This window comes from Flavobacterium sp. DSR3-2, assembly GCF_049896525.1.
Taxonomy (GTDB): Bacteria; Bacteroidota; Bacteroidia; order Flavobacteriales; family Flavobacteriaceae; genus Flavobacterium.
Genome location: NZ_JAFCUM010000007.1, coordinates 1 through 57,671, shown reverse-complemented (window position 1 = coordinate 57,671; position 57,671 = coordinate 1). Strand labels below are relative to the sequence as shown.

At 34.3% G+C, this 57,671-nt stretch carries 41 protein-coding genes and 2 pseudogenes (1 of these 43 running past the window's edge); 30 read left to right on the top strand and 13 right to left on the bottom strand.

The features are described from left to right. From ACP7AV_RS09955 to ACP7AV_RS09835, 25 genes are all read left to right on the top strand, one after another. Nucleotides 1-817: the 3' portion of a GumC family protein gene (locus tag ACP7AV_RS09955; protein WP_426091836.1), read on the top strand. 1,541 nt of this gene lie to the left of the window's left edge; 817 of the gene's 2,358 nt are visible here — the last part of the coding sequence; its start codon lies off the left edge, out of view; its stop codon occupies nucleotides 815-817. Nucleotides 818-1,214: 397 nt separating this feature from the next. Next, nucleotides 1,215-3,641 carry an SLBB domain-containing protein gene (locus ACP7AV_RS09950; RefSeq protein WP_426091835.1) on the top strand — a complete coding sequence of 809 codons (2,427 nt, stop codon included), beginning with the start codon at nucleotides 1,215-1,217 and terminating at the stop codon, nucleotides 3,639-3,641. A gap of 167 nt (nucleotides 3,642-3,808) precedes the next feature. After that, nucleotides 3,809-4,870 (top strand): lipopolysaccharide biosynthesis protein, encoded by a 1,062-nt coding sequence (locus ACP7AV_RS09945; RefSeq protein WP_426091834.1) that lies wholly within the window; start codon nucleotides 3,809-3,811, stop codon nucleotides 4,868-4,870. A gap of 23 nt (nucleotides 4,871-4,893) precedes the next feature. Further along, on the top strand, nucleotides 4,894-5,925 hold the full coding sequence (locus tag ACP7AV_RS09940) for a flavin reductase family protein (RefSeq protein ID WP_426091833.1): 1,032 nt from the start codon (nucleotides 4,894-4,896) through the stop codon (nucleotides 5,923-5,925). A gap of 89 nt (nucleotides 5,926-6,014) precedes the next feature. Next, nucleotides 6,015-6,713 carry a glucose-1-phosphate cytidylyltransferase gene (gene rfbF, locus ACP7AV_RS09935; protein ID WP_426091832.1) on the top strand — a complete coding sequence of 233 codons (699 nt, stop codon included), beginning with the start codon at nucleotides 6,015-6,017 and terminating at the stop codon, nucleotides 6,711-6,713. A 1-nt stretch (nucleotide 6,714) separates the two neighbouring features. Further along, nucleotides 6,715-7,797, top strand: coding sequence for a CDP-glucose 4,6-dehydratase (gene rfbG / locus ACP7AV_RS09930; RefSeq protein ID WP_426091831.1), 1,083 nt, complete (start codon nucleotides 6,715-6,717; stop codon nucleotides 7,795-7,797). Next, entirely contained in the window at nucleotides 7,790-8,653 is an 864-nt protein-coding gene (locus tag ACP7AV_RS09925; RefSeq protein WP_426091830.1) for an NAD-dependent epimerase/dehydratase family protein, read from the top strand. Before rfbG ends, ACP7AV_RS09925 begins: the two co-directional genes overlap by 8 nt. 8 nt (nucleotides 8,654-8,661) lie before the next feature. Then, nucleotides 8,662-9,933, top strand: coding sequence for a lipopolysaccharide biosynthesis protein RfbH (gene rfbH / locus ACP7AV_RS09920; protein ID WP_426091829.1), 1,272 nt, complete (start codon nucleotides 8,662-8,664; stop codon nucleotides 9,931-9,933). A gap of 3 nt (nucleotides 9,934-9,936) precedes the next feature. Beyond that, nucleotides 9,937-10,956 (top strand): GDP-mannose 4,6-dehydratase, encoded by a 1,020-nt coding sequence (locus ACP7AV_RS09915; protein WP_426091828.1) that lies wholly within the window; start codon nucleotides 9,937-9,939, stop codon nucleotides 10,954-10,956. A gap of 79 nt (nucleotides 10,957-11,035) precedes the next feature. Further along, nucleotides 11,036-12,217, top strand: coding sequence for a glycosyltransferase family 4 protein (locus ACP7AV_RS09910; protein WP_426091827.1), 1,182 nt, complete (start codon nucleotides 11,036-11,038; stop codon nucleotides 12,215-12,217). Nucleotides 12,218-12,223: 6 nt separating this feature from the next. Beyond that, a complete protein-coding gene (locus tag ACP7AV_RS09905; RefSeq protein WP_426091826.1) occupies nucleotides 12,224-13,771 on the top strand; it encodes a lipopolysaccharide biosynthesis protein in 1,548 nt (515 codons plus the stop codon). Nucleotides 13,772-13,804: 33 nt separating this feature from the next. Beyond that, nucleotides 13,805-14,689, top strand: coding sequence for an alpha-1,2-fucosyltransferase (locus ACP7AV_RS09900; protein WP_426091825.1), 885 nt, complete (start codon nucleotides 13,805-13,807; stop codon nucleotides 14,687-14,689). 27 nt (nucleotides 14,690-14,716) lie between these two features. Then, nucleotides 14,717-16,015, top strand: coding sequence for a hypothetical protein (locus tag ACP7AV_RS09895; RefSeq protein ID WP_426091824.1), 1,299 nt, complete (start codon nucleotides 14,717-14,719; stop codon nucleotides 16,013-16,015). A 219-nt stretch (nucleotides 16,016-16,234) separates the two neighbouring features. Then, nucleotides 16,235-17,257 (top strand): EpsG family protein, encoded by a 1,023-nt coding sequence (locus tag ACP7AV_RS09890; RefSeq protein WP_426091823.1) that lies wholly within the window; start codon nucleotides 16,235-16,237, stop codon nucleotides 17,255-17,257. Further along, on the top strand, nucleotides 17,257-18,264 hold the full coding sequence (locus tag ACP7AV_RS09885; protein ID WP_426091822.1) for a hypothetical protein: 1,008 nt from the start codon (nucleotides 17,257-17,259) through the stop codon (nucleotides 18,262-18,264). Before ACP7AV_RS09890 ends, ACP7AV_RS09885 begins: the two co-directional genes overlap by 1 nt. Beyond that, the gene (locus ACP7AV_RS09880) at nucleotides 18,254-19,309 is read left to right on the top strand and encodes a glycosyltransferase family 4 protein (RefSeq protein WP_426091821.1); all 1,056 of its coding nucleotides are present in this window, start codon (nucleotides 18,254-18,256) and stop codon (nucleotides 19,307-19,309) included. Before ACP7AV_RS09885 ends, ACP7AV_RS09880 begins: the two co-directional genes overlap by 11 nt. Before the next feature lie 358 nt (nucleotides 19,310-19,667). Continuing rightward, on the top strand, nucleotides 19,668-20,642 hold the full coding sequence (locus tag ACP7AV_RS09875; protein WP_426091820.1) for an NAD-dependent epimerase/dehydratase family protein: 975 nt from the start codon (nucleotides 19,668-19,670) through the stop codon (nucleotides 20,640-20,642). Beyond that, nucleotides 20,639-21,382 (top strand): glycosyltransferase family 2 protein, encoded by a 744-nt coding sequence (locus ACP7AV_RS09870; protein WP_426091819.1) that lies wholly within the window; start codon nucleotides 20,639-20,641, stop codon nucleotides 21,380-21,382. Before ACP7AV_RS09875 ends, ACP7AV_RS09870 begins: the two co-directional genes overlap by 4 nt. After that, complete coding sequence (locus ACP7AV_RS09865; RefSeq protein WP_426091818.1) at nucleotides 21,352-22,284, top strand: NAD-dependent epimerase/dehydratase family protein; 933 nt, start codon at nucleotides 21,352-21,354, stop codon at nucleotides 22,282-22,284. Before ACP7AV_RS09870 ends, ACP7AV_RS09865 begins: the two co-directional genes overlap by 31 nt. 115 nt (nucleotides 22,285-22,399) lie before the next feature. Next, complete coding sequence (rfbC, locus tag ACP7AV_RS09860) at nucleotides 22,400-22,948, top strand: dTDP-4-dehydrorhamnose 3,5-epimerase (RefSeq protein WP_426091817.1); 549 nt, start codon at nucleotides 22,400-22,402, stop codon at nucleotides 22,946-22,948. A 640-nt stretch (nucleotides 22,949-23,588) separates the two neighbouring features. Then, nucleotides 23,589-23,972, top strand: coding sequence for an SDR family oxidoreductase (locus ACP7AV_RS09855; RefSeq protein WP_426091924.1), 384 nt, complete (start codon nucleotides 23,589-23,591; stop codon nucleotides 23,970-23,972). Between the two features lie 357 nt (nucleotides 23,973-24,329). Continuing rightward, nucleotides 24,330-25,376, top strand: a complete 1,047-nt coding sequence (gene rfbB / locus ACP7AV_RS09850) for a dTDP-glucose 4,6-dehydratase (RefSeq protein WP_426091816.1) — start codon at nucleotides 24,330-24,332, stop codon at nucleotides 25,374-25,376. A 239-nt stretch (nucleotides 25,377-25,615) separates the two neighbouring features. Then, a complete protein-coding gene (rfbA, locus tag ACP7AV_RS09845; RefSeq protein WP_426091815.1) occupies nucleotides 25,616-26,482 on the top strand; it encodes a glucose-1-phosphate thymidylyltransferase RfbA in 867 nt (288 codons plus the stop codon). A gap of 110 nt (nucleotides 26,483-26,592) precedes the next feature. Then, complete coding sequence (locus tag ACP7AV_RS09840) at nucleotides 26,593-27,546, top strand: UDP-GlcNAc--UDP-phosphate GlcNAc-1-phosphate transferase (RefSeq protein WP_426091814.1); 954 nt, start codon at nucleotides 26,593-26,595, stop codon at nucleotides 27,544-27,546. Between the two features lie 228 nt (nucleotides 27,547-27,774). Beyond that, the gene (locus ACP7AV_RS09835; protein ID WP_426091813.1) at nucleotides 27,775-29,709 is read left to right on the top strand and encodes a polysaccharide biosynthesis protein; all 1,935 of its coding nucleotides are present in this window, start codon (nucleotides 27,775-27,777) and stop codon (nucleotides 29,707-29,709) included. 348 nt (nucleotides 29,710-30,057) lie between these two features. Here the strand turns inward: ACP7AV_RS09835 and ACP7AV_RS09830 are convergent, their stop codons facing one another. Next, nucleotides 30,058-30,798, bottom strand: coding sequence for a tyrosine-protein phosphatase (locus tag ACP7AV_RS09830; RefSeq protein ID WP_426091812.1), 741 nt, complete (start codon nucleotides 30,796-30,798; stop codon nucleotides 30,058-30,060). A 287-nt stretch (nucleotides 30,799-31,085) separates the two neighbouring features. Here ACP7AV_RS09830 and ACP7AV_RS09825 point away from each other — a divergent pair, with 287 nt between their 5' ends. After that, nucleotides 31,086-32,252, top strand: coding sequence for an acyl-CoA dehydrogenase family protein (locus tag ACP7AV_RS09825; RefSeq protein WP_426091811.1), 1,167 nt, complete (start codon nucleotides 31,086-31,088; stop codon nucleotides 32,250-32,252). A gap of 539 nt (nucleotides 32,253-32,791) precedes the next feature. Here the strand turns inward: ACP7AV_RS09825 and ACP7AV_RS09820 are convergent. Further along, on the bottom strand, nucleotides 32,792-33,352 hold the full coding sequence (locus tag ACP7AV_RS09820) for a DUF6642 family protein (protein WP_426091810.1): 561 nt from the start codon (nucleotides 33,350-33,352) through the stop codon (nucleotides 32,792-32,794). A gap of 510 nt (nucleotides 33,353-33,862) precedes the next feature. Here ACP7AV_RS09820 and ACP7AV_RS09815 point away from each other — a divergent pair. From ACP7AV_RS09815 to ACP7AV_RS09805, 3 genes and pseudogenes are all read left to right on the top strand, one after another. Next, on the top strand, nucleotides 33,863-34,054 hold the full coding sequence (locus ACP7AV_RS09815) for a hypothetical protein (RefSeq protein ID WP_426091809.1): 192 nt from the start codon (nucleotides 33,863-33,865) through the stop codon (nucleotides 34,052-34,054). A gap of 206 nt (nucleotides 34,055-34,260) precedes the next feature. Further along, nucleotides 34,261-34,632, top strand: a complete 372-nt coding sequence (locus ACP7AV_RS09810; protein ID WP_426091808.1) for a nucleotide excision repair endonuclease — start codon at nucleotides 34,261-34,263, stop codon at nucleotides 34,630-34,632. Between the two features lie 237 nt (nucleotides 34,633-34,869). Continuing rightward, nucleotides 34,870-35,754 (top strand): annotated as a pseudogene (locus ACP7AV_RS09805) (IS982 family transposase). A 50-nt stretch (nucleotides 35,755-35,804) separates the two neighbouring features. On the opposite strand, the gene ACP7AV_RS09800 reads toward ACP7AV_RS09805, so the two are convergent. The 11 genes and pseudogenes from ACP7AV_RS09800 to ACP7AV_RS09750 form a co-directional block, all read right to left on the bottom strand. Beyond that, nucleotides 35,805-36,584, bottom strand: coding sequence for a glycoside hydrolase domain-containing protein (locus tag ACP7AV_RS09800; protein ID WP_426091807.1), 780 nt, complete (start codon nucleotides 36,582-36,584; stop codon nucleotides 35,805-35,807). A 423-nt stretch (nucleotides 36,585-37,007) separates the two neighbouring features. Next, nucleotides 37,008-37,880, bottom strand: coding sequence for a metallophosphoesterase (locus tag ACP7AV_RS09795; protein WP_426091806.1), 873 nt, complete (start codon nucleotides 37,878-37,880; stop codon nucleotides 37,008-37,010). Nucleotides 37,881-37,900: 20 nt separating this feature from the next. Then, nucleotides 37,901-39,397: a RagB/SusD family nutrient uptake outer membrane protein gene (locus tag ACP7AV_RS09790; RefSeq protein ID WP_426091805.1), complete on the bottom strand. Its 1,497-nt coding sequence runs from the start codon at nucleotides 39,395-39,397 to the stop codon at nucleotides 37,901-37,903. A gap of 65 nt (nucleotides 39,398-39,462) precedes the next feature. Continuing rightward, complete coding sequence (locus ACP7AV_RS09785) at nucleotides 39,463-42,591, bottom strand: SusC/RagA family TonB-linked outer membrane protein (protein ID WP_426091804.1); 3,129 nt, start codon at nucleotides 42,589-42,591, stop codon at nucleotides 39,463-39,465. Nucleotides 42,592-42,627: 36 nt separating this feature from the next. Continuing rightward, nucleotides 42,628-42,879, bottom strand: coding sequence for a hypothetical protein (locus ACP7AV_RS09780; protein ID WP_426091803.1), 252 nt, complete (start codon nucleotides 42,877-42,879; stop codon nucleotides 42,628-42,630). A 75-nt stretch (nucleotides 42,880-42,954) separates the two neighbouring features. After that, nucleotides 42,955-43,563, bottom strand: coding sequence for a sigma-70 family RNA polymerase sigma factor (locus tag ACP7AV_RS09775; protein ID WP_426091802.1), 609 nt, complete (start codon nucleotides 43,561-43,563; stop codon nucleotides 42,955-42,957). Next, nucleotides 43,553-44,530 carry a FecR family protein gene (locus tag ACP7AV_RS09770; RefSeq protein WP_426091801.1) on the bottom strand — a complete coding sequence of 326 codons (978 nt, stop codon included), beginning with the start codon at nucleotides 44,528-44,530 and terminating at the stop codon, nucleotides 43,553-43,555. Before ACP7AV_RS09770 ends, ACP7AV_RS09775 begins: the two co-directional genes overlap by 11 nt. A 1,054-nt stretch (nucleotides 44,531-45,584) precedes the next feature. Then, nucleotides 45,585-45,788, bottom strand: a complete 204-nt coding sequence (locus ACP7AV_RS09765) for a hypothetical protein (RefSeq protein ID WP_426091800.1) — start codon at nucleotides 45,786-45,788, stop codon at nucleotides 45,585-45,587. Nucleotides 45,789-46,427: 639 nt separating this feature from the next. Next, complete coding sequence (locus ACP7AV_RS09760) at nucleotides 46,428-47,504, bottom strand: PorP/SprF family type IX secretion system membrane protein (protein ID WP_426091799.1); 1,077 nt, start codon at nucleotides 47,502-47,504, stop codon at nucleotides 46,428-46,430. Nucleotides 47,505-47,517: 13 nt separating this feature from the next. Further along, on the bottom strand, nucleotides 47,518-56,379 hold the full coding sequence (locus ACP7AV_RS09755) for a PKD-like domain-containing protein (protein ID WP_426091798.1): 8,862 nt from the start codon (nucleotides 56,377-56,379) through the stop codon (nucleotides 47,518-47,520). Between the two features lie 191 nt (nucleotides 56,380-56,570). Next, nucleotides 56,571-57,245, bottom strand: a pseudogene (locus tag ACP7AV_RS09750) (5-methylcytosine restriction system specificity protein McrC). An 85-nt stretch (nucleotides 57,246-57,330) separates the two neighbouring features. Between ACP7AV_RS09750 and ACP7AV_RS09745 the strand changes: the two are divergent. Further along, nucleotides 57,331-57,609, top strand: coding sequence for a transposase (locus ACP7AV_RS09745; RefSeq protein WP_426091797.1), 279 nt, complete (start codon nucleotides 57,331-57,333; stop codon nucleotides 57,607-57,609). The last annotated feature ends 62 nt before the right edge of the window (nucleotides 57,610-57,671 follow it).

Sequence of the window (57,671 nt, the reverse complement as noted above, 5' to 3'; positions counted from 1 at the left end):
TGGAATTATTTACTTGATGGATTTATTGGACACGAAAATAAAAAGCCGTTTGGACTTAGAAGGCAAAACATTAATTCCATTTATAGGCGATGTGCCTAAATCCGGTAGCCCTTCGGAAATCATAAAATCAGAAAGCCGCAGTAGTTCGGCAGAGGCGTTGCGAATCGTCCGAACAAATTTGGAATTTATGCTCAGTAGGGTTCCCGACGGTATAGCCAAAACTATTTTTTTGACGTCTACTTTTCCAAAAGAAGGGAAGACTTTTGTTTCGGCCAATCTGGCTGCCACTTTTGCGCTTTCCGGTAAAAAAGTATTGTTGATAGGAATGGATATCAGAAACCCAAGATTGGATGAATATTTCACGTTGCCAGATCGTGGATTAACCAATTACTTGTCTTCTAAAGATTTGGTATTGGAAAATTTGATTGTTAAATATGATGGATTTGATGATTTTCATGTATTACCTGCCGGTGTAATACCTCCTAATCCTGCAGAGATGCTAATGAATAAGAAAGTGGATACACTTTTTGAAATTGTAAAAAAACAATACGATTATATAATAGTTGATACGGCTCCGGTCAGTTTAGTAACCGATACGTTATTAATTGCTAAATATGCGGATTGTTTTATTTATGTGGCTCGTGCTAATGTATTAGAGAAACGAATGCTGAATATTGCCAACACCTTATATAAAGAACAAAAATTACCAAATATGTGCTTACTGCTTAATGATACCGATTCTACGAAAGGTTATGGATATGGGTACGGTTATGGTGTAAAAGTTGAAAGAGAGCCCTGGTATAAAAAAATACTCTAATTTAATAAATTTATTGTTTTAGTTTAATTTTAAGTAAAAGTTTACAAATTATTTTTTTGTAAACTTTTTTTTATTTAATAAGTAGATTAGTTATAGAATTCACAGTTTTTGGTCATGTTAATACAATTAATTTTATTTTTGCCGCAATTAAATGTGTGAGTTTGTTATTGTTAATAAAATGTAAATTAAAAAATCAATTTTTGATGTACATTTCCTACCGAAACGATTGATTTTTCTTCATTTTTACTTTAACTTTGTAAAAATTTTGAAAAGATGGTAATCTGCTGTGTGGATTGCAGTGGCGAAGCCGTATCCTATGGCGAATAATAACTATTTTTAAAAACATCAATATCATCTTATCAAGCACGACTATTAGTCTCAAAACTTTAAAATAATTATGAAAAAAATACTTATTGCAACAGTATTTGTATTATTGATGCTCCATACTTCTGCTGTTTCGGCTCAGGATTTGTTTGTCGGCACTGATTTAAGTTCGATTCAAGTCGATGATTTATCCAATGCGGATATTGTCAAGTTAAAAAATCAATTGCAAGCCAACAATATTTCAGTTGCTCAAGCGGAGCAGCTGGCATTATCAAAAGGAATGTCAGCAAATGAATTTGGTAAACTAAGAATTCGTTTGGAAACTGTTTCGGGGACTTCCAATTCAGACAGCAGCAGTTCTTTAAATGGTACCGTTGATTCTAAAGAGCTCACCCGAAAGCAAGAGAAAATTAGTAATATAAAAGTTAAGGATACTGTAAATGCCTTAATTTTTGGATCTGAATTGTTTGATACTCCCACTTTAAATTTTGAACCTAATTTAAAATTAGCTACTCCCGTAAATTATGTTTTAGGACCTGGCGATGAATTGCAAGTAAGCGTATATGGCGTGCAGGAATTTAACGCAGTAGTGCCAGTTACAATGGAAGGCAAAGTAAACATTCAGTATGTAGGCCAAATTGCTGTTTCAGGAATGACTATTGAAGCGGCTACTCAAAAAATAAAAGCAGCCATGTCACGTGTTTACAGTACGGTAGCCTCGGGGCAATCACAAGTCGGTATCAGTCTGAATCGAATCCGAACCATCCGAGTAACGATTATAGGCAGCAAACAGCCAGGAAATTATTCTATTTCTTCTTTAGCAACCGTTTATAATGCATTGTTTTTGGGTGGTGGCCCGGGAAAGAATGGCAGTTACCGAAATATTGAGTTGTTGCGAAATAATGTGGTGTCTCGCAATGTCGATTTATATCGTTTTCTTGTAAATGGGGACCAATCCGATAATGTCGGGCTAAAAGACAATGACGTCATCCGAATTCCAGCCTATAATCAAAGGGTTACTGTAGAAGGACAAGTCAAACGTCCCGGAATTTTTGAAATGAAGAAAGAAGAAACTTTTTCTAACTTACTTACTTTTGCTTCCGGTTTTAATGAATTTGCTTATACTGCATCTGTAAATGTGTTGCAAAAAACAAATAAGGAATTTAAAGTAACGGACATCAAGGAGTCTGAATTTGACAGTTATAAGCCCCTTTCCGGAGATGTGTTCCGAGTTTCAAAAATTTTAAACCGCTTCGAAAACCGAATTAAAATAGAAGGCGCTGTTTTCAGACCCGATACCTATTCTTTTTATGAAGGGATGCGCGTTTCTGACTTAATCAGTAAAGCGGATGGTTTAAAAGAAGATGCGTATACCAATAGGGCGAGAATTATTCGATTGCAATCGGATCTGACGACAGAAATTGTCAATGTCAATTTAGCTCAAGCCCTGACTGGTAATTTGGACGCTGATGTTCCTCTAAAAAGGGAGGACGTTGTCACTGTATATTCTATTTTGGATTTTGAAGAAGATTTCAAGATAACCATTGATGGTGAGATAAAAAAACCGGGAGTATACCAATATTATGATAATTTGACATTGAATGATTTATTAGTTCAGGCTGGTGGATTAACCGGTTCGGCTTCTAAAAGAGTTGAGGTCGCGCGAATGATCATTTCTGAGGAAATCGATGATAATAATCCCAATAAAGCAGAATTGTTTAATATAGAAATTATTGCTGGTAATAACGAACAGGCAAAAAACTTTGCATTGCTTCCTTTTGATGTGGTGAATATCCGCAAAATGGCGGTGTACGATAAACCGGAGATGGTGACGGTAACGGGAGCTGTACATTATGCAGGAAAATATGTGTTGGCAAACAAAAAAGATCGCGTATATGACGTCATTCAAAGAGCAGGCGGATTGACTTCCGTTGCGAATCTTGAAGGAGTGAGAATAAAAAGACCTATTCAGGCCAAACAAATAGAAGATTTGGAAAATGTGAATCTGAACTTAGGTAAACAAGATAGTATTCAAGACAAATTAGAAAAAAAATTAAAGGAGGACTTGAAATATGCTACCATTCCAGTAGATTGGAAAGCAATTGTGAAAAATCCAAATAGCAGTACCAATGTCACTCTATTTTCTGGCGATGAAATAGAAGTGGTAGCATTTAATGAAGGCGTAAAAGTTACTGGAAATGTCTTGTTGACTTCAGAGATTCCCTATGATGGTGGTAAAGGATTTATTTATTACGTGAACGCCGCAGGAGGTGTTGATGCAAAAGGTTGGAAAAAAAAGGCCTACATCATTTATCCAAATGGGAAAGCGGCAGTGGCACACTCATTTTTGTTTATACGATCCTATCCTAAAGTCACTCCCGGTTCACAAATTATAGTGCCGGAAAAACCTGAGACCAAAAAAATGAGTACTGGGGAGTTTGTTAGTATTGCCGGTGTGTTAGCAAGTTTGGCGGGGATAGTTATAGCACTTATTAAGTAGTGTTCAGTGTTCAGTTTTCAGTGTTCCATATTTAGGGGCCAAGCATTCCTTCGATTTACTCAGGATAACATGGGAGACGAATGAAAACAGGTAATAGGCTTCTATTGACACCATTTACAATGCACATTTCAATAATTAATAAAATACAAGCGTAAAATCTTGAAACAATGAACGAACAAAATACTAACGACGAAATATCGTTAAAAGAACTTATTGAAAAAGGAAGGGGATGGTTTTCTTATTTGCTTGGGCAGTGGAAGATTATTATTTTGGCGGGGATTATGGGGGCAGGATTGGGATTAGTTTATTCCTACGGGAAGAAACCCATTTACACTGCTACCTTAACTTTTGCACTAGAAGATGAAAAAGGTGGCGGCGGATTAGGGGGTGCTTTAGGTTTGGCGAGTTCGTTTGGTATTGACCTTGGCGGAGACGGCGGAAGTATTTTTACCGGCTCGAATTTGACGGAGTTGTTTAAGTCTCGCGTTATGGTGGAGCAAACTTTGTTGGGGCCCGTTATAGTTGATGGAAAAACCATTTCTTTGGCGGAAATGTATATTCAAAATCAAGGCTGGAGGCAAAAATGGAATGACAAGCCAAAATTTGCCACCATCCAGTTTTTACCCGAAACCAAGCGGACCTATTTTACCCGAGTCCATGACAGTATCTTAGGGATAATGTATCAAGATTTGTCTAAAACCGGATTGACAGTAGGACAAAAAGATAAAAAAATAGCCATCATAACTATTGATGTGTCTTCTACTAATGAATTGTTCTCTAAATATTTTATTGAATCTCTTGTTAAAGAAGTGTCTGATTTTTATGTCACAACAAAAAGCAAGAAAGCGCGCGAGAATATGGATATTCTGGAACGGCAAACGGATTCTATACGTCGCGAATTGAATGGAGCGATTACTGGTGTGGCAGTAGCCAATGATAACACCTTTAGTTTGAATCCCGCCATGAATGCACGCCGTGCCCCTTCTGCCCGAAGACAGGTCGATGTACAAGCTAACACAGCGATACTAACTGAATTGGTCAAACAAACTGAATTGGCTAAAGTAACTTTACGCAAGGAAACACCATTAATTCAAGTAATTGATCGACCTATTTTGCCTTTGACGAAAGAAAAGTTAGGTAAAGCAAAAGGGATTGTAATGGGGGGCGTATTGGCCATGTTTTTGATGACGTTGGGATTGATTGTGAGACGGATATTAAAGATGATATAACAAGTCCTATTTGTTTTATAGCAATGAAAAATTTTACATTAAAAGTTCAAGAGATTAGAAAAGAAACAAAAGACACAATAACACTTTGTTTCAAACAGCCGGGCTTGCGTAAAATTAAGTATCAGGCTGGGCAGTATCTGACTTTATCTTTACGAATTAATGGAAGAAAATATACACGACCTTATTCTTTTTCTTCATCTCCTTTGGTAGATTTATTATTAGAGACGACCATCAAGCGGATTCCGGATGGAATTTTTTCCAATCACGTCCATGATACTATTCATGTAGGAGACATGGTAGAGGTGATGAAGCCAATGGGAGACTTCGTTCATGTAAATAATGAGAGTATTAACCAAATTTATTTTTGGGGTGTCGGTAGCGGGATCACACCTTTGATGTCAATACTCAAGGAAGTTTTAATTTCAAATCCATTAGTTAATGTAAATCTAATCTATGGAAATAAAAATTTTGAATCGACTATATTTTTAGAAGAGATTAATCAATTAGTTTCAAAGTACCCAAATCATTTAAAAGTATGGCATTTTCTTACGCAATATATACATGTTAAAAATCATCATTTTGTAAAAAGTGGTAGAATTAAGAAAGACTTTATATTAGATTTACTTAAAGATGTAGTTATTGAAAAAACAGCGCATTATGTTTGCGGTCCAGTTAATTTAAAAAATACCATTAAAGGAGCTTTAGCTCTTTTAGAATGTCCTAAAGAAAACATCTTTTCTGAGGATTTTGAATTGGTAAAAGATCCAAGAGATTTTGATGATATAACTACACATGAAGTAAAAATTAATTTTCAAGGAAAGGAAACTTTAGTTATAGTAGAAAAGAGAAAAAGCGTTTTAGAAGCGGCTTTAGACTTAGGAATCGAATTGCCTTATTCTTGTCAAACCGGGAGTTGCAGTACCTGTAAGGGGAAGTTGAAGGGAGGTAAAATACGGATGATAGGATTGCCAAAAGAAAGAAAAGATTTAGAGCAGGACGATTATTTATTGTGTTGCAGTCATCCATTGACAGGCGATGTGTATTTAGAAATTTAAATTCATAAAAAAGATAAAAATGAAGGTAGTTATATTAGCTGGTGGTTTAGGAACAAGGTTATCAGAAAACGGTTTTGAGACCCAAACCGATGGTTGAAATAGGTGGAATGCCAATTCTTTGGCACATTATGAAGATTTATTCGTCGTATGGTTACAATGACTTTGTGATCTGTTTAGGGTATAAAGGCTATGTCATTAAAGAATATTTTGCTAATTATTTCATGCACAAATCTGATGTAACTATTGATTTAAAAAACAATTCAGTTAAAGTCCATGAATCGGAAGCGGAACCTTGGACCATTACTTTGGTAGATACCGGAATAAATTCTATGACAGGAGGACGTATCAAACGTGTTCAAAAGCATATTGGAAACGAACCTTTTATACTTACTTACGGAGACGGTGTTTCAAATGTTAATATTACCGATCTAGTGGTAACACATCAAAAAAATGGAAACCTTTGCACAGTAACTTCAGTTCAACCTTCCGGCCGATTTGGTGCTTTGAATTTAGGATCTGAAAATCAAGTAGATTCTTTTCTAGAGAAGCCCAAGGGGGATGGTGCCTGGATCAATGGTGGTTTTTTTGTTTGTCAGCCTGAAGTTTTTGATTACATAGAAGGGGACAGCACTGTTTTTGAAAAAGCACCGATGGAGCGTTTGGCTGCTGATAGTAAAATGGGAGCCCATTTGCATGATGGCTTTTGGAAACCTATGGATATCCTTAGGGATAAGGTAGAGTTAGAAGAAAATTGGGAGTCAAATAAAGCGGCGTGGAAAACTTGGTAATATGATGTTTGAAAAACTACAAGAAACATACCAGGGGAAAAAGGTTTTTTTAACTGGACATACTGGTTTTAAAGGCGCGTGGATGTTGAAAACACTTTCGCTTTTAGGTGCAGATGTAAAGGGATATGCTTTAGCGCCACAAACAGCAAATGATTTGTACCACTTAATTGATGGAGACTCCATATGTACTTCGGTACTATCCGATTTAAGAGATAAACAGTGTTTGGAAGAGTCAGTGGTTGGCTTTCAGCCTGATTTTGTTTTTCATTTGGCAGCACAACCCTTGGTCCGATTGTCCTATGAAATTCCTGCTGAAACTTTTGAAGTAAATGTTATTGGAACGGCAAATGTTTTGGATGCTGTTCGTCTACTCGACAAAAAGTGTGAGGTAGTCCTGATAACAACCGATAAGGTGTATCATAATAACGAATGGGTTTATCCGTACAGAGAAAACGATAGATTGGGCGGTTATGACCCATACAGTGCCAGTAAGGCCTGTGCTGAATTGGTTATTGATTCCTATCGAAATTCATTTTTTAATACAAAAACTTACGATACCCACCAAAAAGCAATTGCAGTAGCTAGAGCAGGTAATGTGATAGGCGGTGGAGACTGGTCCAACGACCGTTTAATTCCGGATATTGTAAAAGCATTTGCATTAGCACAACCAGTGAAAATTCGTAATCCGCAGTCCGTGAGGCCTTGGCAACATGTATTAGAACCCGTCATAGGTTATTTATTGTTGGGAGCCCATTTAACGGCCAAACCAATACAATATAGCCAAGCTTATAATTTTGGTCCTCATTTATCCGATGCTCTATCGGTTGAAGAGATGTTTAAATTAGCGATCCAAAGTTGGGGAGGTGGTGCATGTAAAATTGAAAAGCTAGAAGGGCAACATCACGAAGCGGGTTTGCTAAAGCTGGATATAAGTAAAGCTATGTCAGAATTAAAATGGCAACCCAAAATGAATGCAGAGCAAGCAGTAAGAATGACTATGGATTGGTACAGTGCGTTCGATAAAAATAGAAACAATATTTCTGAATTTTCAGCATGGCAAATTAATAAATTTTTCCATGAGTAAGCATTTATTGATCACTGGCGGTACTGGATACTTAGGAAGCAATTTAATTCAATATCTTTTCGATAAAAAGTATAAAATATCAGTTCTGGTGCGGGCTACCTCTTCACTGGCAAGAATTGAATCATTTAAAAGTCAAATTAATTTGGTTTTTATGGATGATTTAGATGATTTTTTTAAGGGTAATAAAATCGATGGAATAATACACAGTGCTGTAAACTATGGTCGAAAAGGTGAGTCTTTGGAAGACGTCATGCATTCAAATTTAGTTTTCCCTACGAAATTATTAACTATTGCAATTGAAAATAAAGTAGCGGTTTTTATTAATACAGATACTTCTTTGCCAAGAGATTTGAATTATTATTCTTTGTCTAAAGCCCAATTTAAAGATTGGCTTTTGCAACTTTCAAGTCAAATAAAAATTATTAATATTATTCCTGAGTATTTCTATGGACCAAATGATGATGATTCAAAATTCGTTACAGGAGTTTTGAATAAGCTAAATAATAATGTTGAATCCATTGATTTTACTACAGGAATCCAAGAAAGAGATTTTATTTATATTGAAGATGTTGTTTCTGCCTATGGTCATATATTAGAAAATCTGGATAATTTAGAGAATTTTACTAATATTCCTTTAGGAACTTCGACTACAATTAGTTTAAGACACCTAGTTGAACTAACAAAAAAACTTTCTAAAAACAAAACCACTGAACTTAATTTTGGTAAAATTCCGATAAGAAATGGTGATGTTATGAATTCAAAAGCAGATACAACACTTTTGCTGTCTATGGGCTGGAAGCCAATAACCGACATAAAACAAGGATTAAAAAAAATAATAGATTTACAAAATATATAATTCACTAAATGATGACTAAAGTAGAATTTAAACTAAGAACTTTTATCCAGCCTATCGCTGGAAAAGATTATATACCCGTTACAGGTAAGATTATTGAAGAAGATGATTTGTTGCTCTGTATGGAATCTGTAGCGGACGGTTGGTTAACAACAGGACGTTTTGCTAACGAATTTGAACTGGAGTTTGCAAAATATTTTGATGCTCCTAAAGCTTTATTGGTGAATTCGGGATCATCAGCTAACTTGGTTGCTTTTTATTCTTTAACTTCTCCTAAATTAGGGGAACGAGCAATCAAACCAGGCGACGAAGTAATTACAGTTGCTGCCGGATTTCCGACAACGGTCAATCCGATAGTGCAATTTGGGGCTATTCCAGTTTTTATAGACGTCGATGTAGTTACACATAACATAAAAGCAGAAATGATTGAGGCTGCAGTAAGTCCTAAAACTAAAGCGATTATGATTGCCCATTCTTTAGGAAATCCTTTTGATGTAGACGAAGTAATGCGAGTGGCTAAAAAATATAATCTTTGGGTGGTTGAAGATGACTGTGATTCGCTTGGAGCGACTTACAAAGGAAAAAAGACTGGTACTTTTGGTGATATTTCTACCTTTTCATTTTATCCTGCACATCACATTACTATGGGTGAGGGTGGAGCAGTGGTGATAAACAACCCTGAGTTAGCAAAGATTGCGGAAAGTTTCCGTGACTGGGGTCGTGATTGTTATTGCGAACCAGGAAAAGATAATACCTGTGGCTGTCGTTTCGGTCAGCAACTAGGAACTCTTCCTTATGGATATGATCATAAATATACTTATTCTCATATTGGATTCAATCTTAAAGTAACGGATATGCAAGCTGCCTTAGGTGTTTCACAATTTAAAAAAATTGATCGTTTTGTTGAGAAAAGAAGACAAAATTTTGCAGCGTTGTACGAACGTATGAAAGAATTTGAGGAGGTTTTTATTCTTCCTGAACCAACGGCAGAATCAAATCCTTCCTGGTTTGGATTTTTATTGACCCTTAGAAATGGGGATGCTGCAGACCGCCATATGCTAGTGCAGCACCTGGAAGAACATAAAATAGGGACTCGTTTATTGTTTGCAGGTAATATATTGCGACAACCAGCTTATGAAGGAGTAAATCATAGGGTTGTTGGAGATTTGACCAATACAGATATTATTATGAATCAGTCCTTTTGGTTGGGTGTTTGGCCAGGCTTAGATGAAACGCATTACGAATATATCGCTGATGTAATAAGAAATTATATTAATTCTTAGAAGATGAAATATTTAATTACAGGGGGTTGCGGTTTTTTAGGTTCAAATTTAGCTGCAGAGGTTTTACAGAGAAACGATGAGTTATTTATTTTTGATAATCTGTATCGTACAGGAACGGAGCAAAATTTAAAATGGCTACAAACAGTGGGAAAATTCAAGTTTTACCATTCTGATATACGGTCCTATAATGATGTTGAGTATGCCATTAGAGATTGTAAGCCGGATGTTATTTTTCATTTAGCAGGGCAAGTTGCCATGACGACGTCATTAGATAATCCCAGATTTGATTTTGAAGTAAATGTCTTGGGAGGGAATAATGTACTTGAAGTAGTTAGAAAGTTCAGCCCTGATACAATTGTGACCTATTCTTCTACAAATAAGGTTTACGGAGATTTGGAATGGGTTGAATATGAAGAAACGCTTACAAGATATAATGCTACAGGTTTTGAAAATGGTTTTGATGAGAAAATTTCTTTAGATTTTCAATCGCCTTACGGCTGTTCAAAAGGGGCTACGGACCAATATATGTTAGATTATGCAAAAATGTTTAATTTAAAAACAATTGTTTTTAGACACTCCTCTATTTTTGGAGGCAGACAATATGCTACAGCTGATCAGGGTTGGATTGGTTGGTTTGTAAAACAGGCAATTGATATTAAAAGTGGTGTTTTGAAAGAGCCATTTACTATTTCAGGATCAGGAAAACAAGTTAGGGATGTCCTTTTTGGAGACGATCTTATCAAATGCTATTTCTCAGCTATCAATTCTATTGACGATGCAAAAGGTAAGGCATTCAATATTGGTGGTGGAATGGCAAACAGCCTTTCTTTGTTGGAACTTTTTGCTCTTTTAGAAAAAGAATTGGACATCGAAATGATACACACCAAATTACCATGGAGAATCAGCGACCAAAAAGTATATGTCGCTGACATTGACAAGGCAAAAAACACCTTTGGCTGGACACCAACAATCAATAGTAATGAAGGGGTTAAAAAAATGGTTGATTGGGTAAAATCTATTTAATGCAACAAATCAAAAATAATTTATGAAATGGTTTGAAATTGCAAACTTTTATAAAATATTTTAACGTAAAAATATAAAAATGAGAATTTTATTGGTTTGTGAATCATCACATCTATATGAATCGGGAGGGAGGGTTGTAAGGTATATTACAAAAATACTTAAGCGTGACGACAATCACGTTAAAGTAGTCGTGCTTTCCGAAAAAAGAGACGATTATAATTTGGGGTCGTTTTATAAAGAAAATGATGTCGAATTTCTTCCTGTTAGAAAAAAGTTGATTAATAGAATTGCAAGTTTGCTTTTTAATACCAAGGAAATAAAGTCCTTTAATCGGATAGTAAATAATTTTAATCCTGATGTTATTCATTTTGCTTCATTTGACCATAGTAAACCCCCTAAATTTATTAGTATTGCAACAAAATATGATGCGAAAGTGATATTGCAACCTTGGACGATGCACTTTTATTGTTCGCAAGGATTTGGATATAGAAATGGAGAGCAATGCACATTATGTGCAAATGGAAATTATTTGAATGCTTTAACTAAAAAGTGTGTCACTCTTAGGGCAATTCCGAGTTTAATTGAAAAGAGGGCGTCTCATAAAAAAGCTTTAATAGCGGATCTTTTTTTATCAAGCAATAGTGAATTTGATGATATTTTAACTAGATATGGTGTTGAAAAGCCACATATTTATAGATTTCCAATTCCATTTGATTATACTTTTTTAGATAAACAATCTGAGAAAATAGAAGACTATTTTATTTTTTATGGTCAAGCTAATTCCCATAAAGGCTTAAGTGTTTTATTGGACGTGTTCGCGAAATTACCCGAGCAAAAACTTAAAATTTATCCAATGGGAATATTGCCGGAAAACATTTCAAAACTTAAAAATGTTGAAATAATTAATGGAGTGAATTGGACCAATGGTTTGGGTGATGCAATTATAAAATCAAAAGCAGTTTTAATGCCGTCTTTATGGTCATCAACCATAGAATATGCCCTTTGGGAGGCTTTGCAAATTAAAAAAGCAGTAATTGTTTTTAATGTGGGTGCTCATAAAGAAATTTTTAAAAACAGAATCAATGCAATGGTCATTGAACCAAATGATGTAAAATCTTTCGCCAAGGCTGTTTTGGAATTGTCTGAAAATGATGTGTTAAGAACTTTGTTGGAAGAAAATGGAAATAAAACCTTATTGGAGATCAATAATCCTGATAAATTGTATTTACAATTGATGGAGGGGGTATACATTAAAAAATAAATAATTTTGAAAAAAGTGCAAGTCTCAAAGACTAAATCATCGATAATAAACCTTCTATTTAATTATGCGAATGTTTCTTTTGTGATAATTAATGGATTGATACTGGTTCCGTTATATTTAACATATTTTTCAGTCGGGACATATGGATCGTATTTGTCTTCTGGCAACATAGTGGGAATGCTGGGATTGTTGGAAGGAGGAACGTCTTTCGTTTTGACCCAAAAATTATCCAATTGTTACGTCAAAAAAAATTTGAATGAATTTTCCAAAATTTTGGGGTCAGGACTTTTCATGTCTCTTTCCATCTTTTTTTTGTTGGTTTCCATAGGCTTTGTTCTTTTTCCTTTTATATCCGATTGGGTCAAGGCAGAACCCAATGAATACAAGAATATTCAATACGCATTTCTGTTTTCGGCAATTGGGGCTGGATTAAATATTGTGTATCATAATATTTCAGCCGTCTTTCAAGCATTATTAAAAGTCAGTATATGCGGTTTTACAAACATAATTTCAATTATTGTTGGCATAACTTCTACATTATTGGGTTTAAAATTTGGTTTGGGTGTTGTTGCCATTCCTCTTGGAGTATTAATAAGAGGTGCTGTGGGAGTTTTTATTCTTTTAATTTCATTGATGAAAATTTTAGTAAAAGAAAAATTTCCTAGAATCAAAATGGATAGAATGGTTACCAGAGATTTAATTAAATCTGTTTTGCCAATGTTTGGAGGAGGAGTGGCTAAATCATTGGTTACAAATAGCCAGCTTTTAATTATCACGAGTTTTATTAATCCAACTGCTTCTGCCGTTTTTTTTATCACCGGAAGAATATATCAAGTGTGTGATTCTCTTTTGGCTCCTGTCGGTTCTTCAATTTTTTCAAGTATTTCGCAAATTGTTGGAGAAGGCAACAAGAAAGCAATAAAAATAAATATTGTCAAGATATTTTTTGTTTTCAATGTTTTTTCTGTTTTTATTTTGTCATTAAGTTTTATTTTTAATTCAAGTTTTGTTTCATTATTGTTGGGAGCAGACAAATATGGGGGGAATATGTTGTCATTTTTTCTTTGTATCAATATGTTGTTTTATACGCGTTTTAATTTTTTGAGTGTTAATTTGTATGCTATGGGCGTATTTGGAAAAACAGTGATGTATGACGTATTTGGAGGAGTGTTACGCTTGATTATTATTTTCTCTTTAATTCGTTATATTGGATATATTGCATTGCCCTTGGCTGAATTTTTATCAACAATATTTTTTACGGGTTATTTTTTAAATAAATTAATGATAAGTAAAATAGGATTAAAAGGAAAAGAAATATTAAATTTTGTTTTTTCGGGAAGTAACATATTGTTTGTGATTTTTTCTATTTCTTTCATCTGGATTTATTTTTTACCCAAAATTAACAGTTGGGTTATATTTGTTGCTTATTCATTATTGACAGCATTGATATATGGAATGGTAATTTTGATTTTTTCCAAAGAGGCAAAAGAAATTGTTTCAAAAATATTTCCTCGTTTTAATTTTTCATATAGAAGGAATACTTTTGGCAATTAATTCTTAAATATTAAAAAAGTTTATAAATAAAAAATGGACGTAGTTTTAATTTTCAATGGTTTGGGAAACCAAATGTCCCAGTATGCTTTTTATTTGCAAAAAAAGAATATTGATAAATCGACACGATTCATGTTTGACAAGCGTTCTGGAGCCACTCATAACGGTTATGAATTAGAAAGAGTATTCAACATAGGTTACAAGGAGGGCTTTTATGATTCTGTGTTGTTTCTATTGTTTAGAATTCTTTGTGTTAAGAAATATCCTGCTTTTTCTAAACCCGTCTTGAAATTTTTAAATTTAATTGGGATAAGTTTAGTTGAAGAAAGTGAAAATTACGATTTTGATGAAAAGTTTTTGAAACCATCAAAAGGAATTCGTTTTTTATATGGAGGATGGCATTCTGAAAAATATTTTTGTTCTAATAAAAATCAAGTCTTGGAAACATTTAAACTAAATGTGGATGACCAAGTTAATTTAAATTATTTGGAAGAAATAAAAAGGACGGAGAGTGTTTCCTTACATGTTAGGAGAGGAGATTACATGAAGGGAATTCATTTCGAATTATATGGTTCTGTTTGTACAAAAGAATATTTTGAAGTTGCGATAGACAAGATTAATAAATTAATTGATAATCCACGATTTTTTGTTTTTTCCAATGATTTACAATGGGTCCAAGAAAATTTAAAAATGAATAATTGCACATTTGTGGAGTGTAACAAAGGCATTGATTCCTGGAAAGATATTTTTTTAATGAGTAATTGTAAACACAATATTAATTCCAACAGCACTTTTAGCTGGTGGGGAGCATGGTTTAATCTGTATGGAAACAAAGTGGTTATTGTTCCCAAGTACTTTGTGAATAATTTGGAGACTAAAGATTTTTATCCTGACAGTTGGAAGAAAATTACGGATTATTAATTGGATCATAATTAAATGCTGAACAAAATGCCAAACGTTGCTTTTACAATTGTTGCAAAAAATTATATTGGGTTAGCCCAAATATTAGAAGAATCTTTGAAAACCAAAAATCCTGACACGGATTTTTTCATAATTGTGGCTGACGAATTTCCAGAAGGATATGATACTCAAGAATTGGCATCGAACATTTTGATGGCAAAAAAGGAATTAAATATTTCCGTTGAAAAATGGAGAGACATGAGTTTTAAGTATGATCTAACGGAGTTTTGCACTTCCATCAAACCAGTTGCTTTTTCCTATTTTATTGAAAAAACAGAATATGAAAAAATTATATACCTAGATCCGGACATCTATATTTACAGCAGTTTGAATCCAATTTTTGAAATGTTGGAAGAACATTCCATCGTATTGACGCCTCATGTGACAACTTTGCAAGATACATTTCAAGGAGATCGTTCTGAAAGTGGATTGATGAGCACAGGCGTGTTTAATCTAGGTTTTTGCGGGATAAAAAGAAGTTTGTCTTCCAAAAAAATGATTTCTTGGTGGCATGAAAGATTATTGGACAAATGTTATATAGATTCATATGACTCTTACTATACTGACCAAAAATGGATGGATTTTTTGCCGTGTTATTTTAGTGGCAGCGAATTATTTGTCTCTCGACATTTAGGAATGAATATTGCACCTTGGAATTTTTTTGAACGTGAAATTTTTCTTGGAAATGAAGGTTTGAAGGTTTGCAATCGCGAAGGAAACATTGAAAAATATGACTATCCAGTCATATTTGTTCATTATTCAGGGTATAATTATATTGAATTAAAAAAAGGGAATGTGGTCCAAAATAATATTTCTGGCATAAAAGAGTATGAGGACATAAAACTTTTGACCGATGTCTATGCAAAGGCAATATATGACAAGAGAGAACTATTTGATCAATATATAAAAGAAAAATACTCTTTTGGGACATTTGAAAACGGAGTCATGATAAAAGGTTTTCATCGTAGGATTTATCGATCGCTGGTAAATAAAGGATTGGTGTTTGACAATCCGTTTTCCATTGACGACGATTCATTGTACCATGAGCTAAAAGTAAAGGGCATGACGAAACCGTCGAAAATAAATTTAGATAAAGCCACAAAGGACAACTTAGAAGGAGTAGGCAAAAAATTAAAAATGTTTAATGCCGCTTCAAGATTGCTTTACAAATTGGTTGGATTTGAAAAATACCTGCTTTTAATTCGGTTGATGCGGCCTTATAGTCGTTTTGAATCTCAAATACACTTAATGAACCCTGATTTTGATGAAGAAAACATTAAATATTAAGACAATAAAGCGTGGAAAAAACAGCAAAGGACAATTAAAAAAGAAGAACCTTGATTCGCATTATTAATTAAATAGATTGGTACAGAGCTTTATTTTTTTATGTTAAGACTAATATCCGATCTTTTTTCCGATGGAAAAATATATTTATTTTTTTATCTATGGTTTTTTTTTCTTGCTGTTTTAGAAATAAGCAAGGATTTAAAACGATATAGAAATCTATTGGCTTTTTTTTCCGTGGTCTTATTGGCACTTTTTACGGGATTTAGGTGGGAAACGGGGACGGATTGGTTTACTTACAAAGAATTGTTCGATACATTGGAGTTGAATTGGACTTTTTTATTGGATGTATACGCTTTTGACTTAGGTTATGTCATTCTTAATGCATTTGTGAAATTATTTACGGATAATTACACTTTGTTTTTATTGATTGACAGTTTTATTGCCCTCGGCATAGTATTTTGGTTTTTAAAAAAATATTCTCCCAACCCCAATATTTCTTTATTCGTTTTTTACAATGCTTTTTTTGTAGCCCAGTTTATGGGGAGTAATCGAAGGATTATTTCATTGGGAGCTGGTTTGTTTGTTTTTTATTTCGTGCATGAAAAGAGGTATAAAAAATATGCAATTTGGCAGACGGTGGCATTCTTGTTTCATAGAACGTCCATCATGCTTATGTTTACTTGGTTTGTTCCTCGAAAACGTTTCTCAATTAAACAAATTTTGATAATTTTATTGGTATGTCTTCTCATTGGAATTCCCCAAATTCCTTTCAAATTGGTGGGAGTTTTGGGTGAAGCCTTATCTGCTTTTAGCAGTAATCCCTTTGTGGAAAAGATGTTGTTTTATTCCGAAAATAATGAGAATGTAATTTCTGAGAATACCAACCCGGTTATATTGATGACTTTGTCTGTAATAAAAAGGGGTATTTTCATATCTTTTTATTTATATGTGATAAAGAAAAATAAAGGTGTGTTGGACGCTCTATCCGATTATTTTTTGAATATTTATATTGTAGGTTTTGGTTTGTATTTATTATTTAATGGTTCGCCAATATTTCAAATGATTTCTACTTATTTTACATTTATCGAGATTGCTTTGATAGGTCGGTTTTGGAATTATACCAACATTAGAACTAAATTCATTTTTTTGGGAGTGCTTTTGCTGTATGGTTTTTTTCAACTATTGAGTTCTCTAAGTGCTTATCCCGAATTATACATTCCTTATAAACTTTATGCAAATTAATGAAAAAAACAAAAAAAATATTAATCATGACAGGGTCTTATCCGTCGGATGTTTGTGGGGTTGGAGATTATACGCACAACTTAATTAATCAGTTGAAAAAAAATGATTCCGTAATTGATTTATTTTATAAAAATGAATGGTCAATTAAGTCATATAAAAAATATTTGAAAGAATTGTTATCCCAAAAAGTGGATTTCTATCATTTGCAATATCCTACCGAAGGATATGGTTATAGTCTTGTGCCTTTATTGTTATTGCTGTCGCTTGCCCGCAAAAAGACCGTAGTCACACTTCATGAACTTTCAAGCAGAAACAGGCTTGCCTATATTTATAGCCAGTTGTTGGTGTTTTTTTCCAGTAAAGTTATTGTTACCAATAGTTTGGAGGAAAAACATGCTCGTAGATTTCTTTTTAATGCCAATAAAGTGCATGTCATTCCCATAGCAAGCAACATTCAAAAATCGACTTTTTCAGATGTTGCATTTAAAGAAAGAACAGTAGATTTGGCTTATTTTGGACACATTAGACCAATAAAAGGAATAGAGAGTTTTATACAAGCGGTCTCTCTTTTGGATGGGAAATTTAATGTTCAACTGATTGGTCAAGCATTGGAAAGATACCTTGATTTCTTTAATGGAATCAAAATAAAAGCAGAGGAATTGAATGTGGAAATGGTTGTTGACAAAGAGGAAAATGAGGTTGCAAATATATTGTCAAATGTTAAAATAATGTATCTGCCTTTTCCTGATGGCGTTTCAAATAGGAGAGGAACTTTATTGGCAAGTATTCAGAATGGTTGTGTGGTTGTTTCAAAAAAATCTGACATTGAAGATTTTAATGTTTTTTTTGAGAAATATATTTATTTGGTAGATTCTGATGAAGAGGCGGCGGACGTGATTCAAAAACTCTTAAAAGAGGAATTGCCTCCAAAAGATTTGACCCAAGCCAAAAATATATTTTCTTGGGATAATGTTGTTTCAAAACATTTGAGAGTTTATGATAAATAGAAGGAATAGAATGAAAATTGGGATAGATTGCAGGCTTATAAATAAAGTTCAAAATACCGGTATTTCCAGATATACCGAGTTTTTGATTGAATATTATATTAATCGTTTTGGTTCTGAAAATATTATTTTGATTTCAAATGATGATTGTTTTGAATATAAGGGGTGTGAAATATTGTATACAAAGCTGAGACCTTTTAATATTTTACATTTTTTACATTTTTCCAGTTTTGTGGAAAATTTGGGCATCGATTTGTTCCATGTTCCTTTTTATTCCGCTTTTTTTAAAAAAAGTCCAGATATTAAAATTATCGTTACCGTACATGATTTGATGTATCGACTTGTCACGGATTTTTTTGGCACTAACAAACTTTTAAACAATCTTAAAATTAAATATTTTGATTTTATCGTAAAAAAATCGCTGCTTAATGCAGACAAGATTGTTTCGATTTCTCAAACAACCAAAAAAGATGTTTTTGCAACGTATGGTTTTGATTCGTTTCATATTCCTGAAGATTCTGAAATAGGCGGTGAAGGGGATTATGCCATTTTGGAAAGGCATAATCTGCAAATGAAAAAATTCTATTTTTATTGTGGGAACAATAGGCCGCATAAAAATTTGAATTTTATAATAAAAATATTTGAAAACAACCCTAATTTGCCACCGTTGGTTTTAGCCGGAAAAGGGCATCACGATTTTGAAAATGTGATAACAACAGGTGTGGTTACTGAAGAAGAGCTAAAAGCATTGTATCAATCAGCAACAGCATTTGTTTTTCCATCAAAATATGAGGGTTTTGGATTGCCGGTATTGGAATCTTTGCGGTTGGGGACATCAGTAATAGCATCAAAAATTTCGGCATTTTTAGAATTTAAAACCCAAAATATTTTCTTTTTCGAACTAGAAAATGAAAGGGATTTTTTGGAAGCCATAGACCAGGCTTTGTCGCATGACTTTGTTCATGATAAATCTTTTTTGGATTATTATGATAAAAACAAGATTTACGAACTGAATGATGTCATGATTAATGATTTATTAAAAAAATAATTGATTTTTATATTTTGAACACGAAAATGATGGAATATATGAGGAATAATTCCAAAATTGTCAAGATTTGATTTTTGAAGATATTGATTTTGAATTAAAAAAAGAAAAAATGAAATATACGTTTATCTATTTCGTTTTTTATGAAAAGCAAAAGTGTTTTTTATTGCTTTGAACATTTCCTAAAATTGCTGAAGATTATGAAAAACGTAATATTTCACATCACGGATCAAGCTCTATCTTATTATTTGATGACAGCATCAGAGAAAACATTTGTTTGAGCAAAAGTTTTAAATGTCAAATATGTCCAAACTGATTTAGGTATGTTGTACCGAAGATGCCAATTAAATAAATACCCCAAATGATGCTTGTAAAGAAAAAGATATTAATAACCGGCGGTTCAGGATTTATAGGAACTAATTTGATTGAAAAGTTAGTTTTGGACGGTCATGAAATTTTAAATGTAGATATTAAGGAGCCAAAAATTTTTGTGTTATCTAAATATTGGAGAAATGTCGACATTAATAATTTTCAAAATTTAAGACAAAATGTTCATGATTTTGATCCCGATTATATTGTTCATTTAGCTGCTCGTACAGATTTGGATGGAGAAAGTTTGGAAGATTACAATACGAATGTGATGGGTGTGGAAAATTTGATGAAAATAGCCAATGAATTAAAAACATTAAAAAAAATCATCATTACATCTTCCATGTTGGTATTTTATGGCGGATATTGTCCTAGAGACCAGTTTGATTATGCTCCAACAACAATTTATGGGGAAAGTAAAGTAAAAACCGAAAAAATAGTTTGGGAACATGCACCATCTTGTGATTGGGCAATAATCAGGCCTACATCTATTTGGGGACCATGGTTTGGAACACCCTACAAGAATTTTTTCGAAATGGTCATTGCAAAAAAATATTTCCATATAGGCAACAAAGGGTGTACCAAAACTTATGGATATGTTGGCAATTCCATTTATCAAATAGAGAGAATACTTTTTACCGAAACAACGAATGAATTGAACAAAGTGTTCTTTATTGGAGATAATCCAGCAACTAACATTGAAGAATGGGGAAATGAAATTGCCAATGAACTTGGAGGCAAAATTAGAAAGATACCTTATTTTATAATTAAAATGGCAGCTTTTTTGGGTGATGCTTTAAAGTTGACAGGGATTTATTTCCCCATGAATTCATTTCGGTTGCACAACATGACAACAAATAATATAGTAAACTTAAAAGACACTTATAAAGTTGCCCCAATATTGCCTTATTCAAGAAAAAAAGGAATAAAAATAACTTTAAAGTGGATGTTGGAAAAGAATATATGAAAATATCAATAATAACGGTTTGTTACAATAGTGCAAAAACTATCGATAAAACTATTCTTTCCGTTGCGAATCAGACTTATAAAAATATAGAATATATTATTGTTGATGGAAATTCAAACGATAACACTTTAAGAATTATTCAAAAGCATGATGATAAAATCTCTAAATGGATTTCAGAACCAGATCAAGGACTTTACGATGCTATGAATAAAGGAATTGAAATGGCAACAGGTGATCTAATTGGGATTTTAAATTCTGATGACACTTTCAACTCTACTACTGTAATTGAAGAAATAGTGAATTTTCATAGACATAATGATATTGATGCTTCTGTAGGAAATATTGTTCAACATAAAGATAACAACAAAATTGTAAGATTATATACTTCTAAATATTGGAATCCTGAAAAGCTCAAAATTGGATTTATGCCTCCTCATCCTTCTATTTTCTTGAAAAGAGAGTTGTTTGGCTTGTATGGATTTTATGATTTGGGATTTAAAATTGGAGCCGATTATGAATTAATCACTCGGTTTTTTCTAAAAAATAAGATTACTTGGAAGTATTCTGGAATAATAACTACCGCGATGTTAGTCGGTGGTTTAAGTAGCTCAGGGAGCTCTTCGTATAAATTAATCACCAAAGAAATTCAAAAAGCACTTAAAATGAATGGAATTGTATTCTCTCCAAATTTAATTAGAACCCGTTTTTTATGGAAAGTAATTGGATTTTTGAAAAAATGAAAGAGCAAAATCAAGTTTTAATTACAGGAGCGTCAGGATTTGTGGGAACTAATCTTCAAGACTATTTAAAGAATTCATATGATTTAAAGTGTTTAAGTGTTCGTTACCTTCCCAACCAGCAATTTGATTTGGCCACCGATGCCATTATTCATTTGGCCGGTAAAGCACATGACTTAAAAAAAGTTTCTTATCCAACAGATTATTACGAAGCTAATTTTGAGTTAACCAAACAATTGTTCGATTCGTTTTTAGCATCAACAGCTTCTGTTTTTATATTTATGAGTACTGTAAAAGCGGTAGCAGATGCCGTGGACGGAATCCTGACGGAAGAAGCAGTGCCAAATCCTAAAACCCATTATGGGATAGCCAAACAGCAGGCCGAACAATATCTTTTATCTCGGGAATTACCGCATGGGAAAAGAGTTTATATCCTTAGACCGTGCATGATTCATGGTCCGGGAAATAAAGGAAATTTGAATCTATTGTATCAGTTGGTTTCTAAAAGATTGCCATGGCCCTTGGGCGATTTCAAAAACGAACGTTCTTTCTTGAGTATTGAAAATCTTTGTTTTGTGGTTCAAGAATTACTGGAAAATGAGACGATACCCTCAGGAGTTTATCAGGTTTCCGATGATACAGCGTTATCGACCAACGAGCTAATAACTATATTAGGAAGTAGTTTAGGTGAACAAAGCAGAATTATTACTATTCCATCCGCTTGGATAAAGGGCATCGCCAAATTGGGAGATCACTTGCACTTACCCCTTAACACGGAACGTTTGCAAAAACTGACTGAAAATTATGTCGTAAGTAATAAAAAAATTATTAAAGCGATAGGAGAGCCTTTGCCTATTGACTCAAAAGAAGGTTTACTTAAAACGTTTACTTCCTTTAAAAAATAAATTTTTGTTTTGGTCCCAACTTTGCCTCACCTGACAAAAAAAACATAACTGGAGGCCATTTGTATTCAATTATAAAACAAAGCCCTCTTCAATATTAAATGTTAATTAAATAAAAATGATTTTCGAAAAAACCCCAATACACGATTTAATCCTAATCACGCCAACTGTTTTTGAAGATTCGCGCGGGTATTTCTTCGAAGCCTACAATCGAGCCAGATTTTTAGAAAATGGGATAGATTATGAATTTATACAAGACAATCAGTCCTCCTCTACCAAAGGAGTAATTCGAGGTTTGCATTTGCAAATTAATCCGTTTGCACAGGCTAAATTAGTACGTGTGTTGCAAGGAGAAATTCTTGATGTAGCCGTAGATTTAAGAAAAAATTCAAGTACTTACGGGCAGCATTTTAGCGTAATTTTGAGTGCCGAAAATAAAAAACAATTAATGGTGCCTCATGGGTTTGCGCACGGTTTTTCGGTTTTGAGTGACACAGCTTCCGTGTTGTATAAAGTTGATGGTGCGTATGATAAAAATAGTGAAAGAGGTATCCGCTATGATGATCGTACTTTGGCCATTGATTGGCAATTGCGTCCGGATGAGGTACTTGTTTCTGATAAGGATTTGATATTGCCGGGATTTGATTCCATTGACTGGGAGTTTTAAATATTTAACTGCAAAGTTCATAAAAGGCACAAAGTTTTTGTGTTAGCAAAGTCTTTCTAAGAGTTTAGCGTTCAAAGTTTATAAAAGTATAAAGTTTAAAGTTTCAAGTTGTCTGTACTATTGAGAATTGAATTTAATTGCAAAGTTCATAAAGATGGCGCGGAGCACTCCACGTTATATGACTGGGAGTGTTCAGTGTTTAATCGCAAAAATTGCAATTCAGACTGTAGAATATAACAGTAATTTAAATCCATATTAAAAAAAATACAAATCGTTTGTGCATCGGACTATTGCTACGGTATAAAATACACTTGATGTCCTGATGCTTTAGCGCTCAATAAAAAATAAAATAAAAAAAATTTTAGTAACCTGATCGAAAGAACAGTTTACTTCTGAATTAACCCGGTAGTCAAAAATATATTCACAATTTGAATGAATTTTTACGGACCGTCAAGAGCTAGATTTGTGTAATTTAGAACAGTTAGCAAAGCAATTGAATTTTCTTAATTCTCAGATTATTATTAATTGTGCCGCACACATTGTAGTGTAAAAAGCCGAAACCGAAGTTGAATAGGCTGATATGCTCAATCATCAATCAATAGCTGTTGTTGCAAAATGGAGCCATGGCAACTTGTGTTAACTGATACACATACTTACTGATTATGTTTTTGACGAAACGGCAGCCACCGAATTAAACGAAAATGAACCAACGAAACTCATTAATGTATATGGTGTCATCAAATTAGCGGGTGAAAAGGAATGCTTACAACAAAATCCGGATGCGATAATAATCCGCACCTCTTGGGTTTATTCCAGTGTTGGCGCTAATTTTGTCAAAACAATGTCAAAATTGATGCTAGAGCGAGATCATCTGAATGTTGTAGCTGATCAGATAGGAAGTCCTACTTATGCCAATGATTTGGCACAAGCCATCTTGACTACTGACACACACACGATAATTGTCAGTCCGGGATTTATAATTTTTCTAATGAGGGCGGAATCTGTTGGTATTAATTTGCTTTAGCGATACAGGAAATTGGTGGTTTTGACTGCGAAATTAACGGAATTCCCACCGTTAATTATCCAGCACCGGCAAAACGACCAGCCCTTTCTTTATTGGATAAAAGCAAAATAAAAAATACGTTCGGGCTTTCCGTGACTGAATATTAATTTAGTTTAGAGAAATGTATAATGTTGTTGAGTAGTTAGAAGCGATTAGTTGTTTGAAAATGATAAACAATGAGAGGAGATCACGCTTGCAATTTTCCTTTCGCTCCAGCAGCAAACATAGCTGAAAAAAGGACGTTCCTTTTTAATGTGATTTAAGAGTTAATAAAAAAAGTTAGTACGTTTTTAAAACTAATTAAAACATAAAAATAAAATGAAAAAAATAGTAATCACCGGTGGTGCCGGTTTTATAGGGTCTCATGTGGTACGACTTTTTGTAAAGAAGTATCCACATTATCAAATTTTTAATTTGGATGCGCTTACTTATGCAGGAAATCTAGAGAATATAGTTGACATAGAAGCAGCTCCCAATTATACTTTTATCAAAGGGGATATTGTTGATGCCGCTTTTATTGATCAATTGTTTGAGGAACATCAATTTGATGGTGTTTTGCATTTAGCAGCTGAATCACATGTAGATCGTTCCATAACGGATCCGCTTTCTTTTGTAAAAACAAACGTGATTGGAACGATGAATTTGTTGAATGCCGCCAAAGCAACTTGGCAAGGCAATTATGAAGGAAAGCGTTTTTACCATATCAGTACCGATGAGGTTTATGGTAGTTTGGGTGCCGAAGGACTCTTTACAGAAACCACTGCTTATGATCCAAATTCCCCGTACTCTGCATCTAAAGCGAGTTCAGACCACTTTGTAAGAGCGTATGGTGAAACGTACGGTTTGCCTTGTGTGTTGACCAATTGTTCCAATAATTATGGCCCTTTTCATTTTCCGGAAAAATTAGTTCCTTTGTTTATCAATAACATTATCCAGAATAAACCTTTACCGGTTTATGGTGATGGAAAATATACCCGCGACTGGCTTTTTGTTGAGGATCATGCTGTAGCGATTGATTTGGTATTCCATGAGGGAAAAAACCACGATACTTATAATATTGGCGGTTTTAATGAATGGCAGAATATCGATTTGGTCAAATTGCTTTGCAAAATAATGGATGACAAATTAGGAAGAGCCCAAGGAACTTCAGAACAGTTAATTGCGTATGTTAAGGACCGCCCTGGCCATGATTTGCGCTACGCTATTGACGCCAGTAAAATCAATACAGAATTGGGATGGAAGCCTTCTGTTACTTTTGAGCAAGGTTTGGAAAAAACGGTTAACTGGTATTTGGAAAATCAAACCTGGTTGAATAATATCACTTCTGGGGAGTATGCAACTTATTACGAGAAACAGTACAATTAGTTTTCAATAATCAACTTTTACAAGTTAGTTTTGAGTGATTGATGTTCAGTAGTGAGTTGTCAATAAATTTTTGAGAATTCAAATTTTAGGTAATGAGAAACATACTAATCAAAGTTCAGAGTCAAAACACCATAATCATATTAATATGAAATCGGCATTAAAAATGAGTTTGTGAAAGCAAACACCAATACCTAAATAGCGATAGCAAAAATGATTAATATATAATAAATTTAATATTTATGAAAGGAATTATTTTAGCCGGAGGTTCCGGAACCCGTTTGCATCCATTGACTTTAGCAATGAGTAAACAAATGATGCCCGTGTATGACAAACCGATGATTTATTATCCGTTATCCACTTTGATGATGGCAGGAATTAACGAAATATTAATTATTTCTACGCCTCACGATTTGCCTAATTTTAAAAAGTTATTGGGCGATGGGTCCTCTATTGGGTGTCGTTTTAGCTATGCGGAACAGGCTTTGCCTAATGGTCTTGCGCAAGCATTTGTTATTGGGGAAGAATTTATAGGTTCTGACAGTGTAGCACTGGTTCTTGGGGACAATATTTTCTTTGGTTCTAATATGGATGAATTATTGCAATCCAACACCAATCCAGATGGTGGAGTGGTATTCGCCTATCACGTTTCGGATCCGGAACGGTACGGTGTGGTTGAATTTGATGCGGATTTTAAGGCACTTTCAATTGAAGAAAAACCACTGAAGCCTAAATCCAATTATGCCGTACCGGGACTTTATTTTTATGACAATTCAGTTGTTGAAATTGCCAAGAACATTCAACCAAGTGCGCGTGGAGAATATGAAATAACCGATGTCAACAAAGTTTATTTAGAAAAAGGGACATTGAAAGTTGGGATTTTAAGCAGAGGTACTGCCTGGTTAGATACCGGAACTTTTAATAGTTTAATGCAAGCCGGACAATTTGTTCAGGTAATCGAAGAACGTCAGGGACTAAAAGTAGGCTGTATCGAAGAGATTGCATGGAGACAAGGTTTCATTACAGAGCAACAGTTGAAAGATTTGGCAGAACCATTAAAGAAATCCGGTTACGGAGAGTATCTTTTGGGATTATTGAAAAACAAATAATAAAAGGAGCAGACTAGAATTTGTTGTATTTTAAATGCCTTAATTTTAAGGTGTTTGATTCTCAATACCTTCTTCGTTACATACCTTCACTACACTACTTCTTATTAAAAATGGAATACATTCTACTAATTCTTTTATTTGTAAGCATAGAACTTCTTTATTTTAAAATAGCAGAGGCATGCCACATTATTGATAAACCCAATACCAGATCGTCACATACGGCTGTTACTTTGAGAGGTGGTGGTATCATTTTTCCTATTGCGACATTTATAGCATTTTTTATGGGATATGTTTCCTGGCCCTTAACTGCTGCAGTTGTATTAGTCGGCGTGGTCAGTTTTATCGATGACATGAGACCGCTACCACAGCTGCCTCGATTTTTAGCACACCTTATTGCTGTTGGATTGGTTTTTTTTGAACTCAATTTGTTTTACCAGCCTTTATGGATCTTGCCCATTTTACTCGTATTGATGATTGGCTGGGTTAACGCTTTTAATTTCATGGACGGCATCAATGGAATAACAGTTTTGTATGCAATGGCAGCACTACTCAGTTTTTCTTTTTTGCCCATTCACAGTGCCCATTTGCCCTTATTGCTAACGATGGGATTAGCTTGTATTGCTTTCGGAATTTTTAATGTTCGGAATAAAGCGAAAACCTTTGCAGGTGATGTGGGAAGTATTAGTATGGCGTTGTTTTTAGGGTATTTTATGATAAAAACTATATTTGTCACCGGACAAGTGGGTTATATTCTTTTCTTCTCCGTTTATGGTATTGATGCTGTTATCACGATTGTCAGCCGATTGATGAAGAAAGAAAACATATTTCAACCGCATCGTTCTCATCTGTACCAATATCTTGCCAATGAAATGGGACAATATCAAATTGTAGTGGCTTTTATTTATGCGGTGCTGCAACTGGTTATCAATGGACTGGTTGTTTATATGGATTCCAGAGGACAATTATCTTTATCATTTGTTCTTATGATTTTAGTAGTTTTGACCTTGCTTTATATCCTGATACGTGCGTTCGTTCATCGGAAAATGATTCTTAGAAAGTCGTAAACTACTGTCTTTTATCATATTTTTTTCAATTAGTCCGATACTCTTTTTGACTTCTATTTTTATATTATTACAAGGGCTGTGAATTACCAGTGTTTTTCAAAGTTTACGACTAGTTAGTTTTAATTTTGTTTCCTTTTTGTAAGCCAGTTGAAAAACTATTTCTATATTACCAGCACAACCTTTTAAAATACTATTTTGAGTACTATTAAAAACACAAACTCATCCGCTATGACACTAAATTTTTTATCCAGAAAAAATTTGAAATTTAGCCTGTCTAATTTAAGTTATTTGCCCAGATGGATCGTCGTAATGATCGATATCATAGTCTTAGTATTGTCTTGTTTTCTTACCATTATGCTTTTTAGGGGAACAGGATTGAATTTTGTTATTACACCAAATCCCATTAAATTCTTGTTTCTTTTTTTTGGAGTGAATATTTTCTTTTTTTGGATTTTTAGAACGTATTCCGGAATTATTCGTCATTCTTCTTATATTGACGCGGTAAAGATTTTCTTCTCTCAACTTGGAGTACTCTTCGTGTTTTTGCTTTTTAACTTCCTGTATGAATTTTTCTTTGGTGTCAAAGCGTTTTTAAACACCGCCTTGTTCATCAATATTGTATTTTCTTTTTGCGGATTATTTTTATATCGTATTTTAATTAAACAGTTATTTGAGTTTTTTTTCGCTGAACAAGGAACCAATAAATTAATAAGAGCAATCATTTACGGTACAGATGCTAATGCTATTTCGGTTGCGAATGCCTTAAAATTTGAAACTCCCACCAGATTTAAAATTGTTGGATTTGTAGATAAAAACAATCAAAATACGGCCAAGCGTATTATGGACCTGCCGATTTTGTTCAAAAAGAAAAAATTACCCCCGTTGATGCGCTCCATTAATGCTCAGGCCGTAATTATTGCTGACAAAAGTTTATCAAAAGAAGAACAATTGCTTATTGTAGATCAATGTTTGGAGTTTAATTACAGCGTTTATACTGTGCCATTGATTAGCGATTGGGAAAATCAAAAAGAGATTTCTCAAAAAATAAAAACGATTCAAATTGAAGATTTACTGGAAAGAAAACCGATACTTTTGGATAGTAAATTAATTTCAAAACAACTTAAAGATAAGGTCATTTTAATTAGTGGTGCGGCAGGATCTATTGGAAGTGAAATCGTACGGCAGGTAATCAGCTTTAATCCTAAAACAATACTTATTTTGGATCATGCCGAAACGCCCCTGCATCATTTATCATTAGAAATACAAAGTCATGTTTCCTCTACTACCATAGTCACCATTATTGCTGATGTAAGAAATAAAGAAGTGTTAAACAGTATTTTTAAAATCCACTTGCCCCAGGTTGTCTATCATGCAGCGGCGTATAAACATGTGCCTTTGATGGAAGAAAATCCTTCGCAAGCGATTCTTACCAATATTGAGGGAACCAAAAATCTCGCCGATTTATCGTGCTTGTATAAAGTCAAAAAATTTGTAATGATTTCCACTGATAAAGCTGTGAACCCCAGTAACGTGATGGGTGCCAGCAAACGAATCGCCGAAAAGTACGTACAATCCCTGCAATTCAAAAATGAGAGTGACGGAGAAAAAAATACTACTAAATTCATTACGACACGATTTGGAAATGTATTGGGGTCGAATGGTTCCGTAGTTCCTTTGTTTACAAAGCAAATTGCCAGCGGCGGCCCTATTACCATTACGCATCCTGATATTATCCGGTATTTTATGACTATTCCTGAAGCATGTCAATTGGTTTTGGAAGCTGGAGCCATGGGTAATGGAGGAGAGATTTATATTTTTGATATGGGTAAACCCGTCAAAATTATTGACTTGGCGAGAAAGATGATTAAACTGGCCGGTTTTACACCTGAAAAAGACATCAAAATAGCCATAGTCGGATTGAGACCGGGTGAAAAATTATATGAAGAATTGTTAAATAATACTTCAAAAACCCTACCTACGTATCACGAAAAAATTATGATAGCGGAGGAGATTTTAGATGATTTTAATGCACTTAATCATTCTATAACGGAACTTATTGAGTCAGCCAATCAGTTTGACAATGACCGAATGGTCGCTCAAATGAAGCAAATTGTACCTGAGTTTAAGAGCATGAATTCTACTTTTGAATTATTAGATAAGTAGAATTTTATTTAGGAATGTTGCACCAGAAAGGTTGTAAAGTATAGGTGCTTTACAACCTTTTTTTATGGTATTAATAGTAGTTCAGACCGGAGTTTTAACAGGTTTTATTTTGCAAATTTTTCGCAACGAATTTCACGAATTTATACGAATGTGAGAGGTTGTATTTACTGTTTTTAAAAAGGTCTTTAAAAAATAGTTTTAAATTTAGTAATTCATGCGGTTATCGTCCGTTTTATAAAAAAGTTTTCTTTTCGTTTTGATCCAAGTTTTAAACCGATTTACAATGGTAGCCGATTTTGGTTTGAAAAACGTCATCCTTACTTTTAGAATCAATAGATGTACTTTAGTTTATCCAAATTTAAAAAACTGATTGTTCGCTATCGCTTCTTTCAACGGAGTTATGTCTTTGATGGCTACTTTTTGATCAAAGGCAGCGATGTGGTTGTCATGATGCACATCTGTTCCTACATAAGTGTACATCCCTTTTTGCAACAATTCTTCTGCTATTTTAGTAATAGCACCGCCATAATACCCCACGGTGGATAATAGGTTGAGTTGGAACAGACAACCTGCTCTTTTTAATTTTACGTATTCATTAAAGTTATTGTGGTAGAAAAGGTAGCGTTCAGGATGTGCCAATACCGGTATGTATCCGGCTACCTGCAAATCGAAAAGTATCGAGTATAATTGGATTGGTGCATTGATGTACGACATTTCCACCAGCACATATTTGTCTTTTAGGGTCAATAAATTACCCGATTGAAAAAGACGCACAAATTGATCATCCATCAAATACTCGGCCGCTGCTTTGAAGGGAACTGTTATTGCATTTTTTTCCAATTCAGCCAATGTGCTTGCTCTCTTGGCGAGAATTTGTTCGTGAGTATTGTCCCAAACATGTTGTATTATGTGTGGTGTGGTGATAAATTCGGAAATACCGAATCCCTGCAGTGCTTTTGTCAGTCGGAGCGTATCTCCAAATATTCTGGCGCCATCATCAATTCCGGGTAACAAGTGGGAATGGATGTCAATATGATGATTCGGAATTAAGTCTTTCAGTACAGATTTTGATTTGAATATTGAAAACATGGTACAAAAGTAGCAAAAAGTTTTTAGTATTTAGATTTTGTTTGGTGTCAGCTTTTTGACCACCGTGATTGAAAAGGTGTTGGTATTTCAGAGAAGTCCAGCAGCTTTTTTAATTCGATTGTGATTCAGTAACTTATGATTAGTTTACTTAAAGGTTTTTGAATCCAAAATTTATGTAACTTTAGATAGCGAAATCTTTTTCAAGTTGCAAATTGGGAATTACTTTTTTTAATTTTTCCAATATCAGCATCAGTTCAAGTATTTTATAAACTAAAAACTGTATTAAAATGTTACAAAATATAGTAATGGAACGAAAAATTTATGCCTCCGAAGAGCATAAAATGATGCATGAGATGATTCAAGAATTCATTTCGAATGATATTATAGATCATTTAGATGAATGGGAGAAAAATGGAATGGTATCCCGTGAAATATGGAAACGAGCGGGGGAATTAGGATTGTTGTGTATGGATATGCCTGAAGAATATGGGGGAGGAGGATTGGATTTTACATTTAATGCTTTGTTAATTGAAGCGTTTGCCAAAAAAGGAATAACCGGTCCTGGATTTTCATTGCACTCCGACATTGTAGCGCCTTATTTATTATATTATGGAACCGAGTCACAAAAACAAAAATATTTGCCATTGATGGCCAAAGGAGAAATTATTACTGCAATAGGAATGACGGAACCTAGTTGCGGAAGTGATTTGAAAGCCCTTCGAACAACGGCAGAAGATAAAGGAGATCACTACTTGGTAAATGGTCAAAAAACATTTATCACCAATGGATTTATGTGTGATATGGCTGTCGTGGCTGTCAAAACCAATCATAATTCGGATGAGGAGGGTGTTACGTTACTTATTTTAGAATCAACAATGGAAGGCTTTCATAAAGGAGTTCCCTTCAAAAAGATTGGAATGAAATCACAAGATACGTCCGCGCTGTTTTTTGATAATGTCAAAGTTCCGAAGAAGAACAGGCTGGGAGATGAAAAAGCAGGTTTCAAAATTATGATGCGGGAACTGGCTCGAGAGCGACTTACTGTTGGGATTACGGCGGTTGCTACAGCTGAAGGTGCTATCGAAAATACTATTAGCTATACCAAACAACGAACCGCTTTTGAGAGCCCTATTTCCGGATTTCAAAACACCCAATTTAAACTTGCGGAATGTGCCACCCAACTGCAAATACATCAGGCTTTTTTAGATCGATGTATCGAATTATTAGTAGATCATAAATTGACAACAGAAAGTGCTTCGATGATTAAATATTCGGCAACCGACATGTGCGGGAAGGTCGTCGATGAATGTTTGCAATTGTATGGTGGTTATGGCTATATGTGGGACTATCCAATTGCTCGTATGTATGCTGATAACCGTGTGGCACGCATTTATGCCGGAACAAATGAAATTATGAAAATAGTCATTGCTCGCGGATTGTTTAAAGATCTGTGATGAGTAAATTGATGTTAGATAATAAACAAGATTCTTGGTTGGCGAGAAGGGCTCAAATAAGGAAGGAGCGATGATTCAAAAAAAAAGAAATTAATAATCTCCGTTAAAACCAATGATTCTGGCGGAATCAAAAGAGTATATTTTGACCAGATTAAAGATTATTCGTGTAAATAATTGGGCAAAATATTTAATAAACACATTTGCAAATCTGCATCAATGAAAACAGACAAATAGACTGGATAAAATCCGTTAAAAAAAGAGTTTGATTTGAAACAGATAAAAAGTGACAAAGGCAAATCTTCAAAAGAATTAAACACTATAATTTATCGTGTGAAATCTTGGTTTACAAGTACTTTTTCTTAAGTTCAAAAAGTGCATTTTCAGAAGTATGTAGACGAGTTTAGTGACCGTATTGATAGGATAATTTACAAGGAAAACATCTTTGACCTGCTTTTAAACAGAGTTATGACTGCTCAAAAAGTTTTATATTAATACATTATAATAAGCGTACATCTCAATAAAAAATGATACTAGTTCTGCTAATAATACAATCTAAAATCGAGAAGTTTGCAAAGAGCATAGTTTTTTTGATGTAATTCTTCTACAATTTCTATGATGTCATCTTGTTCTTCAAACAAGCTAAAGAAAAGTTTATCAAGGGAACTGCTGGTTATGTTTTGGTGGGAAGCCCCATAACCGGAAACTGCGCGTGCTCCTGTAACATCTAAAAAATATTGAGCCTCATCTGGGCTTAAGTCCAATACTTTTGCGTTTGCAAAATGCAGAATTTTTCCTTTCATTTTTCCTTCAAAAAGTTCGGCTATTTCTTCTAAGCTATAATAATATTCATTCAGGCAAATAGTATTTCCTTCGCCTTTCACTACGAAGTAAATGATTTCATAATTGGTAAAATTATGGTCTTCATAAAGCAGAGAATTTAAACTTTCTTCTAATCCTTCAATAGAATCACATGTTTTGTAAATGCTTGTAATACCTCGTTCAAAAGCTAGTTGCTCTAAGTTTTTGACCACTTCAGTTGTCTTATTTGTGTCTACATCAGGAACTGCTTCAAGGCAGAAAATAAAGGTGTCAGAATCCATGAAATTTAGTTTATTGAGATGATTTAATACGAACAATTATTTTTTTGAAATACAAAACCCTAATTTATAACATATTTTAAAGGATAAAAACAAATAACGTTTATTCTAAAACTTAGTATGATTTATGCAGATTACTTATTTGCCGACTTTATAATTTCATTTTGTAAAATTACTGCAGAATAAAATTCATTGTTAATATTTACTAATAAATAGTTGTTAACGGATTGCTGATTTATTTGTTTTAAAATTAAAAAATAATTCTGTAGGCGAGGATAATTTTAATATAATAATGCCTCCGCCAAATTTATTGTTCATAATTAAATTTCGGAATAGGACTTATAAAGTAGTACTTTCAGAAAAAGTTACTATTGTTTTGCGTCTCCCGTTTTTTGTTTCTTTACTACTTTTTATTTTTTATTTGTCAAGAAACTTCAAAGACTAAAGCCTCATTACCGACTGAAGATACCACAACAGAAAATAGCATTCAGGCGAGAAAGTTTAGACTTAGGAATGACAAATTATGCAAATCAAAAGTTGGATAGTGCTTTTTATTTTTATAACCGTTCCAAAATTTTATCTGAGTTAGAAAACGATAGTCTAATAATTGTCTATAATTTAGTTCAAATGGCTGTTATTCAAGAGGTTTTTGGGGATTATGTAGGGAGCGAAAAAAATCTAATCGAAGCCTTGCCTTACCCATAAGGGAATTTACTTTATCAAGCATCGGCGTTTAATCAGTTGGGGATTTCATCTAAACAACTTTTTAATTATGAGGACGCCTAGTATTATTATGACAAAGCTTGGATATATCGCGAAAGAATACGCATCGTGCTGCAGTTGATGCAGATGCAGCCTTTTTGTTGTTTTCTAAATTACTAGTATGCGATTAAGTGTGTCACATTGATCAAATGATTAAAAAAACAGCACAAGATCAGCTTTTATCTCCTAATCTACCACCGGATGATTTTCTTAAATTGCCCAAAAGATCGGGTGTTTATTATTTTTATAATACAGTGAAAACAGTTATTTATGTTGGAAAAGCGGTTAATATTAAAAAACGAGTAGCTTCTCATTTCGCTTGCAAGAATATAAGTTTACAAAGACAAAATTTTTCACGAGAAATTCGTAGTGTATCATTTGAAATTTGTGCTACGCAATTAATGGCACCAGTAGTAGAATGTGTAGAAATCAAAAAACTATTGACAGCATACAATCGTGCGCTCAAACGCTTTATGCTTAAACATGGTCTTTACCAAAGTGAAGATAGAAATGGGTATTAGATTCAATTAATTAAAACAAGGTACTGTGAAATTTTATTGCTTTATTGTGGGTTTTACCTAAAAACACACAAAAGTAATATCTCCATGAGAAATTTAAACTAAATATTATCTTTTTGCCTTGCTGTAATTGTTGATTCACCAGTTGGGTGCAATTATTTTGAAGTAAAATAAAGTGATTAGATATTGGTCAAGTCGCTGAATTTTAGTATCTTGATGTCGACAAACAACCCAATACCTATGTCAAATATAGTAAAAAATTATTTTAGAGTTTTAGAAGTTATTACTTCTTTTAATATTGTTTAAAATATAGAAATTCGAGCTGGAAGAAGACTTAAAATGTCTGATCTAGAAATAGTTGCATTGAGCTTAACTTCTGAATATATGTCTATTGATGGTGAAAATTCATTTTTTAATCAATTACAAAAAGGAGAAATTCCTAATTTAATGAAGCGAAGTCAATACAATAAAAGGAGAAAAAAGTTATTCCATTTTACTGAAAAACTCAGACAACATTTGTACTCAAAATTTATTTAATTTGAAAACTATTTTACAGTATCCAGTATGACACTTGAGATTTGTAAAATGGCTAGACATAACAGAATAAAAATATGTAAAGATGACATTCACACTGCGCCTAACAAAGGTTTTTGTGCATCACAAAATACTTGGTTTTATGGTTATAAACTTCATGGAGTTTGTAGTATTTCAGGAGTTTTTCAATCAATAGATATTACAAAAGCAATTGTTCACGATGTACATTTGTTAAAAGATTTAAAATATCAATTATCTAATTGTGTGCCACTTGGGGACAGAGGTTATTTGTCTGCAGCACAACAATTAGACTTGTTTGAAAGTGCAAATATCAAATTGGAAACATCATTGAGAAAAAATCAAAAAGGATATAAAAAACAACCAAATATCGATAGAAAATCAAGAAAAAGGATTGAAACTTTATTTTCTCAATTGTGCGACCAATTTATGATTAGATGAAATTATGCGCAATCTTTTAAAGGTCTTAAAACAAGAATTTTGGCTAAAATAAAAGCGTTAACTTTGGTACAATTCATTGATAAATTTATTTTTGATAAACTAATTAATAATTTTAAAACACAAAGAATTTAATTACACCCAATGGGTTGATAGTAACAAAATATTACATAATACTTTTTTAATTAATCAGTTAATAATCCCATTTTTGAAATCCACTGATCTTCAATTCCCCAATTTTTGTTAGGTAATGCTCCTGTTTCGATAATTAGAGTTCCGCCATTAGTGATCTCTTCCTGCGTCAACCAATTCCTAAATAATGCCTGACCATTTAAACGAACCGATTGAATATAAAAGTGATCTTTATTGTAATTACTAACTTTGATATGAAATGATTTTCCGTTTTCCCAATTTAATTTTACGCTCTCAAAAATTGGAGCAGTCAAATAGTAAATTGGGCTTCCAATATTTGCCGGAGACAACCCTATACTTCGCATAACAAACCAGGACGACATCGTACCGGCATCATCATCCATAGTTCGTACATAAGCCTGGGGTTCATTCTTATAAATCCTTCCAATGTAGGAATCAACGCCTTTACTATTCTCATTAAAATAAGCCTGAACGACCGTATCCAACATGATATTGCGAAACAGTTTTTGTGATTTCCAAGGTTGAGAACTCGAATTATACAGTCCCGGAACTTGTAAATCAGGCTGATTCGCATGGTTGTAATTGTCCTCGGCAAAAAACAGGTCCAATTGCTTTAAAAAAGAAACTTCTCCGCCTGTTAATTTTTTGAGACCTGACACATCAAAAGGAACAAACCAGCGATACTGCCAAACAGTGCCTTGATACATGCCGCGCGCAGGCATTTTATCGATATCTTTCAGGGACAAATCAGCGAAATCTTTTTCCCAAGAGCGTTTATAGCCTAACGCTTTATTCAAATACTTGACGCTCAATAAGGAATCTTTGGTAATTTTCAGGATTTTAGACTATTTATTGAACCAGAAAAAGATGGTGTCCAAACATCTAATACGCTATTTTTGCTATCATTACTTTCTTTGCTCTCATATTTCACTGCATATTATTTTGGGAAACTGAATAAGAATCCATAATTTTAAATACTGTTCTTAATGCAATACAAACCGAATATAGTTTTACATTAATAGGGAACAATAGTTAGTGATACGCCAATTATATCTTTTATTACATGTTACTGTACTTTCATTGTAAACAGATGAAAACGCTATTATCGGTAAGGTAAAAATTTAGTAGACATTACAAAATATTATATATATATTAATAATGATAGAAGCTCATTTTAACTAACAAACCCATTATTTCCCAATAAACTAATTTTGAAATAATGGGCTGTAGTCTGTTTATTTTGGTAAACTTATGGTATCCAATACAGAATCCAAATCATAGTAGTTATGGCTAACTTGATTTCCATCTACTTTTACGATCCGGAATCCCGAGGGGTCTTTTCCCAGAGGACGCCCCACAGGCCCAGTAGTTACCATTTCCATTAGACCGCATTTTCCAAAAGCATTTCGGTGGTAATGTCCGGCGAATATATGGCTAACTCCAGCACCACTAAATAAAGGCAGGTATTTGTCCCGGATTTTCTTATCGATATTAAAATAATCATCTTTTTCTTCTGGTTCATTTAAAAACCAAGAATGATGTTGAAACACTAATATAGGCTGTGATTTTTCCTTTTTTCCTTTTTGAAGTACGTGATGCAACCACTTGTCCTGCCCATTAGCCTCTTTTAAAACTCCTGCAGGGCTTTTGTAATACAAAGAATTAAGAACTATGCCCAACATTCCTTTATACTTAATTGTGTAATAATCCGGCCCAAACTGTTTACGATAGGCTACTATATCTTTCTTATGAGGATCATTGCCGATATCGTGGTTGCCAGCAACATGGTATATGGAAATGGATGGATCAAGCATAGCCACAATCCGCTTATATTCGGCAAGTTGTAAAGTGTCGCCAGGCCGGTTAATTAAATCACCCGTAATAATTACAAATGCAGGATGCAGATGATTTGCCACTGCAATTGCTTTCTCAAAATTCTCAGTTTCTTTTACAAATTCCTTATTTGAATTAAAGAACCCAAACTGAGGGTCAGTCATCTGAATGAAAAAAAACGGTTTCTTAACCTGATTCCCGGTTACGCAACCCATACAGGTAATTAACATAAATAAGAACGCAATCAATGGTTTTGTTTGATTAAAATACTTCATTTGATTAAAATTAATTTGTTTTACCAACCACTATTTTGAGGTAAAAGCTTTGGGTTAGTGTCAATTTCACTCTGCGGCACAGGCCATAACATATACTGTTCATTAAATCGTGCTCCACTTTCATTAATGTAAGAAAACGCATCTTCAAAACGTCCTGTATTAAGATTATAGACCTTGTGTGTTCGCTGAATGTCAAAATAAGCTTTATTCTCGAAAGCAAGCTCATGATAACGCTCTCTCCAAACTGCTTCCCGAAATTCGTTTTTTGTTAAGCCCAAAAGTGGAGCGAGATTAGCCCTTTTCCTGATCATATTGATTTGAGTGTAAGCATCAGACGGTCCTTTAACCTCGTTTAAAGCTTCCGCGTAAATCAGCATTACTTCAGGTAAACGTAAAAGTGTCCAGTTCTGGTCAGAATTTCCGTCTCCATTTTGTCCAGCAGCCTCTTCTAACCAAAATTTATACAAAGAAGGAGTAAATTTAATAATCTTGGTTGGACTACCCTTGGCAAAACTTTCTGTAAAGTAAAACTGTCTTTCTTGCGTACGTTTATCATTGAGTTCATAAGAAGACACAAATTCTTTAATTGGTACAACAGTTCCAAGATCACTAGTTAATTTAGATATTCCGCTTGGCGAAATAAATTCTGTTATCCTGTTAATTTTTACACTTCCAAGATACTGAACCTGAAATATCAGTTCTTGTTTATTTTTATGTGCTCTGTCATGAAGATAGGCATAATTATCAAACAATTTGTAATAATTACCGTCCAGCACCTCTTTTGCTTTTGTTGCCGCTAACTGGTAAAACTCCGTACCTTTATTTAGAGGGTAACCGGCCATTGTTAAATAAATACCTGACAACAGCGATTTTACTGCACCTAAAGAAGGTCTTCCAGTTTCATCAACCTGAGGTAAACCTGACTTTTCTGCTTCCTTTAAATCATTAATAATTAATTCATATATTTTTTCTTTGGATGACCTTTCCGGATAAAGATCTGGACTAGAAAAATTAATTGGCTCAGTAATTAGCGAAATATCTCCATATAGTTTCACTAAATATGAATAATATAAAGCGCGTAGAAAATATACTTCGCCGAGAAGCCTTTTCTTTGTAACTTCATTCATATTAATAGCTGGGATCCTTTTTATTGCTAGATTTGCATTAGCTATCCCATTATAAAAATCTGTCCAAATGACATTATAAACCGGCTCATTTGCAGAATTAGTGTGCTTTATTGATCCCTCTTTATATTGCGAGCCCCCTAATCCAATATGTCCCACAGGCATTTCTAATAACGACCACGGCGCATCGCCTCTGTATTCAATTTCCTTAGTAAATGATTGCAACATTGGGTATATCCCTGCTACAGCAGCCTGAGCTTGGGCAGCCGTAGTGAAATAATTTTCCTGAGTAATTGCAGATTTATTGTTTTCAGAAAGGAAATCATTACTACAGCCTGTGCTAAAAATCAAGAGCAGTAACAGTTCCGGCCAGTTTTTTACTATTTTTTTCATTATTATATAATTATTTTTAAAGGTTATGAATCTTGAATAAGCTTATCAAGATTTAGTTTACATGATTAAAAACTTATTGATAACCCATACATATAGGTTTTTGGTTTTGGATAATTTGAATAAGTTATCCCTTGTGAGAATGCTGTGTTATAGTTATTCAGTTCAGGATCATACCCAAAATATTTCGTTATTAAAAAGAAGTTCTGAGCTGAAGCATAAACTCTTAAAGTACTTAATCCTAGTTTTTTAGTTAATGAAGGAGCCAATGTATAACCTAAAGAAATATTTTTTCCACGAATTAATGATCCATCGGAAAGTTTACGAGTATCCATAAGATAACTGTAGCCTGTTGGCCTTACCTGTTCTAGTTCGGAACCCTGATTATTTGGACTCCATGACTCTAGCACTGTTGAGTAATTGTTTGCAATGCCAAACCTTCCTTCACTTGAGTTTCTCGTATTGTTAAAGATGTCATTCCCTTTTGAATACTGCAGTTCAATAATTAAATCAAATCCTTTATAGGTAAAGGTATTGGCAAAAGTGCCATAAAAATCAGGAATTCCCTTACCAATAATTACACGATTCTTTGCATTAATTATTCCATCCTGATTGAAATCCCTTATTTTAACATCACCAGGAAGTTTACCATAAGCTATAGCTTGCTCTGTTTCATCTGTACTATAAATACCATCACGCACATAACCGAATATTGATCCTACAGATTGACCTACTCTAAGTATTTGACCTTCTTTAAATCCATAAGTTATATCTTCATTATTTGCACCTAACGCTGTAATTTTATTCTTCAAAAAAGAGATATTAAAGGAGGTTGACCATGAAAAATTCTTTCTTTGAATATTACTGGTGTTGATCGTTAAATCAAGTCCTTTATTTTCCATATTTCCTATATTTTTTGTAACCGTGCTGTATCCGCTTGATGCCGGAATTGGGGCATCAAGTAATAAATCACTTGTTTTTTTATAATAAACATCTGCAACTATGTTAACGCGGTCATTAAATAAACCCAATTCAAGGCCTGCATCATATTGGGCTGTTTTTTCCCATTGTAGGTCTGCATTTGCTAACCTGCCAATAGCAGATCCCGATGCCCTAGTATCGCCAAAAATATAAGTATTAGTACTTAAATTAGCTAAAGAGCGGTAGGAACCAATTTCAGAATTTCCAGTTATTCCATAACTAGTTCTTATTTTTAAATTTGATATAGTCGGATTATTTTTCAGGAAATCTTCTTCAGATAAGCGCCAAGCAGCTGCTGCAGATGGAAAAAAGGCAAATTGATTATTTTTTCCAAACCTGGAAGAACCATCAAATCTTCCAGTCAACGTCAATAAGTATTTATCCTTTAAATTGTAATTGACACGGCCAAAATATGATTCCATCTGGTAGGAGTTAGTGGATGAGGATGGAGCCAAAGGGGTCGCGCCTGCACCTAGATTAAAAAAGGAATAGTAATCATCTGGCATTAAAGTGGTAGCGGCGGTCCAACTCAATACATTAAATCTTTGTTTTTCAGTACCTAATAATGCATTAATTGTATGCTTATTATTAAATTTTCTGCTATAATTAAACCTGTTGGATAACTGCCAAAATCTTGATTCATTACTTGAAATTCTCGCAGTATTTTTCCTTGTTCCGCCTTGTAGTTTGGAACTGGAGAAGTTCGTGTTAATTTCATTGGAAATATTTGAACCGAATGTAGAAGTAAATTCAAGTCCTTTAAAAATTTTAAAATTAGCATAGCTGCTTCCATTAAATGCGTTAGAATTGAAAAGAATATTATTTTCGTAAACCTCAGACAAAGGGTTATTTAATTTTTCAAGACCTGCATAGTCGCCTCCATAGCCATAAGTTCCATCTGCATACTTATAAGGAATAAAAGGAACCATCTCCACAACATTACGGATCACATTATAAGAACCATTACTATCTTCTACTCCACCCTCATTTTTTCTTACATAACTTAAGGTAACGCCTACTTTTAGCCAGTCTTTCATTTGCTGGTCAATTACTGCTCTTACATTATATTTTTTCTGAAAACTTTCTTTAATAATACCATTATCATCAGCATATCCCAAATAGAAGCCATAGTTGGTTCTAGCATTCCCACCACTAAAGGCTAAGTTATGGTTTTGGCTATAAGAAGTCCTGAATACCTGTTTGCTCCAATCAACATCATATATAGGTTGTGGTATTCCATTTGAATCTAGGGTAAAAAGCTCTCGGTTTCCTAAAGTATTACCCACTAGATAGGCTTTTCTTTTTTCAACAGGATCAATGTATTTTCCTGATTCATAACCTGCTTTATCAAACTTACTCGCATTTTTATATACTTCTTCTTCAAGGGAAAGCCATTCTTTGGAATTAAGTACATCAAGGTTTCTTGAAGCTGGTAGTTCGTTTACAGAGAAATAGGTGTCATATCTAATTTGGCTGCTATTCTTAGTTCCCCTCTTGGTAGTAACAATGATAACACCATTGGAACCTCTTATACCATAAATGGCTGTTGATGAAGCATCTTTCAGTACGTCTATAGATTCCACATCATTTGGGTTTAGGTTGCTAATACCGTCTGTCCATACTATACCATCAACCATATATAATGGATCATTCGTAGCATTAATAGAACTGAAACCACGGATCGAAATTGAGGTTCTACCACCCGGACGTCCTGAATTGGTTGAAACGTTTACGCCTGCTATTTTTCCAGCCAGAGATTGCTCCACATTAATAGCAGGTCTCTGCATTAAATCACGACTCTTAATACTGCCAACCGCACCAGTTAGGTCAGTTTTACGCTGTGTTCCATAACCCACTACTACAACTTCGTCTAATTGAGAAGCCGATTCAAAAAGCATGACTTTTATTTCTGTCTGGTTTTCAATATTGATTTCCTTAGTCTCAAATCCTACATAACTAACCGATAAAATCGTTGTATTTGCAGGAACATTAATCGTAAATTTCCCGTCAAAATCAGTGATTGTAGCGATCGTAGTTCCCGCTACAAAAACAGAAGCTCCAGGAATAGGCAAATTAGATTCATCTAAAACCACACCAGTGATTTTTCGGTTTTCCTGATTCTTTTTTGGAATGCTTTTTAGAATGCTTTTTGGAGTAATCCCAATCAGTTCTTTTACTAGAACGCCATTCTTAGTAATCTTAAAATCAAGACCCACCTTTGTTTTTAAAACCGTTAATACTTGATTTAAATCTTAATTATTTATAGTGATGGAAATTTTCTTTTGAAGAAATTTTTGGTCTGACATATAAATAAACTTACTGTTTATTTGCTGTTCTATAAGAGTAAAGATTTGTTTTACAGAAGCGTCTTTTAGGTTTAAATTGATTTTATCTTTTTTTGCAATATTTTCTTCGACAATACTTGTACTCGAAGTTTTTGAATAAGTGACACCAACACCAAATAGTAGTAACAAGAATAAGGTTAGTATAATTTTTTGTTTCATTTTATCTGTGATTATTTATTGTTGTTTTTAACAAATTAAACCTGATCTTAAAAAAATCAGTTTTTCTGCTAATTATTAGATCGAGTTTAGCAAGCCTTTCTTTTTATAGGATTCCAATGCTTTACTAATATATTTGAGTGCAAGGGCTATATGATTTTCAACCGTTTTAGGAGTGACATTTAAAATTTCCGCAATTTCTTTGTATTTTAAACCATCAATTCTGCTGAGTTCAAAAGCATGACGTGATTTTTTAGGAATAATATCTAATATTTCACGTATCAATGTGGTGTTCATTTCTTTTTGTTCATTTTCAATAATCTCCTGTTCCCTACTAGGCGAAAACATATAATTTATAGTTTTTTCTTCATCAATTTGTTGGTAAAACTGTTCTGATTTTCGTACTGTTTTTAAACTGTTTTTTACTATTACATAAATATAAGATTTAGGATTTTTAATTTTATCAAGAATATTTCTGTTGGTCCACAACTGAATAAAAATATCAGCGACTTTTTCTTCAACAAGGCAAGAGTTCGATTCATAAGTCATTCCAAAACGACACAAAGGAGTATAATACCTATTAAAGAAAAGATTCATAGCCTCGTAATGGCCATTCTGAATTTGCTGAAATAAATAATCGTCGGAAAAGCATTCACTATTGCCCATTTTTGTTTGATTAATTTTCATGGCGCCCAGTTATCTCAATGTTATTTTGAATGGTTTTTGTGATACTCACATCTGAAATAAACTCTAGAGACGTTATAAATTCATCAATGGTCTGGTTTTTAAAAGCTCCTTTTATATGCTGATTTGCAATGGCAGAATCCTTAATAATAAAATTTACTCCATAAAATTGATTGATTTTTGAGAGTGCATCTTCAAATTTCTCATTGTCCAGAAGAAGTATATTGTCTTTCCATGCAGAAACCTTATTAACATCAAAGTTCCTTTTGATAACGGCTTTGGTTTTGGCATTCCAAACCAATTCTTCATTTGGTAAAAGGTTAATTTCATCCTTACTTTCTTTGAGAACTATATTTACCTTTCCTTTTGCTAAAGAGACCGTCTGATTGATGGTATTACTGTTAATATTAAACTCCGTTCCTAAAACTTTCACATTAAAATCATTAGTATGAACAACAAAAGGAGCATTAACATTCTTTGCAACTTTAAAGAAAGCTTCTCCTTTTAACCAAATAGCTCTTTGTTCTCCAAAATCACTGGAATATTTAACTTCACTTCCGGAATTTAAAATGACAGTACTGCTATCCGGTAAAATAAAAGTAAGCCGCTGACCTTTCGGTGCGACTCTATGATTAGTATATTCAGATTTTGTAATTCCAATGAAATAAAAGCCCAGACAAAAAACCAAAAGGGAAGCCATCGAAAGAATTACCTTATTTTTTGTAGAAACATTTACGGATTTATGTTTTTCTGGTTTATTACATTGGAGCAGAATTTCTTCAAAGGAAATCGTTTGTTTTGGCAATTCGCTATTGGGATAATTGATCCAAATGCTTTTAAAATTTTCAAAAATAGCAAGGAGATCATCATCTAAAGACAATTCAATTTCAAATACGGATCGCTCTGCTTTTGACATTTCATTGGCAAGATACCGCACACATTTTTTTTCCTTCTGACTAACATTCAGCATAAATATTTCCCTTTACTTATAGGAGTCAAAATAAGAGAAATGCCCTTAGTTTTCAATACCATCAAATCAACACGATATTGTTAATGAATCGTTAATGTGTTTAATCAGGTCGATTTTTACACCCCTACTCAAGATGTTATAGCCTGTTCGATTTGGTATAAAAATCAATCTTATTGAAAGGATAATTGAATTTAAAAGTAATGAAGACTGAATAAATCATTATTTTCCGCTGGTTAACTTGAGGCGAAGGTTAAGCATCGATTTTTCCTAACGATAAAATTTACTATTGGCAATAAAAAAAGGGAAGGACTACTTATTGACGTAGAGACAGAACAACGTAATGTAAGGAGGATAAAATTATTGATACCTTTCAAATGTGTTTACTTATTTCGGAAAAGTTGAATAGGAAAAGTGATTGTTTTGGAAAGCTTAAGGAATGTATTTATCACTTGATTGTTAATTTATCCAAAATGATATAGAAATATTAACTACAGTTTCAATCATGATGATGCAAAAAAGCTATTTTTGATACTTAAATTTTATCACTGGCTTTATAAAGAGTAAAGAAACTAAGTTGTTTTGATAAAGTTCCTCGATCTAATTCCGCACTCTCAAAAATTATTTTAGATAATTTGGAAATATTTTAACGTAAAAAAACCTTTAAATAGTTGTTGTTTAATGGTTTACTTTGGTAGCGAGACAGAGATTTGAACTTGGGAGTGTAGAATTATTCGATAATTTTCTTACTAAATTTAACCCCTTTTTTTGTATTTGAAAGGTATACTTTTTAAAAAAGTGTACAGTTTAATGTACTATTTTTGAAATTATTTTCAAGTCTAATTTACTTATTTTTTAAAAAAAATAGTTAATGTCTTTTATTGATTTTTCGAGTTAAATTACGTCTTGAATTTCATTTTTCTACCCAATATATAGGATTGTTAAATGCTATTTTAAATCAAATAATGTTTTAGAATTTCTTTTGATCGTATCTTAAAGATAAAGCGGGGGAAATATTAAAAACTGAAAAGCGGGGAGTAGTAGAATAAGTTTTAAACTATTTTTTTGTGCAAAATACATTTTGAAGTAGATAATTTAATGCATCTTGTTGGGTATAGGAGAAGACTTTTTTCTTTTTTTGGGGTATGATAGCATATTTATTGTCTTCTTTCCTTTTATATTCATTTACTAATTCAATATGACGTTGCCTTTCCATTTCTGGAAGTGCAAGAAAAATGTCATATACTGTATTAGCAGTCATTAATTAGTTTTTAGGTAAACAACAAACAATGAGTTTGTTTTAATTACAAATATTTGATTTTAAATTATTTGCCTGTTCGCATTTATTCGGATTCGCTCATATTTGTCAGAATTTATTTACATTTTTTTTGGATTAGTGTTGATTCGTTTGTATTTGTCCATATTTTTTTGATTCACAATTAGTGTTTTTTTTTCAATAGCTAGAAAATCAGGAGGACTATGTAGATGAGGTCCGAAATCCACATAGCAAATATTCGGTTTTAATTTGTATACCTTGAAGGATTTGGTAGGTTAGGGAAACATTCAGTAGAATTTGTTAGAATAAAGTAACTTTGGTTAACTTTCGGAAATATTTGGCAGCTTTCAGACTTTAAGAGTAATAAATCTTTCTGAATCTTTCTGAATTCTTCCTAATCCTTCCTTGAATGGGAGTAGTTTACAGTATTTGTTAATAGATTTAATTACGAACTTTAATTTTAGGCACAAAAAAAACCGCTATTGCGGTTTTATATAAATTTTTAAGAAATTCTAATTTGTTTTTAATTATGCATTTTCGGAATTTTAATTATTGCAGAAGATTGCATCATAATTACTTCGTGTTATCATTTTTTATTTATCGAAAACTTAATTTTTAAAAATGTTAATCATCATAATTCCTACCCCATGGTCTTCTTGCTAAATAATTATTACAACTATGACATTCCCTGCCTACCTGCCAAGTAAGCGAAAATTCATGAACTCCTTGGGTATTCGCAATTTTTGAAGTACTTACATCATAGGAATAGCCAAAAGTGAAGTTAGATATTTTAATAGAACCAATCAGATTCACTGAAGTAAGGATATGGCTCTCATCACTTTTCATCATAGGATTTGTTGCAGCAATGACTCCCAGAATAAATGGATTAAAATGAACAATGCTACCAAAATCCAATCGATTATATTGTCCTTGTTTCATAAAATTTGACGTGAGGACTAATTTGGAATCATTTGGTAAGAATGTTAAAGCGGGACTACTGTCCAGATTGAAGGCGTATCCGCTCTGAAAACTAAAGTTCATATTTAAAGGGAGCTTACCCTGAGAATCGAAGGCAATATTGGGAGTGTTAAGATGCTTAACTGAAGCTCCAAACCAAAAGTCATCGGTGTAAAGTAAAAGACCTGATGAAATGTCCACGAAATCCATTTTATTTTGCAGGCCTAAAAGACTTGGATCTGAACTACCACCACCAATGCTGCCATCGTTAGTATTGATTTGGTCTTCAAACAAAAGACTTTTAAAGTTAAAATTTTTAGTTCCATAGCCACCTTCTAATCCTAAAATCATTCTTAATCCAGAATAAAAATTATCCAAGTCAAGATTTAGCGAAAATACCCCATTAATTTGAGTGTAATTATAATTTGTAAAAACCTCATGTTGATTTAATACGGTGATGCCGACTCCAATATTTTGAAGATTTGAATCACTCGGACGCGAATCTTCTGCTAGATTCCCAACGGAACCGTTGATAAAAGCGTAATCGGTATCCACTCTTCTAGCTCCATCGGGCCACTGTGTACGGTGTAGAATTCCGGTGTTTAACGTGTTTACGGTTCCTGTAAACGCGCCGTTCTGCGTTTCAGGGACAAAATAATAATGTGAAAAAACAGGATCTTGTGCATTAACTTCTACTATAAATATGAAAGTTAACAGGATATATAAAACAAATTTAAATTTCATTCTCTGTGATTGATTATTTTATTAATACAAAAGGTTGATTTTCAGTGACAATAGTTCCGTAAAAAGTTTCTGCGCTAACTTTACAATAGTAGTTGCCATTTTCTGCATTCTGGCCTTTTATTTTACCATTCCACCCCTTCAATGTGTCTCCGGTTTCTGAATAGATCATTGAACCCCAAGTGTCATAAATATCCAGACGAACATTTTTTAAAGCCTTAGTCACAGGTCTGAATGTATCATTGACAGTATCGTTGTTGGGTGTGAAAGCAGTGGGAACAATAAACACATATCCTTTTTCAACAATAAAACTGATTTTTTGTACGTAGATGCATCCAAATGGATAAGTAACTGTTTGTGTAACCGTATACTCTTTTGGATTTATAAAGCTATGTACTGGGTTAAGATCTGTTGAAAAGCTACCGTCGCCAAAGTCCCAAACCATACTTATATAATCACCCGTAGCAGTATTGGTAAACTGTATTGGATCCATTATAGAATAGGTGCCATACGATACATATGAATAGGATGTTGCATTAAATGAAGGTGATCCAAGGGACTGCAATTTAACATTGAAGGAGTAATTTGCTTTACAGCCTAAAGCATCCGTTACGTATAATATCGCTGTTCCGTTTTGGCTAGTATTCATTATTTCATTATTTGGACCGCTGGCCGTTCCATTGGACCAAGACAATTGGTAGGGTGGAACCCCACCGGAAACTTGGGCTACAAAGTTTTGTTTAACGTACTTGGTTTCACAGTCAAATTCTGTTTTGGTTGCCACTCCAATAACCATAGGTGGCGGTCGGTTGATGCTATATTGCGCCTGTTTTGAACAGCCTCTGCTATCAGTTACTGTAACCAGATAATTTCCTGCAGGAATAGTACCTAAATCCTCAGTTGTAGATCCATTTGACCAAGAATAGGTAAAAGGTGGTGTACCTCCGGCAACGAGAAGATTTATTGCACCACTATTGGCATTGTCACAATCAAAGGCATTGTTAGTATTAGCTGATAAAATTAAAGGTTGAGGTTCTAATATGATAAAAGTTCTTTTGATGGTGCAAGGCTTGCCGTCCACGATAGTTACCGTATAAGAACCTGGTCCTAAATTATTCCTGACATTTCCAGCTACTGGACTGTCATCCCAAACCAATTTCACAGGAGCAATCCCTCCAATGATATTTAGATTGATACTACCATCTTGGGCACCAAAACAAGAAATGTTTTTAACAACTGGATTAATTGTAAATATTGGTGCTTCAGGGATATTTACATTTAGTGTTTTCACGCAATTATTAGCATCTGTAACGGTGATCAGATAATCACCAGCCGAAAGATTATCCTGAAACATTCCGCCTCCCAGATTACTCCATACAATAGTATAAGGAGTTACACCGCCATTTATAGCAAGAGTTATGGAAGCGTTATTGGATCCATAACAGATTATTGGTGTGGTTGTGGCTGACAAAATAATAGCAGTTGGTTGGGTAAGTGTAACACTTAATGCCTTAGAACAACCCGAATTATCGGTAACCAGTACATTATAAGTTCCAGCAGTAATTGCAGTGAGATTTTTATTGGAACTTGTAAATCCGTTAGGCCCAGTCCAAGCAAAGTTATAGTTAGAAAATGTAGATGTTCCTCCAACCACAGCAATTTCTATCGTTCCTGTAGATTTTCCAGAGCACAATATATTAGTTTGACTGATTAGGCTTACCGCTAATACTGGTGGTTCTGTTATGGTAAATGTTCTAGTTTTTGGGTTACAATTGTTGGCATCGGAAACGATTACTTCATATATTCCAGGACTTAAATTGGATATCTCTTCTGTGGTTGCGTAAGGAATTCTATCTTTCGTCCAAGCATAATTGTAATTTAATGTACCACCAGTGACTGTGATTTTAATTTCACCATTGGCATCATTAAAACAAGTAATGTCTTTTTCTAAATCAGTAGTTATGTTAATATCGTCGGGTTGCGTAATATTTACTGTTTGAACCTTCGTACAATTATTAGCATCGGTAACGGTCAAATGATAAGTTCCTACAATTAATCCTGTTGCATTTAAAGAAGTTTGTACCGGAATAGTATCCCAAGAGTATGATAAGATTCCCGTTCCTCCACTTGCTAAAACAGAAACTGCACCTGTATTATTTCCATAACAATTTTCATTGGTTTGTGAGGCTATTGAAATTACAATACCGTTTGGCTCTGTGATAGTGGCTTGAGTGGTTGTAGTACAACCATTAGCATCTGTAATGGTGGCTGTATAAGTACCAATTGCCAGATTTGTTATTGTAGCTGAAGTTTGAACTGGTGTTGTATTCCAAGAGTAGCCATATGGCGCTGTGCCTCCAGTAACAGACACAGTTGCTGAACCGCTGCTATTCCCTGAGCAGAAAACATCCGTTTGAGAGGATATAGTTGCGGACATTCCTGCTGGTTCTGTTATTGTTACTGAGCTTGAATCTACACATCCATTTGCATCTGTAATTGTTACATTATAAGTTCCTGCTGTTAATCCTGCAGCTGTTACCGAGGTTTGAATTGGGCTTGTGTTCCAAGAATAAGTATAAGGTGAAGTTCCTCCAGTAAATGAAACTGTTGCATTTCCATTACTTCCTCCAAAACAACTCACGTTAGTTGAATTAGAAATTGTGGTAGCCAATTCGGCAGAAGGCTGAGTAATAAGTACTGTTAGCATTTTTGAACAACCATTAGCATCTGTTATGGTTACATTATAAGTACCTGCTACTAATCCCGTCGCTGTTGCAGTTGTTTGTATTGGAATAGTATCCCATGAATAAGTTAAAGCTCCTGTTCCTCCGGTGGCAGAAACCGTTGCAGAACCCGTATTATTGCCAAAACAGAGCACATTGGTTTGTGATGAAATGGATGTAGTAATCCCATTTGGTTCCGTAATTACAGCCAGTTTTTGGATCGAGCAATTATTGGAATCTGTAATCGTAACTGTATAATTCCCTGCTGTCAAACCTGTTGCTGTTACTGTGGTTTGAATTGGAGTTGTATTCCAAGAATAGGTCAGAGTCCCTATTCCTCCCGAAGCAGTTACCGTTGCCGAACCCGTTGCACTTCCAGCACAGCTAACATTCGCAGGAGTTGCAATTGAAGCAGTTATACCGTTAGGCTGCGAAATAACTATTCCATCGATTGTCTTACTACTTCCATTTGCGTCGGTAACTTTAATGTCATAAATGCCTGCGGCCAAATTACTAAAAGTATAATTAGTAGCCGCTGAATTAACAATACTACTGATTGTTCCACCTCCTTGCAAAGTCAATAGATAATCATAAGGTCCAACAGATTGTTGTGTAATATCAACTTTAATGGCTCCAGTCAAATAACCAAAACACAATACATCGATTTGTGCCGCAGTGTCTTCTTGAATAAGCAAAGGTAATGGTGACGTTAAGTTAAAATTTAATATTACAGGATTACAAAGTCCATCGTTTATAGTTGATGAGTATGCGCCCGCTGGAACATTTGAAATGTCTTGACTTGTTGTAAGCGGAAAACCGCTTGGTCCAGACCACAAATAAGTGTAAGTACCTGAACCGCCCGAAACGGTAACATTAATTGCACCATCATTGGCGCCAAAAGTGCTCACATTGAATCCATTAAAATTAGACAGAATACTGGATGTAATAATTGCAGGATTTACCGTTATTTTATAATCTAAAGGTGTTCCCGAACAAGAAACCCCGTTGTTTTCGAAAGTTGCTGTGGCAGTGTAAATTACAGTTAGTGGCGTTGTTGTTAAATTTACCAAAGTCTGAGTTGGAATTGTACCCGTTCCCGAACCTGTTGCTCCAGAAATTCCCGTAGGAATCGTTGCTGTCCAATTGAAAGTAACATTTCCGGTAGTAAGACTTGATAAACTTGTCAATGAACTGACACTTCCAGAGCAAAGTGTTTGATTTGGTCCCGAAAATTGAACTTTTGGAGAAGGATTAACGGTTACTACTGCTGTAAATGTTGCTCCTGCACAAGTTTCAGATTTTGGAGTTATAGTATATGTAGCCGTTTGAACATCATTTGTTGGATTAATTAACGTACCCTTTATGGTTGTTTGATTTGCTAAGGCTGCACCTCCCGTAATTCCGCCAGTTACTTGAGGTATTACCCAAGAATAAGTAGTTCCACTAGGAACACTATTTCCCGCACCGTCTAAAGGAACTATTGAAAAAGCGGTAGAGGAACAAATAGTTTGCGCTTGTGCCGTCGTGATGGAAGGGACTGGATTGACAGTAATGGTATAAGGATAGGTAACACCTTGACAGCTTACACCACTATTTGATTCGGCTTTCGCTAAATAAGTAACCACAATGGGAAGATTAGTGGTATTAATTAATGTCTGAACCGGAATTGTATTCGTTCCACTAATCAAAACACCAAGTATTCCAGAGGGTTGCAACGCAGTCCAAGTAAAACTTGTACCCGATGAACTGGTTAAATTGACAACTGTGTTAGAAGATCCAGAGCACACCACTTGATTTGAAGGCGTAAATGAAACTGATGGAGATGGATTTATAGTGATGGTAAATATTTTGGATGCTCCTGGACAACCATTTACATTTGGAGTAATGGTGATATTAGCAACAATAGGGGTCGTGCCGTTATTAATAACCGTAAAAGCTGGTATATCTCCAACGCCATTAGTTCCTAATCCTATGTTTGAATTACTGTTGGTCCAATTGTAAGTCGTATTTGGAATCGTTCCCGAAAATAAAATAGCGGTAGTCGATTGGCCATTACAAACCGTTTGATTCGAAGGTAAATCAACTGTAGGTGTTGGGTTAACAGTGATGGTAAAAGTGGTTGGAGTTCCAAAACAGCCATTTGCTTTCGGTGTAACGGTTATAGTCGCAATTACGGGTGTTAATCCAGTATTTATTGTTGTAAAATTTGGAATATTGCCGCTTCCGGAAGCGGCTAAACCAATTGACGGTGTATCATTCGTCCAATCAAAAGTAGTTCCATTTACACTTCCAGTAAAAGGGATAGTGCCGCTGGCGATGCCATTACATTTTACCAGATTGGTTATCGAATTAACGTTCGGTCGCGGATTTACAGTTATTTTAAATGTTTTGGATAAACCCGTACAACTGTTAGCCATTGGTGTTACGGTAACTGTTGCAATTACTGGGGTTAAACCTGTATTTATTGCTGTAAATGATGGAATGGAATTGCTGCCAGAAGCTGCTATTCCAATGCTTGTACTATTTGAGGACCAATTATAAGTTGCACCTGAAACATTTCCTGAAAAATTAATCAGTGCACTTGTTTCTCCAATACAAAGAATAATGTCCGTGGTAGCATTTACATCTGGTTTTGGATTTACAGAAACCACAACATCAAACGGTAAACCTGCACAACCATTTAATGATGGAATTACGGTGTAAGTTGCTGTTTGAACGACAGTAGTTGTATTGTTTAATGTTCCAGCTATATTAGTTTGATTTGTTCCAGAAATCCCACCAGAAATCCCACCCGTTACAATTGGAGTACTCCAAGAATAAGTGTTTCCTGTGGGAATATTATTTCCAGCACCATTCGTTGGGATAACAGAGAATGACAAACCAGTACAACTAGTCGCAGTCATATTCGCAGCAATAATTGGTTTTGGTTTTACGGTTATGGTATAAAGAAATGTCGCTCCAGCACAAGTTGCTCCGCTTGATAATGTTGACGTGGCATTATACGTTACAACGATATTGGCATTTGTATTATTGACTAAAGTTTGTGTAGGGATTGTGTTGGTTCCGCTTATTGCGACTCCTGATATTCCGGATGGTTGGATTACCGTCCAATTTAAAGTGGCTCCAGCAACACTGCTTAATGTTACCAAAGCCGAAGTATCACCTGAACAAATGGTCTGATTTTCTATTGAAAAGGTAACTACTGGAGACGGGTTTACAGTAATGGTAAAGTTTTGCGATGTTCCTATACATCCATTAGCTTTTGGGGTAACACTTACTGTTGCTGTAATAGGGTTTACACTCGTGTTTTTTGGTATAAATGACGTTATATTTCCCGTTCCGTTTGCGGCTAAACCAATAGCAGCATTAGAATTAGTCCATGTGTAAGTAGTTCCTGAAACGTCATTGCTAAAAATTATTGGACTAGTTGCAACTCCATTACAATACTCTTGATTGGTCAAGACAAATGGAGTGGGAGTGGGATTAACGGTAATAATAAATGTTTTTGGAATTCCATTGCAACCCAATGCATTTGATGGAGTAACTGTAATAGTTGCCACAATAGGCGAAATTCTTGAATTAGTAGCAGTAAAAGCTGGAATATTACCAGTTCCGCTTGCCGCTAACCCAATGGCAGGGGTATTATTGGTCCATGAAAAGGAAGTTCCTATTGAAGAACTGCTAAAAGTAATTGCATTTTGCAGAGCAGTGTTGCAAAGCACCGAGTTACTGACAGTGTTTACTGTAGCCTCTGGATTGACACTGATAGCAAATGTTTTTGCAGGTCCTGAACAGCCATTAAATGAAGGTGTTACTGTTATTGTAGCTGTCAAGATTGTTGTTCCTGTATTGGCAAGAGTGAAAGGATTTATATTTCCAGTACCTGCGGCCATTAATCCTATTGCTGTATTGTTGTTTGTCCAACTGTAAACAGTACCGGTAAGACCGCCGCTAAACAAGATAGCGTCGGATTGCTGTCCTTTGCACTTTTGTTGGCTTGTAATATTATCAACAGCTGGTGTGGGTTTGATAGTGACGGAGCTGTTTACGGTTGTTGTTCCACATTCATTGGTTACTTTCAAAGAAAATGGAAATATTCCTGAGGTAGCATAACTAATAGGACCGGGATTTTCAGTGGTAGCAGCAGCTGGTGTTCCATTTGGGAAACTCCACTCATACGTCAGGGGAGATTGTGTCCCACAGTTGACTATAGTAGCAGTTGGATTAATTACTGTTGAAACTACCGTTTGGCAAAGAGGTGCAATCGGCGCAATTGTAACCTTTGGGAGTTGTTTAACGGTAAACGTTTTAATTACAGATTGGGAAGGCGTACAAGAATTAGTTGCGGTAAGCTTAATGCTATAAGTTCCAGGCACAGTGAAATTAAAGGAAGCGTTAGCACCTGTTTGATTTGGAATTGGTGCAATAGTTGTTCCACAACTGGATGGAAGAAAAGTTGTACTCCAAACATAAGTTGGGGGACTACAAGAATTAGTTTCAACCGTTGTGTTGGTAGCGGTGATTGCTTGCGGTGAACAACCTGAACTTTCTGCGAGTGTGAAGTTAGGAATAAGTGAAGGCTCAATGCAGATTTCACCAGTTTTAATGCTTGTACCACAATAGCCATAAGTAGTTAGTGTTACGGTGTACTTACCGGGTGATGTATAGGTATGACATGGAGGGTTTGGAGTCCCTGCAGTGGTTGTGGAATAAATACTTGAACCATCTCCAAAATTCCACTCGTATAATGTACTTTCAAGGCAACTTTCATTGGAAGCGGGTGTGGATGTATTAGTAAATTGAACACAAGTGTTAACACAGGCTTTAGCGGGATTTGTAAAATTTGAAGTAGGAGACCGTAAAATAACAATTGGTGAAATTGTTGAATTGGTTGTTCCACATGAATTTGATATTTTTAATGTTGCAGTTATACTAACGCTAGGGCAACTACTTGTGCTGTATATATGTGGAACAGGGTAATTTAATGAAAGGGATGGATTAGCAGAATTATAGTACAATGAATTCTGCATTAAATCTGATTGTAAAAGTTGTATCACTGGTGAGGAATCGCCATAGTTTAGTGTGTATGTTGTTCCTGGTGAATTTAAAGCCCAGTTAGACAATGTGAATTTTAGTTCTGGTGTAGGAGCACATAAGTTTGTTGTGCTTCCGGGACTAACAAGGCCTCCTGCTGGATTCGATTCGTTTTTTATAATATATTTTTTTGTCGTTGAGCAGCTATTACTTCCAATAGCTGTAATTGACATCGTAAATGCACCAAGAGTAGTGTAGGAATGCGTAAAAGGAAAAGAAGTAAATATTTCCGGCGTACCTCCATCCTGCCATACTACACTATAACTGGTTATACAACTAGAATTGGAAGCAGAAGGGTTAACACTCACGTTATAATTTGGGTTTGCTCCAGCTGAATTACAATTATTAAATTGGTTAGAGAGATTTATAGGGTTGTATGTAACACTACTGTCAATAAAATTTACGTTTGGTTGCTGTTTTATTGTAATGATCTTAGTTATTGTACTTGAACAACCATTTGCATCTGTTACAGTTAAAGTAACATTAAAAGGTGCTGAGCCACAACCTAAAGAAGTAAAAATATGAGTAGGATTTTTTACTGACGACGTAACTCCATCGCCAAAATTCCAAGTATAAGAGTTTCCACTACTTGTTGTGTTAAACTGTACCGCAGTACCCGAGCACTGATTATCTGAAAAAGTAAAATCAGCCGCTGGCAAAGGATTCACTACAATTGTTGCTGTATTGTTACTAGAAACAGCAACAGCAGTATTGTCTTTGTCTTTTACACCAGTCAAAATATATGTAAAAGTATTTGCAACATTTGTTGGCGCAGAAACGGTTACACTTTTGTTACTTCCTGTTGTTGAAATATTTATTGAAGTCCCTCCATTTATGGTATAAGTAAAGGTATAAGGCCCTTTTACATTATCGTCAACCTCAAATATTATTTCAGGCTGGGCTGCATTCTGGCATACCGTTGCATTTCCTGTTATTTGCCCAGTTGGATCTCCAACTGTTTTTAGTTTTATGATTTCCTCTATTTTATTTGAAGAATAAACAGAGCTGGCATTAATAATTAGTAAAACGAATAAAAATATAATCTTGTAAAGGTGTTTCATAACTTGTTCATTAAATCAATCGACGTATACTATCACTTTTACGTCTGAAGAAAGTGGTGTAGCCAAATGTAACTCTATGTTTTTTCATTTCTTTACGGATTACCGTAAAAGCGATTATTTGCATAAAAAAATAATATGATTATTCTAATAATAAGGATTTTAAAAAGATAGCTTTCTAGGGAGAAGACATGTCAAATTATATTAAACCATTCTAAAATGGTGTTGCCAATTTCTTTATCAAGGTCTTTTTTATCCGAATCAAAAATAGAAATTTTACCTATTCCGCATTCGTGATGTGCTGTTTCTGTTATTTTATTAAAAGGAATAAAATCTTCTTTTGTAAATGTTGTAGTATTGGAAGGATACAATAACATGGCTTTAGTGGATTTCCAATAGTCATTGTACACATACATTTGGCGTAAATCATCAGCTGAAGGTTTACTGCCGATTGTGTTTTTCCATTTAGTATCAATAATAAAAGTTTCATCTTCTTCTTCAATGACGATATCTGGACGAATCGTAATCCCATTCCAAAAAGGTTGTGATTTTTCACCATGAATAGCGACATTTAGATCGTTGTTTTTTGCTGCTTTTTTCAAGCAGACTAACACATATTCTTCCTATAATGAATTCATATAAAAAAGTAAGGCCAACATATTCTCTTTACCACTAGATATATTGGGTGCAAAGTTTAAAATAATTAATCTTGCAATCTCCAAAGCCGTTTTATAAGGAGCAGTTTTTCTGGATTTAGGGATCTTAGCAAAAGTTGCTTCATTTGCGTGAATTGTTTTTACTTCAGGAAAATCCAGTTGAACGGACTTGCATTTATTATAAAAATGATTTCCTTTCGAAAATTGTTCAATAATACATAATATGCTGACCCCAAAAATTCGGACAATATATCCCGACTAATTTAGATAGGAATAAAAACCTTAAATTAGCACTAATATGTCAAGAACAAGAAGAACCTTCGGAAAAGACTTCAAAGCCAAAGTTGTTTTGGAAGCCTTAAAAGAGAAAGATGTCATCAAGGTATTAGCAAAAAAATACGAGTTGCTGCCCAATCAAATTTCAATGTGGAAGGCTGAAGCCATACGGAATCTTTCTGCGGTTTTTTCTGCAGAAAAAACGGTCGTTGCCAAAGATGAAATTCCAACAGAGAAACTCTACGCTCGAATCGGTCAGCTGACTTTGGAGAATGACTTTTTAAAAAAAAGTCTGGGTTAGTATCCATCAGTGAGCGATTGAAAATGGTCGATACCCAAAATAAATTGAGCATTGTCAAACAA

Excerpts from the sequence above, each read along its gene's own strand:
- ACP7AV_RS09950 (WP_426091835.1), top strand. The coding sequence starts at position 1,215 with ATGAAAAAAATACTTATTGCAACAGTATTTGTATTATTGATGCTCCAT.
- ACP7AV_RS09945 (WP_426091834.1), top strand. The coding sequence starts at position 3,809 with ATGAACGAACAAAATACTAACGACGAAATATCGTTAAAAGAACTTATT.
- ACP7AV_RS09940 (WP_426091833.1), top strand. The coding sequence starts at position 4,894 with ATGAAAAATTTTACATTAAAAGTTCAAGAGATTAGAAAAGAAACAAAA.
- rfbF (WP_426091832.1), top strand. The coding sequence starts at position 6,015 with ATGGTTGAAATAGGTGGAATGCCAATTCTTTGGCACATTATGAAGATT.
- rfbG (WP_426091831.1), top strand. The coding sequence starts at position 6,715 with ATGATGTTTGAAAAACTACAAGAAACATACCAGGGGAAAAAGGTTTTT.
- ACP7AV_RS09925 (WP_426091830.1), top strand. The coding sequence starts at position 7,790 with ATGAGTAAGCATTTATTGATCACTGGCGGTACTGGATACTTAGGAAGC.
- rfbH (WP_426091829.1), top strand. The coding sequence starts at position 8,662 with ATGATGACTAAAGTAGAATTTAAACTAAGAACTTTTATCCAGCCTATC.
- ACP7AV_RS09915 (WP_426091828.1), top strand. The coding sequence starts at position 9,937 with ATGAAATATTTAATTACAGGGGGTTGCGGTTTTTTAGGTTCAAATTTA.
- ACP7AV_RS09910 (WP_426091827.1), top strand. The coding sequence starts at position 11,036 with ATGAGAATTTTATTGGTTTGTGAATCATCACATCTATATGAATCGGGA.
- ACP7AV_RS09900 (WP_426091825.1), top strand. The coding sequence starts at position 13,805 with ATGGACGTAGTTTTAATTTTCAATGGTTTGGGAAACCAAATGTCCCAG.
- ACP7AV_RS09895 (WP_426091824.1), top strand. The coding sequence starts at position 14,717 with ATGCCAAACGTTGCTTTTACAATTGTTGCAAAAAATTATATTGGGTTA.
- ACP7AV_RS09885 (WP_426091822.1), top strand. The coding sequence starts at position 17,257 with ATGAAAAAAACAAAAAAAATATTAATCATGACAGGGTCTTATCCGTCG.
- ACP7AV_RS09880 (WP_426091821.1), top strand. The coding sequence starts at position 18,254 with ATGATAAATAGAAGGAATAGAATGAAAATTGGGATAGATTGCAGGCTT.
- ACP7AV_RS09875 (WP_426091820.1), top strand. The coding sequence starts at position 19,668 with ATGATGCTTGTAAAGAAAAAGATATTAATAACCGGCGGTTCAGGATTT.
- ACP7AV_RS09870 (WP_426091819.1), top strand. The coding sequence starts at position 20,639 with ATGAAAATATCAATAATAACGGTTTGTTACAATAGTGCAAAAACTATC.
- ACP7AV_RS09865 (WP_426091818.1), top strand. The coding sequence starts at position 21,352 with ATGGAAAGTAATTGGATTTTTGAAAAAATGAAAGAGCAAAATCAAGTT.
- rfbC (WP_426091817.1), top strand. The coding sequence starts at position 22,400 with ATGATTTTCGAAAAAACCCCAATACACGATTTAATCCTAATCACGCCA.
- rfbB (WP_426091816.1), top strand. The coding sequence starts at position 24,330 with ATGAAAAAAATAGTAATCACCGGTGGTGCCGGTTTTATAGGGTCTCAT.
- rfbA (WP_426091815.1), top strand. The coding sequence starts at position 25,616 with ATGAAAGGAATTATTTTAGCCGGAGGTTCCGGAACCCGTTTGCATCCA.
- ACP7AV_RS09840 (WP_426091814.1), top strand. The coding sequence starts at position 26,593 with ATGGAATACATTCTACTAATTCTTTTATTTGTAAGCATAGAACTTCTT.
- ACP7AV_RS09835 (WP_426091813.1), top strand. The coding sequence starts at position 27,775 with ATGACACTAAATTTTTTATCCAGAAAAAATTTGAAATTTAGCCTGTCT.
- ACP7AV_RS09830 (WP_426091812.1), bottom strand. The coding sequence starts at position 30,798 with ATGTTTTCAATATTCAAATCAAAATCTGTACTGAAAGACTTAATTCCG.
- ACP7AV_RS09825 (WP_426091811.1), top strand. The coding sequence starts at position 31,086 with ATGTTACAAAATATAGTAATGGAACGAAAAATTTATGCCTCCGAAGAG.
- ACP7AV_RS09820 (WP_426091810.1), bottom strand. The coding sequence starts at position 33,352 with ATGGATTCTGACACCTTTATTTTCTGCCTTGAAGCAGTTCCTGATGTA.
- ACP7AV_RS09815 (WP_426091809.1), top strand. The coding sequence starts at position 33,863 with ATGACAAATTATGCAAATCAAAAGTTGGATAGTGCTTTTTATTTTTAT.
- ACP7AV_RS09810 (WP_426091808.1), top strand. The coding sequence starts at position 34,261 with ATGATTAAAAAAACAGCACAAGATCAGCTTTTATCTCCTAATCTACCA.
- ACP7AV_RS09795 (WP_426091806.1), bottom strand. The coding sequence starts at position 37,880 with ATGAAGTATTTTAATCAAACAAAACCATTGATTGCGTTCTTATTTATG.
- ACP7AV_RS09790 (WP_426091805.1), bottom strand. The coding sequence starts at position 39,397 with ATGAAAAAAATAGTAAAAAACTGGCCGGAACTGTTACTGCTCTTGATT.
- ACP7AV_RS09780 (WP_426091803.1), bottom strand. The coding sequence starts at position 42,879 with ATGAAACAAAAAATTATACTAACCTTATTCTTGTTACTACTATTTGGT.
- ACP7AV_RS09775 (WP_426091802.1), bottom strand. The coding sequence starts at position 43,563 with ATGAAAATTAATCAAACAAAAATGGGCAATAGTGAATGCTTTTCCGAC.
- ACP7AV_RS09770 (WP_426091801.1), bottom strand. The coding sequence starts at position 44,530 with ATGCTGAATGTTAGTCAGAAGGAAAAAAAATGTGTGCGGTATCTTGCC.
- ACP7AV_RS09765 (WP_426091800.1), bottom strand. The coding sequence starts at position 45,788 with ATGACTGCTAATACAGTATATGACATTTTTCTTGCACTTCCAGAAATG.
- ACP7AV_RS09760 (WP_426091799.1), bottom strand. The coding sequence starts at position 47,504 with ATGAAATTTAAATTTGTTTTATATATCCTGTTAACTTTCATATTTATA.
- ACP7AV_RS09755 (WP_426091798.1), bottom strand. The coding sequence starts at position 56,379 with ATGAAACACCTTTACAAGATTATATTTTTATTCGTTTTACTAATTATT.
- ACP7AV_RS09745 (WP_426091797.1), top strand. The coding sequence starts at position 57,331 with ATGTCAAGAACAAGAAGAACCTTCGGAAAAGACTTCAAAGCCAAAGTT.